We start from the raw sequence: 57671 nt of genomic DNA, 5'->3' as shown, positions 1-57671 counted from the left end.
GTAAGTAGCATAGGTTGCAGATGTTACGCTCTCCAGATAATTCAGACCATAGTTAAATTCATGATTGCCAAGCGTTGCCGCATCATAGCCCATAATATTCATAGCCGCAATCATCGGATGAATCTGGTTCAGCTTGCCCTCCGGATCAGCCTGCTTCGACATGTATGTGCCAAGCGGTGTGCCTTGAATCAAATCGCCGTTATCGAGTAGAAGATTGTATGTTCCTTTCGGCTCTGCCTTAGCTTGTTTTACCAAAGTCGCCGTCCGGTCCAGCCCCACTGTTAACGATGCATTGTCCTTAAAATAATCCCAGCCCATCACATTCGTGTGAACATCCGTGGTGCTCATCAAACGCAGATTAATTGTCCCTGGAGTTCCCGGATCAACCGTTTCAGCGCCTGCGGCTTCTGCCTTGCCTGCTCCCAAAACCGGAACTGCAAAAACTCCGCCCAGCACTTGTGCTGCCAGAACGGTGGTCGCCAATATCGAAGCTATCGGCTTGTTCCAACTTCTTTCTCCCATAAGTCAGATATCCTCCCCATATGTTTCGTATTCCTACTTATGCTGACCGCAAGATTGTATCATACCCAAAATTATGAATCTAGCAAAATGCATTAACTCTAAGTAATAGTTGTGTAAAATATCACATTTCAACCGTTAATTTTGGGTAAAATGCCTATAAAAATTTACATAACACAAAAAAAAGTCTATCTTTGTAAATTCCCATAGAGGAATTCCACAAGGATAGACTCCGCAAAAAAATCTCACACATAAAGTGATGAATCTTTTGAATTTTATTAAATAATTAGTTCTGCATTACAAAATCATTGTCAATCTTCGCATCTGCATCGTCGAACACCCGCAGGATATCGTAACGCGTGTTGCGCTGCGCAGGGATTTTGCCTGCTTCACGAATGATCTGGGTGATCGACTCGATGTTGACCTTATGGGTTGCACCCGCTGAGGATACTACATTCTCTTCAATCATGGTGCTGCCAAAATCATTGCAGCCATACTGCAGGGACAGCTTGCCGACCTCCGGCCCCATCGTAACCCATGAGGACTGGAAGTTTTTGATGTTGTCCAGCACCAGACGGCTGATAGCCACGGTCTTAAGGTATTCTTCCGGGGTCTGTCTGTCCAGCTTCAGATTGGTATTATCGGGCTGGAAGGTCCAGGAGATAAACGCCAGGAACCCTTCGGAGTCATATTTGTTCGCGATGCACTCATCCTGAGCCTCACGTACCCGCAGCAGATGAAGCGCCCGCTCCTCCATGCTCTCGCCAAGGCCGATAACCATGGTCGCCGTAGTGTTCATGCCGATCTTGTGCGCGGTCTGCATGACATCCATCCATTCCCGCCAGGAGCCTTTGAGACGGCTGATTTTGCGGCGGGTCCGGTCATCCAGAATTTCTGCACCGCCCCCGGGAAGGGAATCCAGACCTGCAGCGTGAATCTCGCGGACCACCTGCTCCAGCGGCAAACCGGATACTTCGACCATTTTCATAATCTCCGCAGGGGAGAAGGAATGCATGGTGATCTCCGGGAAACGCTGCTTAATTCCACGCAGTAAATCCGTATAATAGCTAAATGGCAGATTGGGGTTGGTTCCGCCTTGCATGAGAATTTCTGTACCATTCACATCGATGGTTTCCTGGATTTTCTGAAAAATCGTCTCGTCGGGCAGCACATATCCTTCCTCAGAGCCCGGTCTGCGGTAAAATGCACAGAAACGGCAGTACACATCACATACATTCGTATAGTTGATATTGCGGCCAATAACGAATGTAGCCAGCGGGTCGGGGTGCCAGCGTTTCATGATAATGTCAGCGGCAGCGCCCATTTTTTCAATTTCGTTGCTTTCGAACAACCGGACCGTATCCTCCAGCCCGAGCCGTTCGCCCTTCAGCGTTTTGTCCAGAATCAGATCTATCGCGCTCATCGTTCGCAGCCTCCTTTTTTACGCCTATACTATAAAATGGATGAATTAAATTTGTACAACATTTGAATAAGCTCGTTCCTCCATCGTATCACAATCCGGACGCCTTGAGAAACCTTTGCTGAGACCCCGATATATCTTTGTTGTCAAAAAACAGCGGCACCCGTGTGGGCGCCGCGGTTAAGCTTATTATTCTGCTGAAGATGCTGTGCCGGCAGATGCCTCTTCCAGCTCGGTCCGGGCTGCTTCCAGCGCCTGTCCGAGATCGGCAATCAAATCATCCGCATGCTCAATCCCGACGGAGAAGCGCAGTAGGCGGTCATCCACACCGACAGCGTCGCGGATCTCCACCGGGATATCTGCATGGGTCTGCACCGCCGGATAGGTCATCAGCGACTCCACTCCGCCGAGGCTTTCGGCGAAGGCAATCAGGCGGATATGGCGCAGCAGCGGCTCGACATATCTGGCATCTTTTACCTTAAAGGAGAAGATTCCGGTGTTGCCCGAGGATTGGTGTTTCTGGATGTCATACCCCGGATGGTCAGGAAGCCCCGGATGGAAGACCTCAGCGATTGCCGGATGCTCCAGCAGATAGCGGGCCAGCGCCAGCGCATTGCTCTCATGCCGTTCCATGCGCAGTGCGAGTGTCTTCATGCCCTTCATCAGCTGGTAGCTGTCATTCGGCGCAAGCACTGCGCCCAGGGAATTGTGCAGAATGGCCATTTCCGCAGACAGCTCGGTGCCTTTGGTTACGATCAGTCCGGCAAGCACATCGTTATGCCCTCCCAAGTATTTGGTCGCGCTATGGACGATGATATCCGCCCCCAGCTCCAGCGGCCGCTGGAAAAAAGGCGTCAGCAGCGTATTGTCCACAATGGTAAGCAGTCCATGGCGGCGGGACCACGTACATACAGCTTCTATATCCGTAATCATCATCAGCGGATTGGTAGGCGTTTCGATAAAAACAGCTTTGGTATTCGGACGCCGTGAAGCCTCCAGGCCGTCCAGATCGTTCGTATCCACATAAGAGGCGCTTATGCCGTATTTGGAGAGAATCCGTTCAAGCAGACGGTAGGTCCCGCCGTACAGGTCCAGCGAAACCACTAAATGATCCCCTTGTCCAAATAAGGCAAACACGGTTGTCAGCGCAGCCATCCCGGAGCTGCAGGCAAAGGCAGCATCCCCGGACTCAAGCTCTGCCACAGCTTCTTCCAGCACCGAGCGGGTAGGATTCTTCGTACGGATGTAATCAAACCCCGTGCTCTGCCCAAGTCTGGGATGACGGAATGCCGTCGCATTGTAAATCGGATAATTAATTGCCCCCGTAGCCGGGTCCTCCTGTGAACCTATCTGCGCCAATCTGCTCTCAATCCTCAGTTTTTCATCCATTGCTGCTGCCTCCTAAGTGTGGTGTTCTCTTCTATATATTTAGAATACTAAATAATCCGCCTGGTCTATATCGTAAGGAGTCTCCTGGTATACATAGTAATTGAGCCAATTAGAGAATAATAAGTTGGCATGGGCACGCCAGACTGCCGGCGGTGTGCGCAGCGGATCATCCTGAGGATAGTAATGCTTCGGAATCGCAATATCCATTCCTTTGGCGATATCCCGGTCATATTCCCACTTTAACGAAAACGGATCATATTCGGAATGCCCGGTCACAAAAATCTGCTTGCCGTCAAGCGTCGAAACCAGATACACCCCGGCTTCTTCCGATTCGGCCAGAATCTGCAGTTCGGGATTGGCCAGGATATCTTCACGCGAGACATCCGTGTGCCGGGAATGCGGGACATGGAACACCTCGTCAAAGCCGCGCAGGAGCTTTACATTATTCTGACTCACGGTATGCGGGAACACGCCGAAGCATTTCTCGTCCAGATTCACCTTGTGCACGCCAAAGTGATGATAGAGCCCTGCCTGTGCCGCCCAACAGATATGCATGGTCGAGGTCACGTTATGCTTGCTCCATTCGAAGATCACTTTCAATTCTTCCCAATAATTCACGTCTTCAAATTCCAGCTGCTCCACCGGAGCCCCGGTGATGATCAGTCCGTCAAAGCGGCGGTCGCTGATCTCGTCAAAGGTTTTGTAAAAACTCTTCAAATGCTCCGCCGAAGTGTTCTTCGAGGTATGGGAGCTTGGGTGCAGCAGCACAACATCCACCTGAAGCGGTGAATTCCCGACCAGACGCAGCAGCTGCGTTTCTGTCGTTTCCTTCGTAGGCATTAAGTTCAGGATCGCGATGCGCAGCGGGCGGATGTCCTGGTGGAAGGCCTGGCTTTCATCCATTACAAAAATATTTTCTCCGGACAATACTTCTTTGGCCGGCAGGCTGTCGGGAATTTTTATCGGCATATCTAGTTTCCACTCCTTCGTTGATGACAATGTAAAAATGACCTTTCTCATGTGAGAAAGGTCATATATCTGCAGTCATATGCGCCTCTCTCATCTGCCAGAGAACTTGTGCCGGGCAGCCGGACAGGCTTCCCAATACAAAGTTTCCGCAAGAATTAGCACCGTGCGTTCACACGCCGGTTGCCGGGTTTCATCGGGCTAGTCCCTCCACCTGCTCTTGATAAGATTTCGCTGTATTCAATTGAGAAAAAGTCACATAACGTTAAATGCTTTTCTTAAAATTTACTTTAAATCATGAACCTCCTTTTCGTCAAGTCCATACAATGCTATTGGTCCGAAAAGCGACAAGAATTTAGCTTGAAAGACCCATAACCGGGGGTTATACTAGACAAGGGTTTCACAGCCCCTATCTGACGAAAAGAAGAGGTGAGAGAAGAATGGAAGGCGACCCGAGTTCGCAGTTAAGCGTCCAGAAAGAACAACCACACAGGATTAACATCAGCTTGCCGGCGGCGGGAGCATTTCTTCTTCATGCTCTCGAACCGTCATTTGGCCTTATACATTGACTGTACCACCGGCCAAGCTGATTTTTCCCTGTGCCTTAATTTAGCACAGGCCCTGGAGAAGACCAGGGTCAAGAGGAGTGGATCAGATGAAAATCCGGATGGTAAACGCAGGGGTTTTTACACCTGTAGATGACATTGAAGAAACATTGAATGCCCCTGCTGAGGGATTTTATTGGATTGATGCGGATGTTGAGGATCTGGAGCTGCTTCAGCCTTTATACAATCTGCATGATTTGGCTGTGGAGGACTGCCTCAGCGAAGAGGATCAGCGCCCGAAGCTGGAAATTTACGAAAGCCATTATTTTATTGTAGTCAACAGCATCCGTTTTGATGATGAAGAGATTTTTCTCCGTGCACTCAACGTGTTTCTGGGCAGACATTTCATTATCACCGTAACCAAGCAAAAAATTCACGAGCTGCGCGTGCTGAAGCCCATTCTGTGGGAGCAGGAGGTCAGCGAGCCTGACCGTTTCCTGTATCTGCTCATCGACCTTGTCGTAGACAATTATTTCTCCGTCGGCGACCGGATTGAAGCCCGGATTGAGAAGCTGGAAGAGGATATTCTGATGCATACCAAGAAATCGCATCTGAGCGAAATCATTGGTCTGCGCAGTGAAATTCTCTGGCTGAAGAAAATGCTGGGGCCACAGAAGGAAGTTATCAACACGCTTAACAAAAAGGACCTCCGCCTGATCGATGATCAGCTGCAGAAGTATTTCAGCGATATTTATGAAAATGCGGTCAAGATCTCTGAAACGTTTGAAACGTACCGCGATCTCATGGGGAACTTACGTGAAGCCTATCAATCCAGTATCGCCAACCGTGCCAATGAGATCATGAGAGTGTTCACCGCGATCACCACAATATTCATGCCGCTTACCGTGATTACCGGTATTTACGGGATGAACTTTGATAACATTCCCGAGACCCATTCCCAATACGGCTATTATGGAGTTATTGCTGTCATGGTAACGCTCGGCTGCGGCATGCTGGTTGTTTTCCGCAAAAAGGATTGGTTATGACCATAAATGGACGAATAAGCAGGACGAAGGCTTCTCTGCCCCCGGGCAAGGAAACCTTCGTCTTTTTGGTTTATTTCAGGGATTCTGCATCCGCTGCTTCAATCTGCAAAAACAACCGTTCTGCATCCTCGCGCTTGCACAGCTGACGCTCCGGATTCATCACCGCCGCCGCTCCGGAGGCGATTCCGAATTGAACGGCCCGGCGCAGCGGCCAGCCCCGTTCCAGACTGTAGACCAGCCCGCCCACCAGACTGTCCCCTGCCCCTACTACACTCAGCACGGGAACTTCGGGGGCCTTGAGATGCTCGCAGCCCTCTCTGGTAATCAGCAATGCCCCCTCGCCGCCAAGGGATACCACCACCACTTCGGTCCGCCCTTGCTCGATCAGCTCCAACGCAGCCGCCCGGACCTCTGCATCCCCTGTAATAGAATGTCTGGTCAGTTCCTCAAGCTCGCGCGCATTCGGTTTGAGCAGGTATACGCCTGCATCAGCCGCCTTTTGCAGCGCTTCTCCCGAGGTATCGACAATCACCCGCGCCTGCCAAGGCTTCACGGCTTCAATTACACGCCCGTAGAAATCCGCCGGACACCCTGGAGGCAGACTGCCGCTGGCCACAATGTAGGTTGGCTTCCCTTCCAGGGATTTCAGCTGCTCCAGGCACTGCTGCCAATCGCCCTCAATAAAGTGCGGGCCGGGCATATCGAACCGGAATTGCTGGCCCGTGGATTCTTCCACAACAATCAGATTTTCCCGTGTCTGCCCTGAAATCGGGATCTCCTGGTGCCCGACACCCTCCTGCTCCAGCATCTCATGCAGCAGCTTCCCGTGCAGTCCTCCCGATGCATACAGGGCCAAGGACTCCCCGCCCAATCTGTGGATCGCCCGGGACACATTGACCCCGCCTCCCCCCGGCTTATAGGATGCCTCCCGGCAGCGCAGCTTATGGTCGGGAACAACCTTGTCAATACCTGTGCTGGCGTCTACGCTGGGGTTAACCGTTAATGTTACGATCATAGGTTTATCTCCTTTATATGCGGAATACCTGTATATTACTCCAAATTGCGGCATTCTCCTAAAGGGAGTCCCCAGAGGCCTTCTCCTAAAGAGGGCCCCAACGGCCTTCAGCTGAAAACACAGGGCTCTGCAGCATACTCTGACCCTGGACGGGGCAGCCATACTGCGGGGATGCCGGAACTAGGCGAATTATTTGGATTGAACTTGAAATCTGTAGTCACTGACAATCCCAAAATCAAAAATCTCCAGTTCAGATTATATAGTACAGCTATTAGCTGGAGTTAAGAAATGGGGGCAAGCCCCCGTTGAATTTTCTGCGGGCACAGACTCTAGGCAATTATAAATTCGTCGCCGCTTCCAGCTGGACGGACTGCCCCCGCCGGTAGCGGATGCGGATCAGCCGCAGGCGTTCGTAATACACATCCAGGCCTTCCGCAGGCGAGAACCCTTCCCCGTAGGCTTTGTACAGTACAGGCTTGAGAAAGGTATCACCCATCAGCTCATAGGCAGTCCATACACTGGCTTGCTCGCTGGAGGATACCTCAGCCAATTCGAGAGCAATGAGCTTTTCGACGGAATAGCCGTCCTTGTCAAGCTCCTCTATCGCTTCAAGCACCTCGCGGCGGCTTATTCCGCTCAGTGCCTTCAGTTGCTCAATGCCAAGGCCTTCCCCGATTCCCTGCAGCAGAACCCTGCGCAGCCGCAGCCGTTCCAGCTGCTTCTTGTACTTCAGCTCCTTCTGCTTGTACTGCCAGGAAACAAAATGCTCCTCGTCAACGGCTTCATGCACCCAGCCCAGCGGAAAGCTATGCTCCCTCTCTGAGGCAGAGGTGATGCTCAGCCAGTCTTCGCCGTATTGCGAGGCCTTGCCCTCGCCTACGCCGGGAATCTGCAGCAGTTCCTCCAGGGTACGGGGAAGAAAAGCGCTGAGCATCCGCAGCAGGCGGTTGCTGGCAAGAATGTAAGGCGCTTTCCGCTCACTGGAGGCCTTGCCCCGGCGCCAGGAGCAGAGCTCTTCATAGACGGATTCATTGCCGTGCTGCTCGCTGAAATACTGCAGCTTAAGCTGCTCCTGATTGCGGCTGCCGGACAGGCTGTCTTCATCATGAAAGGCGCCATCGATTAGAGGCCGGTAGCCATCGCCCATTTTCACCGCCAGCTCATGCCGGTAGACGCAGAGCATCTCATTCCAGGACCCGCCCTCATACCACAAGCTGTCTCCGTTATCCTCCGAGCCGGAGAATTCGCGCCAGCCGAGGCGCCAGATGCCTTCTTCTTCCCCGATCCAGACCTGGGCAAATACCTCTTCATCCCCCCTGACATTCTCGACAAACGGTTCATAAACACAATCTGCATCCCAATCCCTACCTTCCTTGTCTTACAGCATGCATAATCCCGTTACTCACCGGATGAACGGTTCCTTAGCCAGACCCGTCACCGGAAGATATAAGGCCGATATAGAGCGTGAAGCTTATACCCGCCTTATATTTGCACACAAAAAAGCACCTCTCCCACAAATGATGTGAAAGAGGTGCTTCCTCTGGAATGCTATACTGTTAATGCTTACAATACCCATATATTGAGAAACAGTCAATCTCTTTTTGTATTGAATCAGAATCAGCTTGTCCGTTCCTCATAGGAACAGTAATCGTTTCAGCCGAAATAAAAGGATAAATTAAGCCGCAAAACCAATCCAGCCTTATCCCCGCGGCCTCAGACTACTCCCGGTCCAGCGCCAGCTTAGCCAGTCCAAGCGCTCCGGACAGACCCGCATTGTCGCCCAGCTGAGGCGGAACAATGTAGCTGCCGACAGCCTCGTTCAGTGCAGGATGCTGCACATAGCCGCCCAGCAGCTCCTGAAGCTTGGCATGAATCAGCGGGAAAAGCTGGCTCTGCTTCATCACACCGCCGCCCATCACAATCTTCTGCGGTGACAGAATCAGCACATAATTCATCAGCGCATGCGCCAGGTAGTGGGCTTCCATCGCCCACGCCGGATGATCCGCAGGCAGCTCGCCTGCCGGCTTGCCCCATCGTTTGCCAATTGCCGGACCTGCCGCCAAACCTTCCAGGCAATCGCTGTGGTAAGGGCAGAAGCCTTCAAACTTGTCTTCCGGATGGCGGCGCACAAGAATATGCCCCATTTCAGGATGGGACAAGCCGTGCACCAGTTTGCCTCCCACTACTGCACCCGCTCCGATTCCTGTCCCGACTGTGATATACAGGCAGCTGTCCAGCCCTTGAGCCGCTCCCCACTTGTATTCCCCCAGCGCCGCACCGTTCACATCCGTATCGAACCCGACGGGCACGGAAAAATGCCCGGCAACTGTTCCCACCAGATTGTATTGCCCCCAATGGGGTTTAGGTGTGGTTGTAATGTAGCCATAGGTCGGGCTGCCAATCACCGGATCAATCGGCCCGAATGAGCCTATGCCGATCGCTTCCACATTTTTGCCGGTAAAATAGTCCAGCACAAGCCCCATCGTTTCCTCAGGCGTGGTAGTTGGAAAACTGACCCGGTCGATAATCGTCCCGTCCTCATTTCCAATCCCGCATACAAACTTTGTTCCCCCTGCTTCAATTGCTCCAAGTACCTTCACTGCAGCAGTCTCCCTTCCCCGTAAACATTCAGCTAAAAATTGGCCATGTGTATAATAAAGCGTTCTCTTTCCCTTATTATACGTGGCCCGCAGATCTGTGACAAGCGGTTGACATACGAAAAAAGGAACTACCTTGCGGGCGGGCGCCGGCTTGGCTGGAGTGAATCTGTCTTGCGGGCGGGCACCAGCCTGGCTGGAGTGAATCTGACTTCCGGGCGGGCGCCGGCCTGGCTGGAGTGAATCTGACTTCCGGGCGGGCACCGGCCTGGCTGGAGTGAATCTGACTTCCGGGCGGGCATCGGCCTGGCTGGAGTGAATCTGACTTCCGGGCGGGCACCAGTCTGGCTGGAGTGAATCTGACTTCCGGGCGTGCGCGGCTTGGCTGTGCTAACTTAAGTGGAAAAAGTAGACTTATTCGGTGCCGCTTGGGATGTCCGGGCACCCGTAGTTGGAAAAAGTATACTTATTCCGGCTAAATTGCTCCTGATATCTCGGACATTTTCCCGAAATAAGTGGACAAATTCCCACTAAATCCTTTTTCGGAGTAATTATAGGCGATTTAGTTGTATTTTTTCCACTTAGAACTCAGGCTCTATGCGAACTTGGGAGAACCTCCATCCGCTTCCAAGTGTGCGCATGTTCCGAGCTTATCTGCCGGGAATATGCGATTCTTCTGGCCCAGCTCTCAAAGGGATCAGCCTATGTGCGCAGCATGTCTTTGTTACTCCCATGGTAGCTGCGGCAGGCTTCTACCAGCCGGATTGCCGCCGGGATATGGGAAGCCAGATGTATATGCGCATAGGCAGCCATGATATTGCCGCGGGCATAGCCCTCCGGCTGGCTGCCGCTTCGTCCGCTGCTGTCGTAGGCGTACAGCCGCGGCTCCCCGGGCGAATAGCTCATCTGGGAATAGTGGAACTCGTGACCGCGCAGGCGCTCGCCCTGCTTCAGCAGCAGGCAATCGGCCCGCGCGGTGACTTCGCGGTAGCCGAGTGCGGTGCGCCGGTCCTGCATGACCGAATGGGCGGGAATAATCCCGGCCATCTCATGCACAGCCCCGGCGCGGTCGGTAAGGCTGCAGGCCAGCACCATGTAGCCGCCGCATTCCGCATAGAGCGGCATACCAGCTGCTGCCGCAGCCCTTAGGCCGAGCAGGAAGGCCGAATTCCCGGCGATTGTGGCGGCGAATTCCTCCGGAAAACCGCCGCCGAGGTAAATCCCATCCGCCTCCGGCGGGATGCCTTCGCCGCTGAGCGGGCTGAACAGAGCCAGCCGGGCCCCGGCGCGGACCAGCAGCTCCAGATTGTCGGCGTAATAAAAATTGAACGCCGCATCCTCTGCAACGGCAATGACCGGTGCAGGGTCATATACCGAGGCGAGAGCTTGGGAGCAGAACAATCCAAGGGTGGATAGCTCTGTAGATCACCGGCTTCCTTAGCAGCTATCGGAGGGACAAGTGCGGCAGCAGCTGGCACCCCGCCCGGAGATTCCTGTGCATCCTGAACGCCTGTTTCCTGAAGGATCTTAGGAACTACCGAAGGGACAAGTGCAGCAGCTGGCAGCCCGCCCGGAGGTTCCTGTGCATCCTGAACGCCTGTTTCCTGCAGGATCTTAGCAGCTACCGAAGGAAAACGTGCCGCAACAGCTGGCAGCCCGCCCGGAGAATCCTGTACATCCTGCACGCCTGATTCCTGAAGGATCTTCCTGGCTGCCGGAACAGCCTCTGACGGAATCCCTTCGGCAGGACCCTCTTCCGGCAGTGTTTTTCCCGCCGCCGGGTAACGCAGGACAGACGCTGCCGCAGCAATTTGCAGCAGGACCTCCAGATCCGTCCCTGCCTCCAGCAGGTCGGCGGCACGGTCAAATAATGGCTCCAGCTCGCCGCGTTCCACGGCAGGGAGCAGCCCCAGGTGCCGTTCCGGGATATCCAGTCCCTGATCCCGTGCCAGCCAGCCGATGACCGGTATGCCGCAGTCCGCTTCAATCGCGGTTTTGACCGTCCGGTAATGGCTGGCGCTCCCGCAGCGGTTCACGATCACCGCAGCGATGCGCACGTCCGGCTCCAGCTGCTGAAAACCCAGCACGATTGCAGCCGCACTGCGTCCCATGCTGCGCACATCCACCACCAGCAGCACCGGACTTCCTGTTAGGAGGGCAATTTCCGCCGTAGATCCGGTAAGCCCGGTCGCCTCTTTACCGTCGTACAACCCCATAACCCCTTCAATTACGGACAGATCAGCCGCCTCCGAAGAACGCAAAAAATACTCCAGCATATATCCGCCCGAGGTCATCCAGGAATCCAGATTGCGGGCAGTCCGGCCCGTTACAGCCGCGTGGTAGGCCGGATCAATATAATCCGGACCGCATTTGAAGGCCTGCACGGTGAGACCTCGCCGGGCAAAAGCCCGCAGCAGTCCAAGCGTCACCGTTGTTTTGCCCGAACCGCTGCCTGTTCCGGCTACCACAAAACGCGGGCGGAGCCGGGGAAGCTGCTCCGGTCTGCTCCGCTCATTCATTCTGGTTCCCCTCCGTTTCAGCATAGCTGACTCTCGCTACTGCAATGGTCGCATTGCCGCTTTTTTCTTCTTAAGCACCAGGCTGCGGGCACCAGAGGACAACAGGGCTGCCGGCTCACAGACCCCATAAGCTCCGGTAGCCTTAAAAACAATCTCCGAGGGCTGCTCCAGCACCACCGTATTCAGCTGCTCCGGCGAAAACAGTGCCAGCTCCCAGCCATATTTGGCGCATAAGGCCAGAAGACCGGGCTCATCGCCTTTGATCGCAGCAGTGGCGACGTTGCGAACGCTAAGCAGCGAAAGCCCCAGCTCGGCCAGCGTATCCAGCACCACCGCTTCAAGCTCCGCCAGCGGGGTCCCGCGGTTGCAGCCGAGCCCGAGCACAAGACTGCGCGGATGGTAGACTACAGTCCGCTCTCCAAGAGCCGCTGCCTCCGGCTCCGGCAGCTGCCGGTCCGTGACCACGACCGCCGCGCTGAACGGCGCTTCCTGCAGCTCCGCCATGCTTCCGCAGAGGCGGACATGCTCCGGCAGCACAGCACCGGGCGGCAGCCAGCCGCGTTCGCCGCTCTCCTGCATGAAGGCCACGGCTTCCCCGTTGACCAAGGCGGCGCTGACTGTTTTCATCGTCGCGAAGCCCTCTGCGCGCCAGCCGAACTCCGAGCCGAGCAGATCCACGGCGAAGATGCCCTGCACATCCGAAGCGGTAGTAATCACCGGATGGCTGTCCATCAGCTGTGCAACCTGCCGCGTGAGCCTGTTGGCTCCGCCCAAGTGGCCGGATAACAGGCTGATCACATGTTCACCGCGTTCATCAATGACGATGACGGCGGGGTCGGTTCTTTTATCCGCCAGCAGGGGAGCGATCAGCCGGACTGCCGCCCCAGGGAAAAAAACAGGATAAGCCCTTCGTACTGCCGGAACAGCTTCGGCAGCAGCTCTTTGACCGGCTCCGCAAACACCTGCCCATGACCCGTGGCGCCCTGTACGTTTCCACTGTACTTGGCGCAGCAAAAAACCTCGGTATCCGCCAGCCGTTCACCCAGCTTCAGCGCCAGCCGGATACCATTTGCAGTAATCGCAACGGCTGCATACCGCTTAGCCATCAGCGTCAATCCCTTCCCGGCAGCCGTGGGTAAAGGTCTTGTCGTACAGCTTCGAACGGTGCTGGTCACGGTCCGTAAGCGCCGGGTCCAGGGCCCAGCCCGCGAGAATCATCGCATGCATGGTGATGCCTGCTTCGCGCAGGTCGGCTGCAAGGCGCGCCACGGTCGTCCGCAGAATCTGCTGGTCCGGCCAGGTCGCCCGCTTCACCACAGCGATAGGCGTATCGGGGCTCCACCCGGCAGCGAGAAATTCCGCTGCCGCATGTTCAGCCAGCGAAGCGCTGAGGAACAGGGCTACGGTGCAGTGATGCGCCGCCAGCTGCCGCAGCTGCTCACGCTCCGGGACCGGCGTCCGCCCTTCGGCACGGGTCAGAATCACGGTCTGCGTCAGCTCCGGCACAGTCAGCTCTGCACCCAGCGCTGCCGCCGAAGCAAAAACAGAGCTGACCCCCGGCACGATCTCATAGCTGACGCCGTTCAGCTTCAGCAGCGACATCTGCTCCAGGATTGCCCCGTACATGGAAGGGTCGCCGGTATGGATGCGGGCTACGCTTTTACCGGCCTTCACTGCCGCGGTCATGATCTCCACCTGCTGCTCCAGAGCCATTCCCGAGCTTTGCAGCACCTCGGCTCCCGGACTCACACTTGCAATCAGCTCCCCGCTGACCAGTGAATCCGCATAGAGCACAACATCTGCAGAACGCAGGATGCGGCTGCCTTTTAACGTAATCAGCTCGGGATCACCCGGCCCTGCACCTACGATATATACTTTGGGTTCCAAGTCAGCCGCCGTCATTTGCTCACCACCATAAGGCTCAGGTATTCAAGCTCCCGGCCGCGCAGCTCGCGGGCGTCCCGCCACACCGTTTCATTAGGAGAGGTTACCTTGGTCACGACGGATGCTTTTCCCGAAAGCCCGAGCTCATCGAGCACATCCAACAGCAGATCCAGCACCTTCGCCACCTTCAGAAACACCACCGTATCATGATGCAGCAGCGCTTCCTTCAAGGCCTCCGGGTCCTCGGTAGCCGGAATAATCCCCACCCGCTGATCGCCATCGGCAAGGGGCTGTCCAAGCGCGGCAGCGGCGCCCAGCACCGACGATATTCCCGGAATGGAAACGACCGGCACACCAGGATGCAGCTCCTGCATCAACCGGGCCAGATGAATGAAGGTGCTGTACAGATTCGGATCGCCCTCCGTCACAAAAGCCACGTCCCGGCCCTGCTTCAGCTCGTTCCAGCAAAGCTCAGCCGTGCGGTTCCAGCCGCTTGCCAGCTGCCCGGGGTCTCTGGTCATCGGGAAGACAAGTCCCAGCATGACTTTTTCATCCGCCTTGATATGCATCTCCACAATTTCGTGGGCATAGGATTTCCCGCCCTTTTTAGTTGCCGGGTAGGCAATTACCGGACAATCCCTCAGCAAACGGCAGGCTTTGAGCGTAATCAGCTCGGGATCACCCGGACCTACACCCACTCCGTACAAGGTCCCTGTTCCGATTGGGGCAAGCTCAGATTCCACCAGCGGATACTCATCATCAGCATGATACGCTGCAACTGCAGTTTGCATGGCTGCTCCGGTGATTTGTTCTTCATGGGCAGCCTGCTCATCCATGGAGTGCAGATGAGGTTTCGTCTTATTTTTTGTAACCTTGTCGTCATGAGCGCTCCTCCTTTAGGTTAGTTAATCTATTGATGCAGCGATGCCTAGGCTAAACCCTTTCTGCCAGCAGCTGGTCACATAGAGCAGGATGGCCGATAGAGTACCAATACCGGTTAAAATCAAAATCAGTCCGGCCTGCGCCCGCTTACCACGTATACAGGGTTCATCCCCTCAAAACGGGTCATGCCGAGAATCGGCTTGCCCCTTGATGCCTGGAGCTGCGTCACCCCGGTGGCCATTCCGGCAAGCTTCAGCGCCTCCAAGCCCGTATACAGCGTCTCAATTGTAATTGCCCCGATCACAATCCGTCCTTCCGGCCGCAGCCGCTGCGCACAGTGCGCAATAATATGCTGGAGTCCGCCTCCGCTTCCGCCAATGAATACTGCATCCGGGTCCGGCAGCCGTTCCAGGCCCTGCGGCGCTTGGTCATGGATAATCTCAAAATCGGCGCGGAATTCCCGGCGGTTAGCTTCCATATTCGGCAGATTCTCTGCGCTTTTTCGATGGCGTATACCTTGCCACAGCGGGCGATCCGCGCACATTCGGCTGCCACCGCTCCCGAGCCGGAGCCAATGTCCCAGACCACCGCTTCTTCAGACAAATTCAGCTCGGACAGGACTAAGGCGCGCACCTCCCGTTTGGTGATCAGACCTTTCTCCGGGCGCCGCTGGTGGAAGGCTTCATCGGGATAGGCAAAACCGCGCCGCACCGCCGCAGTCCCGCTTCCCGGCTTCCACCGCAGAATGACTACGTTCAGAGGCGCAAAGTTCCCTTTTTCCAGCTCATCTAGCTCCCAGAACCGGCAGACCTCCTCACCCCCGCCCAGCCGTTCACAGACAAAGGCTTCATATTCGGTCATTCCGAACTCACGCAAATAAGCGCCTATAACGGCTGGGGTGTTGGCTTCATCGGTGAGCAGGGCGATTTTGTGCTTGCCGTCTATCCGCTGGGCCAATCCCCGGATCGGACGTCCATGCAGACTGACCAGCTCCGCATCCTGCCAGCTGTCCCCAAGCCGGGCAAAAGCAAGCTGGACACTGCTGTAATGCGGAATCACCTCGACATGCTCCGGCCCGAATCTGCGGACAAGATACCCGGCAATCCCAAAGAACAGCGGGTCACCGGATGCCAGCACCACCGCACGCCGCTCCTTCCACACTTCCTCCAGCTTATCGGCAAAAGCCTTCAGACCGTTCTTCAGAACGATCTTTTCCCCTTGATACCCGCCGAAAAAAGACAGCTGCCTCTCCCCGCCGAGCAGCACCTCGCTCCTCTGCACCTTGCTTAGACTGTCCGGGGTCAACCCTCCGGCTCCATCCTCACCGATGCCTATAATATAAATAATGTCAGCCACGGATTTCCGCCCTTCCCAGCACCCGGCCCTTCATGGTGACCAGCACCATCTCCACGGTCATGCCTCCATTCATATGCTTCAGACAATGCCTGCAGGCGTGCAGACACAATTGTTCAAAAAACACCCCATTCCCGGCCGCGGTCATCAGATCCGTCACCTGTGAGGCCGTGTTAGCCGCCGCAATCTCCCCCACCAGTTCATTATCCGCCCCGGACTCAGCCGCGATTTTGGCCAAAAAGCTGAAATCCACCGGCGCATTTTTGGAATGGATCAGCATGGCCCCCTGCGCCACCTTCGAAAGCTTGCCCGCCATGCCGACTAATGTGATCTTACGGACTCCGAAGGCCTTGGCGTGTTCCAGCGAGAAGCCGACATATTCACCCATCTGGATAAAAGCTTCCTCCGGAAGCTCTGCGAACATCGCCATTGCATACTTTTCACTGCTGCCGCCTGTGGTCAAAATAATCTGCTTGTTCCCCATGGCCGCGGCGACCGAAATCGCCTGTACCACACTGGCCTTGTAGGCTTCCGTGGAGAACGGCGTCACCACGCCGCGCGTGCCCAGAATGGAGATGCCCCCAAGGATGCCAAGCCGCGGATTCAGCGTTTTGAGCGCGATAGCTTCGCCTTCCGGCACACTGATAACCACCCGCACTCCCCGGGCCGCGCCATGCTCCTCCAGCACCTCGGACACCGCCTCCAAAATCATGCGCCGCGGCACAGGATTGATCGCCGCTTCACCGACCGCCACGGGCAATCCCGGCTTCGTAACTCTGCCTACCCCCTTGCCGCCGTCTATCTCTACGCCGGGGCTATCGCGCCAGCTCACAGCAGCCTCAATTCTCGCCTGATGCGTCGCATCCGGGTCATCTCCGGCGTCCTTCACTGTTGCACAGACTGCCGAGTCCCTGCCGCTGCGCCGCCCCCCGGTCAGCTTAAACGTATGCCGGAAGCCGGCGGGCAGATCGATCTCCACGCTCGGCGGGGCCTCCCCCGTGACCAGCAGGAGCGCAGCACCTTTGGCGGCTGCGGCTGCGCAGGCGCCTGTGGTGTAGCCACGCCGCAGCGGTGCAGCGGGACCGCCGGCAGCAGTCCGGCTCTCTCGCAGCTCTGGCACTGCTTGGCTTCCTCGCAGCTCCGGCACTGCTTGGCTCCCTTGCAGTTCTGCCGCAGCTTGGCTTCCCTGCGGCTCTCGCACTGCTTGGCTCCCCTGTAGCTCTGCCGCTGCTTGGCCCTTGTGTCCATGCTGCAAATCTCCGCTGTGCTTATAGTCCTGTACACTCTGTGACTCCTGCTGCTCCATGGCCCGTTTCTCCTCTCTCTGCTGATGAAGGATACCTCTCTTTGCTTCTGCTCTATCCGCCCTGACTCTGTGATTCCCCTGCCTGACGGACAGCCAGCAGACTGAGGGCGTTGACTGCCGCAACCACAACCGTACTGCCGCCCTTGCGGCCGATGTTGGTGATGTAAGGGATGTCCAGCTTGCGCAGCTCATCCTTGGACTCCGCCGCTGAAACAAAACCGACCGGCATGCCAATGATGAGCCCTGGCTGTGCTGCACCTTCTTTGATCAGACGGATCAATTCCAGCAGGGCCGTTGGCGCATTGCCAATCACATAGATGCCGCCCGGCGCTTCAGTGCAGGCTTTGCGTGTGGCAAGGATGGCCCGGGTTGTTCCCTGTGCCTTAGCCGCCTCAATCACATCGGGATCAGAAATATGCACCCGTACCTCTCCGCCGTATTTGTGAATCCGCTCCTTGGCAATACCGGCCTCGACCATGCGCACATCGGCGATAATGGGCTGCCCCTCCAAAATAGCAGAAATCCCTGCCTCCATCGCCCGGGGATGAAACACCAGACTCCGTCCCAGCTCAAAATCGGCGGATGCATGAATGATCCGCTGCACGACCGGGTACTGTAAAGCGCTAAACCCATGATCGCCCAGCTCGCGGGTAATCATTTGAAAGCTCAGGCTTTCTATTTCCTGCGGCTGCACTGTGAGCGGCTTAAAATCCGTCCCAAACTCCATAGCTATCCCTCATTTCTTATTAAAAGCGGCAACTGCGGACACTATCTCTTCAAATGACTCATACACCCTGCCATACTCTTTATAGAAAGCTTGCGGCCGCGCAATCAAAATAACATATATCCCCATATCGAGCGCGGCGTGCACTTTTTCATCGAGGGAGCCTTCCGCACCGCTTTCCTTAGTAACCATGACCTGTGTGCCGTACTGCCTGTACAATGCTTCATTCAATTCGCGTGAAAAAGGTCCCTGCAGCGCAATAATATTGCGCTGCTCTATCCCAAGCAGATGGCATTTTTGCATATTTTCCAGACAGGGAAGCAGTCTGACCGTCAGGCGGACAGCAGGGTCACCCAGCAGCGCCTCTGCAAAAATCTCCAAGGTTTTACCGCCCGTGGTCAGCATGACAGAGCCTTTCAGCTGCTTGGCCCTATGGGCCGCCTCCCCGTAGGAAGACACAACCAGCAACCGTGGATGCTGCTCATACTTGAGGCTGCGCCGTTCATAACGCAAATACGGCAGTCCCAGCGCTTCAGCGGCCCCCATCGCATGGTCATGCGCCTCTTGTGCAAACGGATGGCTGGCATCAATAATGGCGCTGCAGTCCAGCCCGCGCAAACAGGCGATCATCCCTTGCTGGTCCAGCCGGCCGGCACGGGTTGTGATGCCAGCTGCTTCAAGCCGCTCCGCAGCGCTGGACGTCACAACGGAAGCCAGCAGCGGCAACTGCTCCCGTGACAGGGCCAGCGCCAGCTCACGGGCGTCACTGGTTCCGCACAGCATAAATATCATCGCGGCCAGCGCGCCTTTGGAGCGCCGGCCGGGTACGCCGCATCCTCCGAATAGGAAGCCCCAGGCTGCGGCGGGACCGGCACCTCTGCGTCTGCAGAGGCCGGTTGGCTGCGGCGCCCGGACTCATGCCCATCCTCACCGTGGCTGTGGTGATCATGATGATCATCGTGATGGTCGTGTTCATGATGGTGGTGACCATGATGGTGGTGATGGTGGTGATGGTGTGCAGACGCTTCCTCGCGGTACACGCAATTGTCACAGTTGGCGGCTGTCCGGCCTGCCAGGGTCTCTTCGATCCGCTCCAGCAGCATGTCTGACAACAGCGGATGGGAGCCGAGACAGGTGCCGGCCTCCACTTCAATCTCCGGATGCGCTGCGGCAAAACGGCTCACCGTTTCGTTGAACTGCTTCATCAGCACTCCGGTGAACAATAAATACGGCAGCACGATAATTTTGCGTGCGCCGAGAGCCAGGCAGCGCTCCAGCCCTGCGGGCAGCGAAGGCTTGGTGATGGCAATAAAGCAGGCCTCGATGCTTTTGTAGGGAGTTCTCTCCCAGAGGAGGCGGGCCAGCTTGCATAAATCGCTGTTCGCATCCGGATCACTGCCCCCGCGGCCCATTACAAGCACGATGGTGTCCTCATCCTTTACTTTGGAATAAGGCTTATCCCTAGCAGCTGTTGAGGCCGTTTCTCCAACAGACAACGCAGCCGCAGTCTCCAGCCCCCCAGTATTCTGTTGCCCGGACGAGCCGCGCTCCACCAGCAGTGTTTCCTCCAACGGTTCTCCGTACAGCTCCGGCTGAGCCGATACCTGAACCGGCTGCGGGACAGCCCCGGCGATCCGGTCCAGCAGAATTTCTACCGCTCTCTCCTGCACTCCGATCGGACGGCCATATACAAACTCCACACCCGGATATTTCAGCTTTGCCTGATCCAGAGCCAGCGGAATATCCAGCTTGGAATGTCCAGCCGCGAACAAAATAATCGGCACAACATAGACCGTCCCGGCTCCGCCCAGCACACATTTGTCAATCCCCTCGGAAATGGACGGAGCCGATAACTCGATGAAGCAGGTTTCAATGGCAAGCTCCGGCCTGCGGGCAGCAAGCGCCCGGGTGAAATTCCGCAGCTCTTCATTCCCTTCTTCCACACGGCTGCCGTGTCCTACAAGTAATACTGCAGTTATCCCTTGTGCTCTATCATGGTTATGGTGCGAGTGCGTGTGCATGTGTTCACAGCGGAGTGCGCTCTCCGCTTGCGGGTAATGTGCTGAAATCCCACTGCCCATCCGCTCAAAAAAAGTATAAAACCGTTCATCCTGACTGCCCTGCGCACAATATTGCTCAACAACCTCAGTTACAGCGGCCACCGCTTCCTCTTCGCTCATCCCCGCACGGACCTTGCTGCCCGCGTGCGGGGTACGTCCGGTTTTTTTTCCGCCAAGATATAATTCATAGCTGCCCTTGGAATAGACAAGGCCGATATCCTCCAGGACCGCCGAACTGCAGGCCATCCCGCAGCCAGCCACACTGATCTGCAGCTCTCTTGGCACAAGCCGGCCGTTTAACTGTTGATGTAACCGCCGTGCGGCTCCAGCTGCACTCTCTTTCTCATGCCGCAGAAGCCGCAGGTTTTCACCTTCACCACATTCCCCGCAGGATTCAGCGCCGCCAGCGACCAGGGCTCCGAAGAGGTCCGCAGCCGCTCATGCGGCTTCAGTGCCTGCGTATCGGCGCCAAGGCTGTACTTGCGTTCATAGCCGCGCGGTGTAACCATGAGGCCGTCATAAACCATCGTTGCGGAGTTGCCGACGATCACGGTCGACAGCATGCCAATCTCGTGGTCCAGCATATCCCGGAGCGTTGTGACAATGGTCTGCTGGCGGTCGCGGTAGGCGCTTTTCACAATGCCCACGGGAGTAGAAGGATCACGGTAGCGGAGCAGGATTTGGCGGGCCTCTTCAATCTGGCGTGTGCGCTTTCCACTGCGCGGATTGTAAAAGGCAATCACGAAGTCCGCGGCTCCCGCCGCCTCCACGCGTGCCGCAATGCTCTCCCAAGGCGTTAGATGGTCGCTCAGGCTGATCGTGCAGGAATCATGCATAATCGGCGCACCCAGCAGCGAAGAACAGGATTGAATGGCCGATACCCCGGGAATCACCTCGACTTCCACCCCCGTAACACGGTCCCAGCCCCGTTCGATCAGCACTTCATAGACCAGTCCTGCCATTCCGTATACCCCAGCGTCACCGCTGGAAATGACGGCGATCGTCTGCCCGGCTTCCGCACGGCGCACGGCTTCCTGGGCCCGGCTGACCTCTTCGGTCATGCCTGTGCCGACAATCTCCTGCTGCCGCAGCAGCGGCTTAATCAGGTCCACATAAGTGGTGTAGCCGATCACGGCCTCACTCTCTTCCAGCGCTGCCAATGCACGGCCTGTAATATGCTCCAGCCTGCCAGGACCAAAGCCGATAATCAGCAGCTTTCCTTGTTTGTTCATTCATGTTCCCCCGTTCGCGTGTAACTCCAACGCTGACTCTAAATTGATGCTCATGCTCTAACTGTATTTGATGCAACTAAAGAGTCCTATTTTTGCGCTGAAACCGATTTAATTGCACACTGTACACTTAAAGGGACCGTATTTCAGCTAAAGAGGCCCAAACCGCTATTTAACTGTACAGATTACATTTACTTTTAAAAATGCGGGTTTGCACCTCATTTTAACTGCAGCAAATGCACTTACCCTCTAAGCGTCCAACACTAAAAAGTGAGTTCTACTCTACTATTGCTGACGACCAGCTTCCCCTTATCTCTCCCCGGACCTTCGCCCAGCAGACTGCTCAGCACCGCCTTGAACTCCTCCGCACTCCGGGGAGCTGCGTGCCCCGCCGTTACGCGCGGAGGCAGGCTGTGCCATAGCTCAGCCAGCAGCGGAAGCGCCAGGCCCATCGCCTGCAGCAGCTCCCCGCCGGCAAAAATAGCCTCCGGCGCTCCGGCAGCCCGGCAGACGCCCTGATCGAGGACAATGATCCAGTCCGCCCAGCGGTAGGCGAGATTCATATCATGCGTAGCCATCACCACAGTTGTACCCTTACGGTGTATGCTGTCCAGGCCATCCAGAAGCTGCGCCTCCGACAGCGGGTCCAGATAGGAGGTTGGCTCATCGAGCAAGATGAGCTCCGGCTCCATTGCCATCACACCTGCGAGCGCGGTACGCTTTTTCTGGCCCAGGCTGAGCTGATGAACCGGTTTATCCTTCAGCGCGGCAAGGTCAAGCAGCTCTAGCACCGCAGCGCACCGCGCCGCTATTTCTGTCTCTGGCATGCCGGTGCCCCGCAGCCCAAAAGAGATATCCTCCAGCGGAGTACTCAAAATGAGCTGCTGCTCAGGGTCCTGAAAGACCAGCCCGACTCTGCGCCGCAGAGCGGCAAGCTCCTTTTTGGTATAGGATACAGGCAGTCCCGCTTGCAGAACCCTTCCCTTTTGCGGCCGCAGCAGGCCAACCGCATGCAGGAACAAGGTTGATTTGCCGGAGCCGTTATGTCCAAGCAGGGCTGTTTTGCAGCCTCCGGGAATCGCTGCAGTCAGCCCCCGGAGCGCTGGCTCCACCGTGTCCGGATAATGAAATACGGCATCCTCGAAGGCTAAAATGTAATCCATCTCCACGCTGTCTCCTTCTTCAGCAGTTCTGTTTCCAGGCTTTTCACTGCATTGATTCCTGCCATTCTCATCTTGTCCACAGCATCCACAGCTGTGCCGCCGCCAGCAGGACGATTCCCGCATACGCCTCAAAGGCAAACCTTCGGGGCACTTTCCGCCTCACATACGGGGGTAATAGAATCTCCCCGGTAAACCCCCGCGCAGCAAGCCCCTGCGACAGCCCATAGTAGCGGTGCATGGTGTTTGCGAACAATGACGCCGCCATACCTGCAGCCTCCCGCAGCTTGAATCTGAAGCCCCTGCGGCCTCCGCGCAGCCGCCGGGCCAGCAGCAGGCCATGGGCGGCATCGTCCAGCAGGAACAGGAACCGGTACATGACCAGCATCAGCTCCAGCACGATCTGCGGCATCCGCAGCCTGCGGAGCACCTGCAGCAGCTCGCCGAACGGCGTGGTCAGCATGATGAACAGGCAGCAGGCCAGACAGGCCGATATCCGGGCCAGCAGCAGCGCTGCCCGCACGCCTCCTGCCCGGGTTATGTACAGAAACTGGGCTGTGCCCGGAATCCGCAGGTACAGGGCGGCCTCCCCGGCTGCCGGACGGCCCAGCTCCACCAGCAGTGCCGGCAGGCTGAGGCCGTAGAACAACAGCGCAGTGCCAAACAACTGCCCGTAGGCGCGCGGCGGGATTTTGGCATATTGCAGGCACCACAGCATCAGCCACAGCGTAATGAGAACCTGAAGGGCCGGATGCAGCACATAAGCAAGGGCGAACATGACGGCTGCGAAGAGGCTTTTCCACATCGGGGACACTTGGCTCAGGGCATTGCTGCAGGATATAACATCAATTCTTCTGATCATTCAGCTTCTGCCGGCCCTGTCTTCCCTTCAAAAGACCCAACGTATAGCCGATCACCCCTGCGCCGATAGCCGCCTGCAGCGCGAATAACATGCTCTCCGTTTCACCCGGCAGCTCAGCCAGCGGCTTGAACCAGGGCTTATATGCAGGGTCAATCTCTGTAATTGCACCTTCTGCCGCATCATCGGCTCCGCCGAACTCTCCGTTCACGAACAGCAGCGGCAGGACCACCAGCAGAACCACCGCGAGCAGCATCAGCAGGTTTTTCCATTTGTTCTTTATCTTCACAGTGTATTTCCTCCCTTGGCTCCCCGTTTAAGCAGGGACAGCTCCTGTGGACTGTAGGCCTTCAGCCAGTTCCATAGCAGCACTGTCAACAGCCCCTCGCTGACCGCCAGCGGAATCTGGGTCACGGCAAAAATACCGCTGAATTTCACCATGGAAGCCAGCACACCGCCATCCGCAGACGGAAAAGCCACCGCAAGCTGAACGGAAGTGACCACATAGGTCATCAGATCCGCTACCGCAGCCGCGAAGAATACCGCCAGCTTTTCGCGTTCGCCCAGCTTCATAATCAGCTTATAGACCGCATAACCGGCAAAAGGCCCGGCCACTGCCATGGAGAAGGCGTTCGCGCCTAAAGTGGTGACTCCACCGTGCGCCAGCAGCAGCGCCTGGAACAGCAGCACAATGGAACCGGTCACGCTCATCGGCAGCGGACCCAGCATCACTGCGCCAAGGCCCGTCCCCGTCGGATGAGAGCTGCTTCCGGTTACCGAGGGCATTTTGAGCGCTGAGAGCACAAAGGTGAACGCTCCGGATAAACCCAGCAGCAGCTTCAGCTCCGGGTTGTCCCGGGTCATCCTTGTGAGCCTGCGGACGCCCAGGAAAAAGAACGGCAGAAAAGCCGCCCACCAGAACACCGCCCAGCCAACCGGTAAAAATCCCTCCATAATGTGCATTGCTTCCGCCGTTCCCGGCTCATTCAGCAGAAGATAAACGGCAAATACGCCGACCAGTGCCGTGAAACGCCAATAGCTCCGTTTGTTCATCCTTGCACCTCCTATTTGATTTTCGTGTGCGGCGTCAAACCAAAAACTCCCGCCCCTGGGGGCGGGAGTATCATGTACGTATCCGGATCACAAAGAAAAGGCTGCTTACCCGCCAAAATTAGCGGCACACCCTTATCTCTCAACCCATTCGTACACCGCTCCTATCCGCGTAGAGTCGTGTGTGCGCAAACAAGGTAGGTCTCCTGGCTCGGGATCATCGCTGGCCTTCGTCTTCCCCGGAGCAACCGAGTGACCTGTTGAAAGCTGGCTCTTCCTTACAGTGGCGGGACCGCTCGGGAGTTGCACCCGATTCCCTGTTATCCCTTGATGTGAATCAAAGGCACCTTGTTTCATCGCTAATTCATCCTGTACATCATAGCGGACATGGCATAAGCGTGTCTGTGATAAAAGTGGAGGTGTCCATGAACGGCAAGAAGCTTGTAAGAACCTCATTTGAATAATATAATTGTTAACTATACAAGCAGTAACGGCTTTGCCGTCCCCTTATTTTATTAACCTGTACCCGGAGGCTGTCCTATGAAACTGGATCTTACCGAAGAATCCCTGCCTGTCTACGAAGCTTTATCGAGCGCCGTGCGCCTCCGCATGCTCCGCCTGCTCGCCGTTCAGCCGATGAATGTCAAGGAGCTGGCAGCGGCAGCCCAGCTCAGCAGCGCGATCATGACGATGCATGTCCGCAAGCTGGAGGCGGCCGGGCTGATCCGGACACATATGGCTCCCGGGCGGAGCGGTTTGCAAAAAATCTGCACGCTGGCAGCTGAAGGCGCAGAGATCATTTTCCCCGCTCAAGCCCCGGCGGAACGCAAAAGCCACCGCAAAGAGATACCAGTCGGCCTCTACTCCGACTTTCAGATCGAACCGACCTGCGGTCTGGCAACGGCAGAGAAGGTCATCGGCAATTTCGACGACCCGCGCTACTTCTGGGATCTGGAGCGGATGAATGCAGGCATCCTCTGGTTCGGCAAAGGTTATGTCGAATACAAAATCCCCAACTTCCTCCTGTCCAGCGAGCAGCCGGAGGAGCTTGTCATTACAATGGAAATCGCCTCTGAGGCCCCGTCCATCAATAACAACTGGCCTTCGGATATCACCTTTACCTTGAACGGAACGAAGCTGGGCTTCTGGACCAGCCCCGGAGATTACGGAGACAGCAGAGGCAAATATACGCCGTCCTGGTGGCCCGCACTCACGAACCAATACGGGTTGCTCAAGCAGCTGCGGGTTACCCCCAAGGGGACCTTCATGGATGGGCAAAAGCTGTCCGGGGTTACGCTGGATCAAGTGGACATCCGCAGCAAGCAGTGGACGTTCAGACTGTCCGTGGAGGAGGATGCCGAGCATATCGGCGGGCTGACCCTGTTCGGCAAAGGATTCGGCAACTATAACCAGGACATGCTGGTTGAACTGTTCTATACGGAAATATCCGGCTTATCCGACAGTCCCGACGCTGCCGGAACGCCTTAAACCGGGCTCCATCAGAGGGTTGCAATGAAAGATCCCCGATCTTCCGCTGCGGATCAAGCCAGTGGAGGATCGGGGATTCTCGGTTATACAAGAACAGATAGAATTTGAAATCTGTTCTGTGGTCTTCATAGTGGATCAGTTGATTTTGGAGCCGTTAACCGGCTGCCACAGGCCGCCGCCGGGAAGCGGACAGCCGCGCGCCTTCAGCCGGGCAACAACCGGGATGATGCAGCCGCAGGCGGTGCAGGTCACCCCATCCTGGAGCTTGGGGCAGGTATTGCAAAGTGCGATCCGTTCCGCATACACCTGATCTGACGCGGTGTTGCCTTCATTGAACATCGATGACGCCAGTATACGGGCGATCTGCGCTTCCGTGACCTTATAATCTTCCCGGCAGCCTTTGCAGGCAGAGGTTGTGGCCATAGCGGTTCTCCTTTATTCAAGCTTTCGGTGTAATTTCCAGTACTGTTACCGACATGGCTGGCAGCTCGACAGTAACAGTATCCCCTTCCAGCTTAAAGGCTGTGAACGGCTGCGGAACAACCGCTTCCGGTTCGCTGAACGAGTTATGGGCATCAATGGTTGCCCCGGCAAGCGTAGTGCCGGCAATATCCACCGCTTGGCCGGCAAGGCCGCGCAGCTCCAGCGGAAGCACAGCCGCAGACGCATGATTCAGGTTGCACAGGCTGACATGAATCACACCCTCGGCCGTTACCGAAGCCGAAGCCGATACTTCCGGGATCTCCTTGCCGTCAAAGCTGTAAGACCCGCTGTCCAGCGTCAGATCCAGCAGCTCGGCATCCTGATGCACCTTGTACATATTGAATACATGATAGGTCGGAGTCAGCAGCATTTTTTCGCCTTCGGTAAGGATGACGGCCTGCAGCACGTTAATGGTCTGGGCAATGTTCGCCATCCGCACACGGTCGCTGTGCTTGTGGAAAATATTCAGCGTCAGTCCGGCAACCAGCGCATCGCGGATCGAGTTCTGCTGGTACAGGAACCCCGGGTTCGTGCCCGGCTCCACATCATACCAGGTTCCCCATTCATCGACGATCAGGCCGACTCTTTTCTCCGGATCATACTTGTCCATAATGACGCTGTGGCGGGTGACCAGCTCTTCCATGCGCAGCGCTTTTTCCAGAGTGGTGAAATATTCTGCAGTATCAAAACCGGTAGCCGCACCCTTCTGCTCCCAAGTAGCGCCGGGAACGGTGTAGTAATGCAGCGTGATGGAGTCCATGAACCGCGTGGCTTCGCGCATCAGCACTTCCATCCATTGATAATCATCCGCATTCGGGCCGCAGGCGATCCGGTGAATCCGGTTGTCCCCGTAGTTGCGCACATACGTCTGGTATTGGCGGTACAAGTCAGCGTAATATTCCGGACGCATATTTCCTCCGCAGCCCCAGTTTTCGTTACCCACGCCAAAATACTTCACAGCCCAAGCCTCTTCCCGGCCGTTCTTGGCCCGCAGCTCAGCCATCGGGGATACACCGTTAAAGGTCAGGTATTCCACCCATTCTGACATTTCCTGCACCGTTCCGCTGCCCACATTGCCGTTGATGTACGGTTCACATTCCAGCATGGCGCACAGCTCCATGAATTCATGCGTTCCAAAATGGTTGTTCTCCACCGTGCCGCCCCAGTGCGTATTAATCATCCGTTTGCGGCCTTCGCGCGCTCCGATGCCGTCCTTCCAGTGATATTCATCGGCAAAACAGCCGCCCGGCCAGCGCAGCACCGGCACCTTGATCTCCTTAAGCGCTTCCACAACATCATTGCGGATGCCCTTAGTGTTCGGAATCGGAGAGTCCTCCCCTACCCAGATGCCTTCATAAATGCAACGTCCTAAATGCTCGGAAAAATGACCATAAATATTCCGGTTAATCGTTCCCTTGCGGATATCCGTATGAAGCACAACACGCTGAGCCATTTCTATGCCGCCTCCCACAATTAATATATTTATTAACTACTTAATAATTATATTAACATTATAAAGGGCTTGCTTTGCATCCGTCAACAACAAAAAAACGCTTCCCTGCCGTTGTCGGCTCAGGAAGCGCTTCTGCGTAATCCGGTGATATGTTGTCAGTATTATAGGCCTGCTGAACAGAGAATCTGGTCTTAACCCAGATCCCCCAGCTCAATCTGCACAATCCCCTGTTCATCCTTCAGCGGGCCGACAAGATGCATCAGGCTGCCGAACTCCAGCTCCTGGAATTTGCGTGCGGCTTTCTCCCGCTGCAGCTCCCACAGGCATTCTGTAAGCGTACAGACCACCGGCACATCGCAGCGGATTTCGGCCAGCTCGCGGGACAGATGGAGCATGTCGAGGTCGGCTTCGATTTTGGCCCGCACCCCTTTGGGCAGCAGGTGAAGATTCTCGATCACGCCTTCCACGGTGCCGTATTCACTCAGCAGCTTGAGCGCCGTCTTTTCCCCGATGCCGCGCACCCCGGGTAGTTGTCGCTGGTATCGCCCATGAAACCCTTCAGGTCAATTACCTGGGCCGGGGTGAGCCCTCTTTCCTCCAGCAGCTCCGCCGGATCGTAGACCTTGTAATTGGAGCGGCCTTTTTTCATAATCACGACCTTTACGCTGTCGCTGACCAGCTGCAGCATGTCATGATCCCCGGTCAGAATGTAGACCTCGGATTCCCCGCTGTAGCACGAAGCCAGCGTGCCGATGCAGTCATCCGCTTCATAGCCTGCCAGACCGATATTCGGCACGCCAAGCTCGGCAACGACCTCTTTGACCAGATTGAATTGCGGAATCAGCTCCAGCGGCGCATCAATCCGGTTCGATTTGTAGCCGTCATACTTCTCCGTACGGAAGGTTCCCTTGCCCATATCCCAGCAGCACACTACATGGGAAGGATCGAACGTGCTGACCGCATCGAAAAAATACTGCAAAAACCCGTACACCGCATTCGTCGGCAGCCCGGCCTTGGTCTTGCGGATATATCCGCCATAGGCGGTCGCATAAAAAGCCCGGAACAGCAGAGCCATTCCGTCAACGATCATTACCCGGCCCTTTGGTTCTGAACTCATTGTGTGTAACACCTGCTTTATTGATATTGGAACATGCATTCCTCTATCAAGTCTACCTTATTCCCGGGACAGGTTCAATGCCATAGACAGCCTGGTATTGCTTCCGTAAATGGTGAAGTCTGGCTGCGGACGGCAGCAGATCTCCGGGATGCCGCAGCTCAAGCACCCAGGCGCCCTTGAAGCCGCCTGCCGTCAGCCCGGCAAGCATCGCCTCCAGCGGCACCTTGCCTTGGCCGAGCCCCAGGTGCTCATCCTGCTCTGCGGCATTGTCGCTGAGATGCAGCGCGACCAGGCGGGGCATGGCCTGCTGCATCATCAGCAGGCAGCGTTCCTTGCCTGCCATCAGGGCATGGCCGCTGTCGAACACCAGGCCTATGCGGGAGGAATCCACCCGCCCGGCCAGCTCCAGCAGCTCTGTGACCTCCGTCCCCAGCAGCCCGGGGTACGGGGGAACATTCTCCAGCGCGATAACTGCCGCGGAGCCTGCGGTCTCCGCCAGTATCCGCTGGAGGAAACGCACCACCCGCGCCTTGGCCGCTTCCCGCGGATCAACGGCTGCCGCTCCAGCGCCTGCCTCGGCCGCTGCCTCTTCCGGCAGCGATGCCGCCCCGGGCTCCGCTGCTGTCCCCCAGTGCCCGCAGCAGGCAGTTCGCCCGCATGCAGCACCACGTAGCTGCAGCCCAGCACCTCTGCAGCGCGCAGCGTATCCAGCAGCAGCGTTTCGGCCTCCGCACGCTGCTGCCCGTCTGCTGCCGCCGGGTTGCAGCCGGTGATCGGCGCATGGATGCTCCAGCGGATGCCAAGGTCCCCGCCTTTGCGGGCCAGTGAAGCCCATTGGTCTGCCGTCCATTCCAGCAGCTCCCCATGCCTGCCTTCGCACATAATCTCAATGTGCTTCCAGCCCTCAGCGGCCAGTAATTCAATAGCCTCAGCCAGCGGACGGCCGATGTAGACATAAGTAGAGACCGCACAGTCCTGTAATGACGTCATCCGAACTCCTCCTTGAACAGCTCTATTTAATACCGGAATGCATGAAGCTCTCAATGAACTGGCGCTGGAACACCAGGAAGATCAGCAGCAGCGGGGTGATCACCAGCAGTGTAGCGGCGCTGACCTCCGTCCACTGCACCCCAATCTCGAACGATTGGGCAAAGATCGACAGCCCCACCGTAAGCGGCCGGTTCTCCACCGAATTGGTGATGATCAGCGGCCAGAGAAAGTTATTCCACTGGTAGCTGATCGAGACGAGGGCGAAGGCCACATAGGTGGGCCGGGCCAGCGGGAAATAAATTTTCCACAGCACCTGCCATTGGCTGCAGCCCTCGATCAGCGCCGCCTCTTCCAGCTCGGCAGGGATCGTCTTAAATACCTGGCGCAGCAGAAAGATTCCGAACGCCGAAGCCAGAAACGGCAGCATAATGCCCAGCTTGGTGTCGAGCAGCGACAACTGCTTCAGGACATTATAGTTGGGGAAGATCAGCACATCGGCGGGAATCATAATCTGCACCAGAAACAGCAGGAACACTATGCTGCTGCCGGCAAAGGCTATACGGGCAAAGGCAAAGGCTGCCATGCTGGCCGTCAGCATCTGCACAGCAAACACGCATACCACAATCAGAATGGTGTTGAGATAATAAGTGGCAAAAGGCGCGGCAGACCAGACCGTTGCGAAGTTGCCCAAAGTGAAGTCCAGCGAGAACAGGCCCGACAGCGCCGCATGACGGGGACGAAACGCCGTCACCGTCATCCAGAGCAGCGGGATCAGCCAGAAGGCTGCGAGGGCCAGCATCAGTATATTTCCGAGTCTGGATGTAAATTTGGTTTTCATAGAATTGCCCTCCTTCCGGCAGCCGTGCAGATTTAGTTATAGTGAATTCTCCGGTCCAGGCCAAAAAACTGCACAGCCGCAATCAGCAGCAATACGGCAATCATCACGGCCGTCAGCGCAGACGCCATTCCCTGATCCCAATAGCTGAACGCTGTTTCATAAATGTAATAGAGCAGCAGATTACTGGAGTTGTTGGGACCCCCGCGGGTCATGATCATCAGGTGGTCGACAAGCTTGTAGGCGTTGGTGAGCGCAACAATACTTACGAACAGCGTAGTTGGCATCAGCAGCGGGAAAGTGATTTTGCGGAACACGGTGAACCGGCCCACCCCGTCGACATGCGCGGCTTCATACAGCTCTTTGGAGATATTTTGCAGACCGGCGAGGTAAAAAATCATAAAAAATCCCGCTTCCTTCCAGATGATCATCAGAATCATCGCCCACATCACCAGCCCCGGTGTGCCCAGCCAGTTGATATCGTTCACGCCGAACCAGGACAACAGCCTGCTCATAAAGCCATACTCCGGTGTATAAATGAAAAGCCAAATGTTAGCCACTGCAATCATGGGGATCAGAGTCGGATAAAAGAATGCTGACCGCATAAAACCTCTGCCGCGCAGCGCCTTGTTGGCGAAGACCGCCATCAAAAGCGCCAGAGCGATTCCGAGTGGAACCGTCCCCAGCGCAAACAGCACATTGTTAGTCATAACCTTACGGAAAACCTCGTCCTGAAACATCGTGCGGTAATTCGCCAGGCCCGTGAAGACCGGCTCCGGTGTGGACAGGTCCGCCTGGAACAGGCTCAGCCGCAGCGTCAGCGCGATCGGGTAGAAGGTGAACAGCAGCAGGAACAACAGTGAGGGCAGCAGCAGGAGCCAGGCGAACCCGTTTCTTCTCAGACTGGCGTTCATCTTACTTATTAAAAGAAGCCAGAGCCTGGTCCGCATCCTTCTGCGCCTTCTGCAGGGCTTCCGCCGGTGTCAGCTCATTGGTGAGTGCGGCCTGCACGGAGTCACTGAGGATTTTGACAATTCTGCCGTTGTTGTGGGTTGATAGTTCAGCAGATGCATATTCCAGCTGGTCACGGGCAATCAGCGCAGCGGGGAATTCGGCGGCATAAGCCTTCATCCGCTCGGTTTCATATGCCGATTTCTTCACCGCCACATAGCCGGTATCGATACTCCACTGCGCCGCACGTTCGGTTTCAGTCATGAACTTGACGAATTTCCAGGCTGCTTCCTGCTTCTTTTTGTCGATATCCTTGAAAATATAGAAGTTGCCGCCGCCGGTAGGGCTGCCGTATTGCTTCTGCGCCGGCAGGAAGCTGACACCGAAGTCAAACGACGCATTTTTCTTGACATTGGTCAGGTTGCCGGTGGTATGGTACATCATTGCGGTTTTTCCTTCCAGGAAGTCGGAAGGCACCGTGCTCCAATCGGTAACGCCGCCAGGCATGGCCTTGTGCTTCGCCGCCAGATCGACCCAATACTGCAGACCCTCCACGTTCTCTGGAGTATTGAACATTACTTTTTTGCCGTCAGGAGTCATCAGATTGTTGCCGTTCTGCAGCGCGAAGGTCTGAAGCATCCAATAGGCATAGCCGGTCACCGGAATCTCCAGCCCCCACTTGCCGTTACCGGCCAGCTTGACCGCGTATTCCTGCATCTCTGCCCACGTTGCAGGCGGCTTCTCCGGGTCCAGTCCGGCAGCCTTGAACATATCCTTGTTGTAATACAGAACGATGGTGCTGCGCTGGAACGGAATACTGTAGGTTTTGCCCTCTGTCTGGGAATTCTCCATAAAGGCGGGGTAGAAGTCAGACAAATAAGTGTCTCCGCCCTCCTGCGCAATGAACTCGTCCAGCGGAATAATCGCATCCATATCCAGCAGGCTGAACAGCTCTGTGGACTGCAATACCGCTACATCGGGCGGCTGCTTCGACTGGACTCCGGCTTGGGTTTTGACCGCTGTATCGGCATAGCTGCCGGTGTATACCGGCTTAACCACAATGTCCGGGTTCTCCTTCATAAAATCCGCAGTCATCGCTTCAATCGTAGCCGTCAGCGGCCCTCCGACAGCAATCGGGTAATAGTAGGTCAGCTCTGTTTTGGTTCCGTTGGCCGCCGGTGCGGCTGCGGCTTCACCAGCCCCGGTGCCGCTGCCATTGCCAGCGGCGTTATTGTTGTTTGTGTTTGTGTTTGTGTTTGTGTTGCTGCCGCAGCCTGCCAATACCGACATTCCTAGTGCAGCCGCCATTACCATTACATTTCCTTTACGCATCCCTGTGATCTCCTCCATTATCTATTCATAAGTAGCAGAAAGACCGGCAGCCCTCTACGGACGGCAGATCCTCTTGCTTTGGCAAACATGGGAATCCCTTGGTGATCCTGTTGTTCATTGCCCCCTACATTCAGGACAGGCGCAAATGATCCTGCAGCATCTCGGACATTGAGGTCCAGATATGATCCGGCATGGTCGAATATTGCTCCAGATCCTCTCTCGCAGTCACCCCGGTCAGCACCAATGCCGTGTTGATGCCGTGGCTCAGGCCAAACCGGATATCTGTATCCATCCGGTCCCCGACCATGAGACAGTTCTCCCGGCGGGTTCCGCTCTGCTCCAGCACCTTCTCCGCATAATAGGCGGATGGCTTGCCGATAATCTCCTGCACAGTGCCGCAGCTGGCTGCCTCAATGGCCTTAACCATAGCCCAGGTATCGGGGAGCAGGTCGCCCACTACCGGACAATTCGGATCAGGGTTCGCGGCAATCAGATAGGCGCCTGCCCGGACAGCCTTCATCGCCCGGTGCAGCTTCTCATAATCGAAATCGCGGTCCATCCCCACCAGCACATGCGTGGCCTCCATCGGTTCATCGGTGAGTACCGTCCCTCCGCCGGCCATCTCATATTTCAGCGCCTGCTCCCCAATCACCAGCACCTGCGGCTTGCGGTTCATTCCCTGCATTTCACGGAAATATGCCGCAGATACCGAAGCCGCAGTCACCACTTCCTCCGTCCGGGCTTCAACCCCCATCAGCCTTAGCCGGTTCCGGCATTCTTCCCGGGTCCGAATGGTGGTGTTGCTCAGGAACAGCACCTGTTTCCCCTGCTCCCTTAAATACTGCAGTGTCTGCCTCACTCCCGGCAGGAGCAGGTCACCAATAAAAATGGTGCCGTCCAAATCAAAAAAATACGTCTCGTATGCAAGCACATCCTGCAATGGGAAAGCAGCCTCCTTAATGGAAACAAACCAAAAAACCCTATATCCAGCTCAATAAGCGGGCATGTTGAATCCGCCGTGTACACGAGCTGCATAAGGGTTTTCTCTTCGTCTCCGACCCTTGATTATGAAATTGAATGGTGTTCACTTACGCTTACTTCTTCACTATAAATTAACCATGTCATCCTGATATTAACTCCAGGTTAAGCTTGTGCAAAACTGTGCCAAAGCTCCGGGTTGCCCATCGATACTGCACTCGCTCCCGCTTGGAGAGCAGCCTCAATCTCCTGATGATCCTTGATCAGGCCGCCGGCAATGATAGGGCGGGAAGTACTGCTGCTCAGCTCGGTTATGACCCTGGGGATCAGCCCCGGCATGACTTCAAGCGCATCCGATTCATTCTGGCGCACATTGTTTATCCCGTGCTCCAGCGCAGAGGTGTCGATCAGGAACAGGCGCTGGATCGCCAGAAGCCCGCTTTTCTTAGCCTGCTTGACCATATGGTTCTTGGTGGAGATAATGCCGGTCGGGCCAATCTTCTCGGCAATATATTTGACCACGAGCGGATCACTGCCCAATCCGCCGATGAAATCGACATGCAGGAAGACCTTCTTGCCGGCTTCCAGACCCTGCCTCACATATTGCTTCACAGTGAACAGGTCCCCGATCAGCAGAAAGATCATCGGCCACTCGCTGTCGCAGGCCTTTTGCAGATCTTCAGCCTTGCGCACTGCCGGTATAATCCTATGGTTGCCGCTTCCCGCAAACAGTCCGTTCTTCACCTGTTATCCTCCTTCTGTACCAGTGAATATTGACCATTGTAACAGCCGTTTGTCAGCGCGGTATTAACGGCGGGACCGGAGTCCCGCCCACACTTCATTGGATAAAGCCCGCCAAGCTCAGGAACCGCTGCAGCAGCACGGCCGATTGGGCGCGGGTGGCGTTCATTCCCGGCATCAGCCGCTCTTGCGATACACCGTTCATTAATCCGGCTTGAATGACCATAGTCCATTCCTCACGCGCCCATGAGATGCCTGCCGCATCCTTGAACAGCTCCAGGGCTGGCGCTGATTCCGCAGCTGTGCCGCCAGCAGCGCCGTTCTGCCCGATATAACGCAGGGCGCGGGCCAGCATCACCGCCTGCTCACTGCGGGTCACCTTGGCATCCGGACGGAGAGTTCCGTCGCCGAAGCCGCTGATCAGCCCGGCAGCGGCGGCGGCGGATACGTCGCCTGCGAACCAGTCCGCAGGCTGAACATCCGGCCAGGCTGCCGCCTTCCCGCTGCCTTGACCGGCTGGCAGGGCCAGCGCGCGGGCCAGCATGGCGGCGAATTCCGCCCGGGTTACCGCACGCTCCGGTTCAAAGCGGCCGCCGCCGGTTCCGTTCAGCAGCAATTTGTCCGCCAGCTGCTTCGCCTGCCGCTCCGCCCAGTGGCCGTTCAGGTCACGGAATGATGTATCCAGCGTCATGACGCTCAGGATACTGCTGCCGCTCTGGATCTGGCGCAGCATTCCCCCGGTTCCATCGCCTGTGAAACCGGCGGGCACGAAGGACAGGGTTCCCTTCTCCGGCGAGAACATTATTCCAGTTGCCGTGCTGCCAGCCGGCAAGTCCAGGGCCAGTGAACGCGTGAGATAACGGGAACCGGATAAGACCGGAGTTGAGCGGACGTCTGACATCGCTTCAAGATTAAACTCTACCGCAGGGGCCATTTGCCGGCCACCGGCCAGCTCCACGGCGCGGGTTACTGCCGCCGCCGCTTCACCATCCAGTCTGCGGATGGTAACCTTAAGCTTCATCTCCTGCAAGCCTGTGCCCAGCTCTGCAGCCAGCTGTTCAAGCTGCAGCTGCTCCAGCGGGAGAATGTATCCGGCCTTCGCTTCAGTATGAGCCACCTTCAGCAGGGTCCCGCTGTGCGCGGCGTTCTGCAGCACAGGTGCCGGAAGCTCCAGCGTATCGCCGGTGAAGTTGACTGCCACCTGCGCGGAGGAACGGAACGCTTTTTCCAGAACAGCAGCCTCTACTGTGCCATCCACCGCTTCAAGTACAGGCACTGCCGGGGAAGGGGTCACGCCAACAGTTCCAGGTACGCTGGTATTTCCAGATCCGGGTGCTGCGCCCGGAGGAGTATAGCCTCCACTACCTGGTGCCATAGTGGCCGCAGGCGTCGGCGATAGTGTTGGTGTTGGTACTACCGTTGGTGTTGCTATCGGTGTTACCGTTGGTGTTGCTGTTGGCGTTGCAGTCGGTGTTGCCGTTGGCGTTGTTGTCGGTGTTGGCGTGGATGTCGGACCCGCAGCACTTTGCACCGTAATTTCCACCGGCTGCGAATAAAGATCATACGTGCCCCCGTTCTCTATGGAAGCTGAGTAACGCAGCAGCACATGGGCGGTTCCCGGTTTCCGGGCATTCACCCGGCCTTTGTCCGCCTGCAGCAGTTCCTGCCCATCCAGGAATACAAGCTCAGGCGTGATCTCCTTGCGCTCGCCCTTATAGGTCTCCACGATGGCTTCAAGGTTCCGCTCTTCACCTATATTCAATTCAATCCGGGCTTGCTTCGCACTCAGTGAGGCCGCCCAATCGGATGCCCAATAGGCATAGTCTGTAGTGATGCCGAAGGCTCCAAGCTTCAGGAAGCGGATCACATCCTCGCGTTTGTTAAGCGTCCAGGGGGAGATGAGCAGGCCGCGGTGTTTCGCCGCCTCCATGAACTCCGGTCCAAGCCCGTTGTAATCCGTATTGAAGGTGAGATTAAGCTTCGATACCGTCTTCAGCGTATCCCGCAGTGAGCCTTCCACGTTATTTTCGCTGGCGATATAACCGGTCAGCAGTCCGGCGGGAATTTCCGGCATCAGTTTATTCAGCCGCTCCAGCTGGGCCGGGTAAAAAGACATCACATTTACAATATCCTCTGCTTTGTGCTCCTTCACTGTGCGGACAAAGGCATCCACCGCCTCAGGCGTCTGCGTCTTGATCTCGGCATACACCAGCCTGCCGCGCGAACGCGCCAGCTCCAGCTGCTCATCCAGGGTCGGCATTCTCACGAGCGGGAAGCCCTCCGGGTAAGTCTTGTTGGCATTGTAGGTTTTAAGCTGCTCCAGTGAATAATTCTCCACCGGTCCGCTCCCGTCCGTTGTGGTCTCCAGCACCGGGGAGTGCGTGATGATCAGATGTCCGTCCGTAGTCAGGAACATGTCATTTTCGATAAAATCCGCCCCGGCATCCAGTGCCAGCCTGTTGCTTTCGATTGTATTCTCCGGCGACACGGAAGGCATCCCGCGGTGTCCAATGATATACACCTTGCGGATCAGCGTGGTATCGCGGTTGTACAGCGCCAGTGCCGCATGAGCCGCAGCGGGTACATCCGTTACCAGACCGTTCACGCCGGCTGTGATCAATTGATGCAATCCGGCCGCCGTGCCGGAAGGCGCAGGTGTCTTCGCCTCACTCCAGACCATTACCGCCAGCTTCTGCAGATACGCCGTATTCCCGCGGGTCGCTGCATTCTCAGCCAGCATCGCTACTCTCGCTCCGCTGGCCGCTGTGGCACGGCGCATCTCCAGCAGTTCCTCCGGTCCCGGATTCTCCGCAGCGGTGAAGTCAAGAATGCCGCGTGCCATCGGGTAAGCCGCCCTGGCCCGCTTAATCAGTTCCCCTTGCTCCGAAACCACGAACACGTCCTCCAGCCCGCGCTCCCGCAGCACCTGCACCAGCCGGTCCACCGTCAGCGCATCATGGACATACAAAGCAGGGATTACCCGGTTCCCGGCTCCCGCCAGCACTTCAGGCAGAGCTGCAATTACCGCTCCGGTTCCCGGCTCAATCACCATCAGCTCCGGGTTCAGATGCAGGATTGCCGTGGCCGGAAGCTGGTCTGCGGCCAGCTTGCCAAGGTCGCTTGACTGCTTGATCTCTGTAACAATCGTCGGAGCAAGCGCAATTTGGGTTTCCGGCTCCGCCACTTTAATGAAGGGCTCGATCACAGGTGCCGGCAGCGGTTCCTCCAGCAAGGTCACCCGAAGGTTATCGACCCGCATCCTGCTGCTGTCCGCCTGCAGGCCAATCCCGCCTTTGGCATAACTGTTCGCCCGAAGCGTCTCGATCATCAGCTGATTGTTAATCCACTCCTGAACCTGGTTGCCGTAAGCCTTGATCGTATAGTGCAGCGGCGTACCCTCGGCCAGCGGCTCCGTATAGGAGCCTCTCTCCATTACATTCCATTGATTGGCCGCCGTCCGCTCGGCGAATTCCACACCATTGGCAGCGGAAGGATCTTTGCGCACCGCCATCTGGTAATACGGGTAATCGCCCTGCTGGACCCGGAACATCACCGAATTCCAGCGCGAGGCATTTGCTGCGTCCGTGTGGGTGACATCAGCTTCAATCACATAGTTGCCAAACAGGCTTAGATAATCCGGCAGCATTACGCGCAACGGATTGTCCGGGGCCGCCGTGGCGTTCAGCTCCAGCGCTCCCCCCTTCACGGCAGCTTTGCCGGCTGTCATGCCCTGCACCCTTTTCCAGCCGTCTGGAAGCGTCCCCTCCGGTGTGCTGTCAAAGTTATCCTCAAACAAAACGTATTCCTTGGCTTCCGGTTTTTTGGCCACCAGAATTAATCTGATAACAGCATCATCCTTCCGCCCGGTCAGCTGATGTATGCCCTCCGTCTCGACAGCTATCCCGTCTTTGCCGAGAATAACCCCCTTGCTGTCTGTGCTCCATTCCAGCGCATCCCCCTTCAGTTCTGCCGAGCTGTAGTCGCTGGATTCCGCGTGGAACGTCAGTGTGTCAAGTGCCAGCTCCCGGCCAGTCTGTTCCAGCACATAGCCGGTTTCGTGGCTGAGGCTCAGCACCTTTGCCCCTGTCTTGGAAGGCGTAACGGTCAGCAGACGGCTGGCCTCCGCCTGATAGTAGACGGCTGTGACCGTTGCCTGCCCTTCTTTGACCGGCACCGGCTGATTGTTGACGATCCGCACAATGCTCTCGTCGGAAGAGTACAGCTTCAAGCCATTTGCCTGCACCGGCTCTGTCAGCCCGTCAGAATAATACACCGAAGCTGTTACCGTCAGCGGGCCTGCCAGCGCTTCCGCCTGCTGCGGCAGATCCAGCTCCAGACGGTCGGCTGTAATCCGTGTCACCTTCAGGTTGTCAAAAGAAACCGCCGACTGATCAACCTGGAAGCCCACTTTGCCTTTATCCAGCAGCCCATTCTCAAGCGGTTTGTCCAGCAGCAGAGTATAATCCGCCTCATCCTTGGCCTTGATGTATTCCTTGACGTTATCGCCGAAGACACGGACCTTCATTGTATAATCCTTGTTCAAGGCAAGCGGTGCACCACTTCCGTCCGACATCACATTCCAGTTCCCGTCCGGCTTCCGGTAGGCCAGCTCGTATTTCCCGTTCTGGCGCACCGCCATCTGGTAATACGGCAGTTTGCCGTTGGCCGGGACGCGGAACATAAGCGCAGCCCAGCGGGCACTGTTCAGCACACTTTCGAAGCGGACATCCGCTTCAATCGTATAATGATCCGCCTGCACCGGGGCCACAATCCGGCCCTGCCGTCCGGCGGCATTGCCGTCAAACCGCAATCTGCCATTGTTATAGACGGCTTCCGTAACACTGTTAATGTTTTGGTCTTGGTCTGTGTCGTAGGTTGCTTCCATAACGCTGGCAATGTCTTGGCCTGAATTGTATGTTGCTTCCGTCACCACACTCGGCTCCCGCACTACCGCAAACGGGCTGCTGCCTGCACTCCCGTCGGCAATCCAGTCTTCAGGTATGGCTCCATCCGCATAACCGTCGAAATTCTCCTCCAGCAGTATTGGATTAACCTCCCCGCTGACCGGTTGTTCGTCACTTAACGTAATGACTCCATAGCCGGAGGTATCATTCCAGAAGCTGGAGGAATTGTAGGCGCTCCAGTACCCTGTGCGCTGCGCTGTGGCGTCAGATTTCTCCAGCCGGTCAGTCACACTCAGTTCCAGCCCCAATTGCTTCGTCAGATGCGGGTCCAGGCCCAGCATCTCCCAAGGTACAGCAATTTCCGCACTCCAGCCTTCCCCGTTCTGGTGGATAGAACGCAGTATCTGCTTCTCATCCTTGCCCTGATGATTGTTCAGCGCCGCCCCAAAACGGAATTCAGGCGTGCTGCTGCCCGGACGGTAAAGGATGCCAATCTGCATATCATCCTTCGCAAAAGGGGATGACCGGTGCAGCGTCGGGTCCAGGAACAGATTCAGATTGTCCTGATCGAACCAATATCCCGCACCGTCGTAGACCGGTGTGCTGTCAGGCGCATCCACAGCAATGTATAAATAGGTGCTGTCCCACAGCAGCCCGAAGCTGCTGTTCTCCCCTGCCGGCTCCCCGGTCCGCACGCTTAATGACTCGTGGAGACTCCAGAAACCTTCGTCCAGTTTGCCGTCAATAACCGGAGCGGTCGATGTCCGTTTGACCTCAGCCGCCGCTCTTCCAGGCTCGGCAGCTGCTGACTGTACAGGTATCGCTGCTGCTGGTTCCGCTGGTACATTCGCAGATCCTGGTGACTCTGCTGTCACCGGGGATGAAGATTCAGTCGCCGCTGTAGAAGACATTGCAGCCGAAACGGTTGCGGGCAAAAATGACGTATCCAGTAGGCCGGTCAATATAGCGGCAATTGCCACCAGGTTCACAAGCTTTTTTGCTTTTCGCACTTTTTGCACTTTTTGCATCTGCGGTTGTACCCTCCCAAATGTCGTAGTGTAATCTGAGCAGCACAAAAAACCCTGCAATCCGTCAAGGTGAAATCAAACCCGAAACGGGCCTGCATTCACTTTGACGCATAGAGGGTTTTCTCCTCGTCTCCTACCCTGCGGCTTTAAGTTGGCTCTCTCATGTTTACTTTAAAGCGGAAAAATTATCACAGTATCAACGCCGGGTTAAAGTAATGTCAATTCAGAACGCTGTCCCGGAGGTACAATACGATTCGGCGGACTGGATTAACGGCATAGCTTGGACGGTTCTTACGCAACAGGGAAATCCGGGTGGCTACATTGACCAAGATTGGCTGTATTGCTCTTCCTTAAATCCCACAGTAACCTTCTTGCCGTCAGTGACAACCGGACGTTTGATCAGCATGCCGTGCCTGGACAGCAGGTCCAGCTGCTCTTCTTCACTGAGACCCGGCAGCTTGTCCTTAAGGCCAAGGTTCTTATAGACCTCACCGCTTGTATTAAAAAACTTCTTCAGCTCAAGCCCGCTGTTCGCCACCAGCACGCGCAGTTCTTGGACGGTAGGCGGCTGCTCGGCGATATGCTGCAGCTCCAGCTCATGGCCTGCCTCCTTTAACCACTTTACCGCACTGCGGCACGTGCTGCATTTAGGATATTGATAGACTTTTAGATGACTCATCGGCTGCTCCTCCGGTGTATACTGAGATTAATGGGTTGAGTAAGTTAAAGTAAATAGTAGAGTTAAAAATCTCCTTCTGCGTATAGCGCGTTTGCGCGAGGCGATTTCAAAGGTATTTTCACCTCTCATTTCGATCACAGCCGGGCGCCGGCGCTGCCGCCGCCTCCCGCTGCAGCTTCGCCTGAAGCAGCGCCAGATCCGGCGGCAGCGGAGCTTCAAACGCCAGCTCCGTGCGCAGCACCGGATGCTGGAAGGACAACCGCACCGCGTGCAGCGCCTGGCGCGAAATGGATGCATCCAGCTCCGCTATCCGCTCCAATTGCGCTCGCTCCCCCGCATCCAGCTCCGCTACCCGCTCCAGCTGCACTCGCTCCGGGACCCGTGCCCCTGGCTCCCCGGCCGGCAGGCCCGCCTTGCTATAGAGCGGGTGACGGTACATGCCGTCACCGATCAGCGGGCAGCCGATAGAGCCCATATGCACCCGGATCTGATGGGTGCGGCCGCTCTCCAGCTTCAGCTCGACCTTGGCTGCGCCGGGGTACACCTCCTTGACCTCGTAGCGGGTCAAGGAAGGATAGCCGTCCGGCGTCACGATCCGCCGGTGCGGCTCCGCCGGGTCGCGGTCGATCGGACCGTCGATATCGCCGCTCAGCACAGGAGGAACGCCGTGAACCCAAGCGTTGTAGCGCTTGTCCACAGTTCCGGCAATCATCTGCTCGGAAATATGCTGGTGGCTGTAGGGATTCTTCGCAATAACCAGCACGCCGGATGTCTCCTGATCCAGCCGGTGGACGGGACGGAAGCGGAACTGCTCGCCCTTTTGCGCCCAGTAATAGACGACTCCGTTCGCCAATGTGTCCGTATAATGCCCGTGGGTCGGATGCACAATCATCCCGGCGGCCTTGTTGACAACCAGCAGATGCTCATCCTCATAGAGGATCTCAAAAGGAAGCGGCTGCGGCAAAATGTCCTCCGAGGTCTCCTGCTCCATACGGATTTGCACGGCATCTCCTGCGTTGACCCGGACGCTAATGTAGACCCGTTCTCCATTCAGCATAATGCCCTGCTCGGTCATTTTGAGCCGGGACAGCAGCTTGCGGGACACATCCATCCGCTTCTGCAGAATGGTTTTCAGCAGCCAGCCGTCCTCAGACGGCGGCACTTGATAGGTAATTGGTGAATAATAGCCCGTTGTCATCTTAGTTGCGGAACACCTTTTTGCTGCGCACATATTCTACATCAGCAATCCCCAGGCGTGTATTGGCCGTGCGGGCCAGCGCAAAAAAGTAATCCGACAGCCGGTTCAGATAAATCACAGCCTCCTGGTTGATATCCGCACTCCGGCCCAGCGTCACCGCACGCCGTTCCGCACGGCGGCATACCGTGCGGCAGACATGCAGCACAGAAGAGAGCTGGCTTCCCCCGGCAGGATGAAGCGCTCCAGCACCGGATTCTCCGCCTGCAGGGCATCGATCCAGCCTTCAAGGCGTTCCGCCATCTCGCTTTTCACCTTATATTTGTTCTCGCTAAGCTTCACAAAAGCCAGATCAGAACCGCAATCGAACAGCTCATGCTGAATCTCCAGCAGCTGCTCCCGGACATCTGCGAACTTCGCGTCCTCCATCAGGCTGCGCGCCTGGCCGACAAAGCTGTTCAGCTCATCAATCGTGCCGTAGGCCTCCACGCGCACATCATCCTTGCCCACTCTGCCGCCAATAACCGAGGTTTCCCCTTTGTCACCCGTACGTGTATAGATCGCCATTGTTTGTCCCCCTGTCTAATAAGTCACATGTAATTAGTTTATACGTTCCCATGCACATTAGGCAAACAAAGACCGGAATTTCTGTTATGCAAAATCCTGAGCCGGGGTAAGCAGCAGCTATTCTGCTGCATTTACGGTTTCCTGAATGTTATGCAGTACATCAACCCTTTGCAGACTTCCCTGTATTCAATCTCCAGCATGTTCTCCGGAATCAACCCCAGAATGCCCGGCAAATCCTTCCCCTTCTCAAAATAACCCTTGACCACCGGCACCTTCTCATAGGTTCCTTGGACCAGCTTCTCCGTCTCATCGGCAATCATCAGCCTGGTGCCGCTTTTCGCCACCCGGATCATCTCCAGCACCGCACGGCCCGGATCACCGAAATAATTGATGCCCCCTACATGATACACACAGTCAAACATCTTGTCCTGAAAAGGCAGGTCCTCTGCTTGCCCCTGAAACAACTCAGCCTTCAGCCTCCAGCGCCGCAGATTGCGGACCGCCTGCTTCAGCATCCCGCTGGAGATATCCAATCCATAGAACTCAGCCTTTGCATCAATATAGGGGAAATTATCGGCGCTGCCCACTGAGGTCTCCAGCACATGATCGCCGTCCCGCAGCTCAAGCATGGAGAGAAACTGTCGTCTATAGTTCCGTTCCCCGCCAAATTTAAGTGCGAAATAGGCTTTGTTGCTCAGCCGGTAAAAACGGGCGATTTTATTGTACATTTCCATATACTTTTTGTTGCTGCCTTCCGTATCAGCCTCATTCAGAAACACAAAAAATCCGTGCTCCCACGGATAACATTGTCCATTTACCGGGTTCACGGCCCCGGCAGGCGTTAGCTCCAATCTGTCAAAAGTACCCGGGTCCCGCAGCATTTCAGCCTTCAACATGATTCTCATCCTCTTTCTTGTGCAGCACAGCCGGCGCCGCATGTACGCTCGTATGAGATCATTATATGCCCTATAGCCGGAGCCCCTCATCGGGCTGCCGCATGTTCCCGCTCTCCGTCCATGGACGGAGAATAACAGCACCAGTCCATAATCATCTCTCCACCTTCTGCCCAAGCAAAAAGCTCACGATTTCCCGATTGACGGCCTCCGGCTGCTCATGGTTGATGCCGTGCCCGGCACCCGGTATGACTTGATAGCGGAATCCCCCGTCTGTCAGCAGCTTGATGAAATCCCGCTTGCGGTCCAGCTTATATTCTCCTATTAAAAAATAGAGCTTCTCTTTGACTGCAACCGCTTTCTCTCTGTTGTATAGCTCCAGCTTATGTATGAACATAGCCTGCTGATTGTGGTTTTTCATTAGCAGCACCAGATGCTCCGCCACTTCGGGATTTTTCTCGGTAGCCAAGGATGACAGGAAATTCGGGGCACTTAACTACTATTATAAGGAGTGATGTGTAAATCTCATATATAAGAACAAACTTACGGTTACAAGACAATCCCCTGCCGTGCTCGGCAGGGGAGAACAGTCCACCAATAACTTTATATACGATTTCTAATGAATCTGCTGCCCCTCTCCTTTTAACCACACCGCTTGGATAGATAGGCTGTCCGAAATGCTGGTTGTCGGATCACCATCCACCAATACCAGATCCGCACGCAAGCCTTCGGCAATGCGCCCCCGGTCCTGGAGACCAAAGCGGCGGGCCGGCTTGGAGGTAGCTGACTGTAGAGCTTCAACAGGAGTAAAACCAGCCTGCACCAGCAATTGCATCTCATGATGAACGCTGGCTCCATGAGCCAGACCTCCGAGGTTGTGGAGCGGAACGGGGGAGACGTCAGTCCCGACGAGAATATCGACTCCGGCCTTGTGAAGCTCCATCACGCTTTTGAAGCTGTTGTCCAAGCTCCCTTGCGGATACGTATTGAAGCTGGAATTCAGGATATCAATCCATTCCTGGCTTAATTTCGAGTTCACCCGCGGATCGCCAGCCAGTTCGGACGCCGGATTTCCGGTGATCGACGCGTTCAATACCAAACATGGTGTAACAAATGCACCGGAATCTTTAATAGCTGCCACTACTTCGGACGTTGATTCAGGCCGGTCGATAAATAGGTGGGCGAGACCGTCAACACCAATTCGGATGGCAGATTGCGAAGAGTCAGCTGTCAACACGTGGGCCAGGACGATTTTATTCAGCTTATGCGCTTCTCTTACAGCCGCTTTTAGAATATCTTCGCTTAAAACGGGAAGTCCCGGTACCCCCATGACTGTTCCTTCTTCAATCATAATTTTAATATAATCGGCGCCATTCTCCACTTGAGTATGAACATGCTTGACCGCTTCCTCTATGCTTGTCACTTGAGGTGCCTCATCATGATCATGGGCAAAAGCTTCGAGCATCGCATTCCGGTCTTTCTCCGTTAACTTCTCTAATTCTTTTAGCACAAAATCAGGAATCTCACCATCATCCGGCAATAATTCGTCGGGATGACCGCCTGGAGCCGTGACAGCCATGCCGGCCGAACGAACGTCTGCGACGCCGCCCAAATTCTGCAATTGAATTTCACGCCCTTTTTCCGTAAAACCGCCATTCATCTCAAGTTCAGTTGTTACGCCGAATTTGAGGGCATCCCGCAACCCGCCGATGGAGGTATGAACGTGCGCATCAATAAGACCAGGCATTAACATTGCATTCTCCGCATCAATCACGGCCGCATGTGCCGGAATCTCTCCCCCACAGCGATGATCGTGCCCTCTTGAATGATAATATGCCTTGCGCTGATAACCTTCTCCCCATCAAAAATACGGGCATTCGTAATAGCCGTTACCCCTGCCATTGGATGACTTTGTTCGCCGCTGCTCATTTTATGACCTCCTCAGTTTGTTCAGTCCGTCTTAACGACCAACCGATTGATTGTATTTTAACTATTAGAATTCTAATTGTCAATTCACTAATATTCCGTTGACAATTATTTAGAATCCTAATAAAGTTTCATTATTGACAGTTAGAACTTTAATAGTTTTAGCGTAAGGAGGACAAACGTTAATGGATACTCAGCAGGATACACCCTATCTGGAATTACTGCAGCTCATCGGGCTGAAGTTGAAAAGACGGGCTGACGACAGCATCAGAGAATTAGGATTAAATGCCCAGCAGGGAAAAATGATCGAATATATTCATAAGCATCAAGAGAAGGGGGTAATTCAGAGGGATCTCTCCGACCGGTTCCATGCCCGCGGGGCAAGCATTACGAGCATACTTCAAGGTCTTGAAAAAAAGGGATACATCGAACGCAAAATTCCGGCCCATAACGAGCGGCAAAAAAATATATATGTACTGCCTAAAGGCGTTGAATTAATTGAAGAGTTCAAAAGGTCGTTTCAACAAGTAGAGGCTGAAATCGTTCACCCCCTTTCGAGCGATGAGCAGAAGCTCCTCAAAGAGCTGCTGGTGAAAATCAATCAAAATTTCTAGTGACTTGTCTGCGGGTGATACGGACACCAAAAAGGGACCCGAAGGTCCCTGGTCAAGAGCATCACCAGCCTAGCGCCGGCGGGAATGCCCCTTCATGTATTCGTTTATTTTCAGGTCCAGCAGGCTGCTGATTTCAATCACCTTAGCCGAAGTGAAGGAATTCTCCTGTACAAAAAGCTGTTCCATCCTGCTGCGGAGTGTGAGGATCTCATCCTCCAGAGAGAGTCTGCGTGCGTTAACATCACCTTTGGGGGGCCGTTTGCCGCTTCCGGTCAAACATTCGCCGCCGAAGGAAGGCAAGTAATAATCGGCGCTGAGCACAATCATCCCTCCTAAATGTATTATTCAGAAAAGAAAATCCTTGTAACAAGCAGAAACGGCTACACCGTCCTTAAAAGGACGGTACCCGTTTCAGCGAGAAATATAAGGATAATTTATAGCGTGAAGCATATAAATTCTTATATTTTACTTATACAGGTGTTTCTTGTTCCCAGAGTAAAATAATACCATAGAACAGGAAGATCCGCCATAGTCCGATTTACTTCATTCTTGCTGCATTACTCCGTTCGTTCGCGTTCAAGCTGTGAGACGAATGCCCCTATCCGTTCAACGGCTTCATTCAGCTGGGAGACGGAAGTGGCGTAAGAGCAGCGCAGATACCCTTCTCCCCTAATCCGAAAACACTGCCTGGAACTGCGGCTACCTTGTGTTCAAGCAGCAGGCGCTGGGCGAACTCGTCAGAGGTCAGTCCGGTCCGGCGAATGCTCGGAAACGCATAAAATGCGCCCTGCGGTTCATGGCATTCCAGCCCGGCATCGCGCAAGCCTTTGACAATCAGGCGGCGGCGCTGGTTATACGAATCAACCATCCGGTCCTTCTCCTCCATGCCGTTGGTCAGTGCCTCCAGCGCGGCCACCTGGCCCATGGAAGGTGCGCACATGACGGTGTACTGGTGGATCTTCAGCATAGCGGCGATCAGATCCGGGTGGCCGCAAGCATAACCCATTCGCCAGCCTGTCATGGCAAAAGCCTTGGAAAAACCGCTGACCAGAATGGTCCGGTCCTTCATGCCCGGCAGGGAAGCGAAGCTGACATGGGCGCCGCTGTACGTCAGCTCGGCATAGATTTCATCTGAAATCACGATGAGATCATGTTTCTCCACAACCCTGGCGATTGGTTCCCAATCCTCACGGCTCATGATCGCTCCTGTCGGATTGCTGGGATAACAGAGAATGAGGATTTTGGAACGCGGAGTAATCTTGGCTTCCAGCCCCTCGGCGGTAAGCTTGAAGTTATCCTCCCCGAATGTCTCAATGCCTACGGGAATCCCTCCGCCTATTGCAGTAATCGGCGAGTAGGAAATATAGCAGGGCTCCGGAATTAGAATTTCATCTCCGGGCGAGATTAAGGCGCGCAGCGCCAGATCAATCGCTTCACTGCCGCCTACTGTGGCGATGATCTCATTGGCCGGATTGTATTCTACTTCGAAACGGGTGTACAGGTATTCGGCGATGCCTTCCCGCAGCTCCGGCATGCCCGCATTCGAGGTATAGCCGGTGAACCCCCTCTCCAGCGAATATACGCAGGCTTCCCTGACATGCCAAGGCGTCTTGAAGTCCGGCTCTCCGACCCCAAGGGAGATAATATCTTTGCTGCCTGCCGCCAGATCAAAAAACTTGCGGATGCCCGAAGGCTGAATCTGCTGGACCAGCGGGGCCAAATAAGAATGCATGGATTTGCCTGTATCTCCGGTTTGCTGACTGTTATTCGTGATCATATGATTACTTCCTTTACGGAGATATCATGAGACGGTTGTCTTCCTCATGCTCTTCAAAGATGATACCATCCTGTTTGTATTTTTTAAGCGTAAAATTGGTTTTGGTAGAGAGGACTGCGTCAATCGGCGACAGCTTCTCGGAGACAAAGTTGGCTACCTCCCGCAGATTCCGGCCTTCAACTTCAACCAAGAGGTCATAGGCGCCTGACATCAGATAGACCGATTTCACCTGCGGATATAAATAGATCCGTTCGGCAATCCCTTCAAAGCCGCGGCCCCGCTCCGGTGTAATCTGAACCTCGATCAGTGCGGTTACCCGTTCATCGCTGACCTTATCCCAATTCACGACTGTCGCATATTTTACGATTACATGGTCTCTTTCCATTTCTTCAATGGCCTGTTTGACATCTTCTTCTTCCGCTCCAAGCAATGTCGCCATCAGCGCTGTAGAGCTGCGCGCGTCCTCCTTGAGCAGTTCCAGCACTTTCCTCTTCAAATCATTCATTTCCTTCATGCCTTCCCTCCTGCGAAAAGAGTTTAATACTAATATGACATGAAAATGGCATCACTGCAAACAAAATAACCCCGCAGGAGCGGGGTTAACGGATTGCATTATACTGAAGCAGCCGCTTCCGTCAGGAATCCGTGAGCGATTAGCTCTGCTGCGTCGGACGGAAGGCAGCCGGGTTACATATAATAGGAACTGTGCACGTTAGGCTGATGCTGCGGCACATTCGGAGCCTGTCTGAAATCACCGGTGCCATTCATTTTCTGCTGCACAAACTGCTGGCTTTTCTGCTGGATCTGCTGTGCACTTTGGATCTGTTTGTCGACGGCTTGCCGGAGGGCTTTGTCAGGTGCTTTATAGAATCCCATCTGCGACATCTGGTTGTACAGATCCCCCTGAATCCGCAGTGTATCCAGAGTCAGGTCAGTGAAAGCCCGGCGCACAGTTTGACAGTTTGATTCTGTCGCCGCTGTCGTATATTCGCGTACTGTCCGTTTCAGGTCATCCAAAATCATAGTCAACAGATCTTCATCCGCCATAAATTGTCCGTTTTGTGTGTACACTTAATAACCTCCTTGAATATGAATTAGATTCAGCATGCTGAAAGCTCACTTACTGCTGGGGTTGTGTGGGGGCATATTGCTGGTGCTGCTGCAAAAGCTGAACGAGCACTCCCAAATGGTGGGTATGGCTCTGGATCTGCTGATTGCAAATCTGGTTAACTGTCGAGTTCTGCGTGCTGCCGGCGGTAGCCGCCAGCTGCTTGATCAGCAAATCCTCATTGGAGATGGAGTCGGCAATATAGTCCAGTTCTTTTCCGCTAAGCGGCTGCATTTGCGTAGATTGCATATTCACTGTTCCCTCCTTCAAAATGGTTCAAGCAGCTTTAGTATGCGCGCATGGAGGCTAAATATGTGTTAAAATGCACAACTCCCAGCCTATTGAAGCAGGCAGCGATGTATGAGAGTCAGTACAGCGACCAATACTACCTTATCCGAATCTCATTTAAGGGGAGATCAACAGATGAAATTAATCAGCGGGCAGGCGCCCTGGGAGAGAACCTTGCCTCATTTTCCTGTTTATCCTGTGCTGGATGGGGATATCACATGCGATTGCCTGATCGTAGGCGGAGGTATGGGAGGGGCGATGGCATCTTACCGCTTGTCCTCAAGCGGAGCCAGTACCGTATTGATTGATAAATATGCAGTGGGAAACGGCAGTACGTTTGCCAACACCGGATTGCTAAAGGTTGCTAACGACAAATCCTTGACCTCCTGCATGAATACTTTTGGAGCAGATAACGGCCTATTATTCTACAAGCTATGCCGCAAGGCGATTGGGGATATCCTGAAGCTGCCGGGCACACTGGATATTGATCCGCACATTATTCCCAGAAGCAGCCTGCTGTATGCGAGCTTTCCGGAGGATGTTGCCGCGCTGAAGCTGGAGCATGAACATTTGGCCGCGCATGGTTTTGACACAGAATTCTGGGAGGAAGACAAAATCAGGGCCCATTACTCCTTCGCCAAACCAGCAGCCATCTACTCCCGAGGGGATGTGGAAACGAACCCGTTCCGGATGCTGCACAGTCTCATTCATAAAGCACACGCAAGCGGTGTCCGTGTATATGAGCATACGAAGGCCCGTCATTTTGATTTTGGAACGGAAGGGGTAACCTGTTATACAGAGAGCGGCCGCATCTTTGCCAACCATGTTATTTTTGCCTTGGGCTATGAAACCCAGGAGATGAAAAAGGACCGGGGAGCCGAGCTGATTTATACCTACGCCATGATGACCCGGCCTTTGAAGAACCTCCCCCACTGGCATGAACAAAGCCTGATCTGGGAAACGGCCCGGCCTTATTTGTATTTCCGCACAACGAAAGACGGGCGTATCATTGCCGGGGGCAAGGATGAGCAGCTATCTGATCCTGGGCAACGCGAGGCCAGAGTCCGGTCCCGGAGCCGGCGGCTGCTTGAAGAGCTTGAAGCCCTCTTCCCCGAGATTAAGGGGGCAGCTGCAGAGTTCGCCTGGGGCGGTGTATTCGGGACCTCCCATGACGGCCTGCCTTTTATCGGCCCCCATCCGGAATATCCCCACTGTTATTTCATCGAAGGCTATGGCGGCAACGGAACCGTCTACAGCATGATCGCGGCAGAACTCCTGGCCGATACCCTGGCAGGCATTTCCCGGCCGGAGCTTGAGCTGTTTTCACTGACCCGGACGTCCAGACCTTCTCCTTCTTTTCCGGCTGTTCAGGCATAACCCGGACGATTCAAAGCTGTTTCTTAGAAGATATTGCTTAGAAGATGTTCATGCTCAATAAAAAAGGGCTGTCTCACCAGTAGAAAAATTCTACTGCGAGACAACCCTTCCCTATTATTGGTATTGGATGATTTATTGTGCTTTTACAAATTCAGCCGATTTAATCCCTGCTTGACGCCCAAAGATAATAATTTCCGCGACCGAGTTGCCGCCGATCCGGTTTTGGCCATGCAGCCCGCCCACTACTTCACCAGCCGCGAACAGACCTGTGATCGGTTGACCTTCTTTATTTAATACTTCTGTGTTTGTGTTGATTTTTACACCGCCCATGGTGTAGTGAATCCCGGGACCGATTTTGATCGCGTAGAATGGCGCGCCGGACAAGTCGTTATCCATTCCTGTAGTTCTGCCGAATTCGGCATCCTTCTTATTCTTCACTGCGCTGTTCCAGGTATCCATTGTCTTTTGCAGCTCATCTGCCGGAACATTCATTTCCTTGGCCAGGCCTTCAATCGAGTCTGAGGTCAGAACAAATCCCATTTTCTCATATTGTTCAATCGCTTTGACACGGGATTTAACGCCGGAATCAAAGACAAGAATCGCTGCTTTTTCAGGAAGCTTATTAATGGCTGCGGTGACATGATCACGGGTATCCATTTCGTTGGTGAACCGTTTGCCTTCACTTGATACGAGGATTGCGCCTTCACCGCGAACAGCCTCCCCGATCAGATAGGATTTCTCCTGCTGCACGGTCGGGTGAACCTGGATTTGATCCATATCGACTGTGGTGCCGCCGAGCTTCTCAATCATTTGGATGCCGTCGCCGGTGCTGCCAACTTGGTTGGTGGTTACGAGCCCTTCCAGATCAGGTCTAACCTCGGCAATCATTTCTTTATTGGCGCCGAAACCTCCGGTGGTGACAATGACAGCAGAACCTGTTATTGTTTTTTCGTCTGCCTGGTTGAACAGGACTTTGACACCGGTAACCTTACCGTCTTTTTCGGTAATTTCCTTGACATCCGCATTCACAAATAGCGGGATACCTTGCTCTTGTACGTTTTTCACTAATCCCTTGACCAGATACTGCCCTACCGCAGAGCCGTCTTCAGGACGGTGTGTGCGTTTTTCCTTCATCCCGCCGGTAATGGTGATATTGTTCAAGCGGATTCCGATGGAATCCAGCCAGTCGATGGCACCCGCAGAATTGTCCACGAAGAAACGGAGCAGCTCTTTATCGTTGGTATCGTGGCCGCCTTTTAGCGTCTCTTCATAAAATAAATCATTGCTGTCCTCAATGCCTTGCTCTTTTTGGAACTTCGTCTGCGAAGCGTTCATCCCCGAAGAGGATTTGGTCGTATTTCCGCCCGCTACCGGCATTTTCTCCAGAATAACCGGATTCATGCCTTTCGCTTTGGCCTCAAGCGCTGCCGACATACCGGCACCACCCGCACCGACGATGATGATATCATATTTATCTTTTAATTGATCATACGGTGTATAGCTTGCTTCCGATGCCCCCGATACTGCTTCAGTGGTCTCTTTTTTGGCCTCATTGTCCTTACTCTTGTTCCCGGTGCTGTTACTGCTGCCATTGTTGCCGCATCCTGCGATAACGAGCATGACCGAGAGAATGAGAATAAGAGCAGCGCCTGCTTTCTTTTTCATGATGTTATTGCCCCCTTGTGCATATTTTCACAATTATCATAGCGGCAAAGGTGCAGTTCTTGGAAGCTTACGTAATTAAAAAAATAGTTTAGTAATTAAAGTAAGCGGGGTTGGGGGGCTTGTGAGAATGAATTTAAAAAATGTAAGAATGAAAATAAAAAACAGGTCGATTGTGGTGGTATCTGATCGTTCGTTCCTTAGGTCTATCCCAATTACATTACCACTTACATTACTATCCCCTGTCAAAATAAATTCACCCTATATAGATTGAACTAGAAATCCGTAGACTTCATTTTTGCAGATAATGATTTTGGGTATGACTGCACTTTGTGCAATAAAATTGCTTATTGTTCTGCGTCAAATCGCATTCTGCTGTATTTTGTGCAACCAAATTCCAGATTTGGAGTCAAAAGCAGCATCTCCAGCAGATTCTAATGTACAGAGTGCAATAGATTGAGTTTTTCGGACGATTTATGGGGATTCTGCTGTAGAAAGTGCAATAGAAGTACAGTTCTGACCTAATTTGGAGGGATTCGCATCGGCATCGGCATTGGCATTGCACCGCATCAGAACCAGCATCTGGATTAGAGTGTTTAGAACACCTAGTTCACATGCGGATTTTGCTATAATCCCCACTTAGGGCATATTACGCAACCGGATTTGTGATCCATTTGTTGGAATCCGGACAGGAGATCCTTTATTGAGGCAGGTCGGCCGATTCTCCGGGTCAAACGGACTGAGATTCCGCTAATAAGCCTTTTCGGCCTAATTTTGGATTTAGATGATCGATATAAAAGCTCCTGAGTCCAAATCAACCGGAAAAACAGTCTTTTTTACAAAATAACGTCTTCTCATTCCGCATCATGCGGAAGATGGCACCGATGACCCCGATTGCTGCTGCTCCCCCACTTACCACGTGCCACCTACCCCCTACCACCTATCGCCTACCACCTGCCATCTGAAGACAACTCAACATGCTTGCCGTCTTTTAAAAAAAACATCATAAGCCTCCGAATTAGATACTATATCGCCTTCAGATGGCATTTCAGCCAAACCAATTTCATAAAAAAAGGACCCAAAGGTCCTCTTTCGCGGCCAGCCGCTTAAATATATGTAGCTATAATTTCATGTCCTGAAGCGGTCACGGTATACATATATACCGGCCTGCCCACCGCACCGTAGCTGATCTCCATTTCCAGCACACCCGCCTCTGTGAGAAAAGCCAGGTATTTGCGTACGGAGATCCGCGAAATCGGAGCCTCTGCCGTGATCTCCTCGGTGGAAAATACCGGACTCTCCAGCTTCTGGATGGTGCTCCATATGCTCTCCAGCGTTCCTTCGGTAAGCCCCTTGGGCAGCGTGCCGCTTTTGTCCTCCTCCGTTCCTGTGGAATGGCGCAGCAGTTTGTCGAGCTGCTCCTGGCTGAGATGCTCCCTGTGCTTCATCAGCATGTAATCCTCCCGGTAGGCGGACAATGCCGCCTGAAAGCGGGCGAACTCGAACGGTTTGATCAAATAATCGACGGCCCCCAGCTGCAGGGCCTTGCGGATACTGGCGTTGTCGCTGGCTGCAGAAATGACGATAATGTCAACCACGCTGCCCTGCTCCCGCAGAGAGGACAGCAGCTGCAGCCCGCTGGTACGCGGCATATAGATATCCAGCAGAATGAGATCAACCTTCAGTCCGGCAAGCAGCTTCCTGGCTTCATCGACCGAAGCGGCCCAGCCGGCGAACTCGAAGCCCTGAACCTGCTCCACATAGTGCCGATTGAACTTTGCCACCATCGGATCATCTTCAACGATCAATACCTTAATGGTCATTGGTCTCATCACCCTTTACTGCATATGGCACATCGGCCATAAATGTCGTTCCCGGCTCCGGGCCGGGTATCATCTGAAGCTGGCCCTGCAGCTTTTCCACACTTTTACGAACCAGGTAAAGGCCCATCCCCCGCTGCTCTCCCTTGGTGGAAAATCCCTGGACAAATATCTGCTCCCGCAAAGGCTGAGGGATTCCCGGACCATTGTCCCGCACAGTGCAGATCAGACGTCCCCGTTCATATTGAAAAGAAAGCTCGATTTCCTTCATGTGCTGCCCCTCCAGCGCCTCCATAGCGTTGTCGAGCAGATTGCCGACGATGGTAATCAGCTGATGAATCACCTGAGGATCGGCGGATTCCGGGAGGTAGCTGTCCTCAGCGAGCTGCAGCTCAATTCCTGCTTCACGGGCCCGGCTAAGTTTCCCGAGCAGAAAGCCGGCCATGACCGGGTCCTTGATCTGCCTGGTGATCGAACCGATCTCATTCTGATAGTTGCTCACGGTTCCCGAAATGTACTCCTGCAGCTCATCAAAAAGGCCCATATGCGTCATGCCCATAATCACATGCAGCTTATTCATATATTCATGTGCCCCTGCCCGCAAGGCGTCCGCATAGACGGATATCCCGGACAGCCGTTCCGCCAGTACAGCAAGCTCTGTCTTGTCCCGAAAGGTAGCGATGGCTCCCGCAATCCGGCCATTCACCTGGATTGGGACACTGCTCACGAGCAAAGTGATTCCGTTCAGCTCCAGCTCCTGGTCCTGCCTGGCTTCGCCGCTGAACAGCACCTGCTCCAGACGCAGCTCCGGCCAATAATCGGCGATATGCCGGGTCATCCCATTGCCTGTAATCCCGGCGGTGCCCAGCAGCCTCTCCGCCTCCCTGTTGATCATGCTGATCCGGGCGGCATGATCAACCGCAATAATCCCCTCGCGTGTGGATTGCAGCATAGCACTGCGTTCCTGCAGCAGCTTCGAGATGTCCGCTGGCTCCATGCCGAACATCATCTGCTTGATTTTCCGGGCCAGGACCATCGCTCCGGCCGCTCCAAGCACGGCACCGGACAGCAGAATTGCGATGATCGTCCATTCATTCTGCCGGATGAGCAGGTGAACCCTGTCCATTGAGAGGCCTACGACGACTACACCTACCTGGGAGCCTCTGTTATTATACACAGGCACAAAGGCCCGCAGCGACTTGCCGAGCAGCCCCTCACCCTCAGAGATGCTTTCTTCACCGTGCAGCGCAGCCTTTTGCCCTCCCCGACAAACGGCTTGCCGATCCGTGATGGATCGGGATGTGAATAGCGGATGCTGTGCATGTCGATCACAACTACAAACATAATATCATTGCGGCGGGTGATTTTGGAGGTATAGGCCTGGATCTCTTTGCTGCGTCCTTCATTAAGACCTTCTGACACCAGGGGAATCAGGGCAATGGTCCGGGCGATGGCCGTTGCCTTGTCCTCCAGGGCATGTCTGGTCTGGGGAATAATCTGATTTCTGAAAATAATGTAGAGCACCAGCATGACCAGCATCACCACAGCGGAGACCATGATGGTAACCTTTGTCCTCAGACCGTAATCCTTTGTTTTGACCAATACGCTTTTCCCCTGTTCAAATCCTTCAAATCATTGCGGGAGGGAAGCAGCGGCCTTTCGCTTCAGCAGATGATGCAGTGCAGCCCAGCTTCCCAGCGGAGCCGCCCCCAGCAGCAACAGCAGCCAGGTAATGACACGCGGCGAATCGTTCACCGAAAGCACTGCGATGAACACAAAGATGCCCAGCATCCGGCCACACATCAGGCAAAGCTCCCGCAGAACCACCAGTTCCACCCGTTTGCCCGCACTTTCCTTCGACTCCCCCATGAGGTCAAAGACGCTTGAGGTCATCGGCAGCATATATAATGGAAGAAAAAGAGAGGTGCCTATGCCCATAATCAGCAAGGTGCCGTAGCTGACATTCCAGAGAAGCGGTGTAATGACTGCAACCAGCAGAATGCCGCCAACAAGCATCCCCCGAGCGGAGTTTCGGAGTGAACCATTTGCCCGCAGCCCAGTAGCTGACCAGTGCAACCGCTGAAGTGATCAGGGCAAATTGCCCCAGCTTGCTTTCTTGCTTAGCGGCTATGTACACAAGAAGACCGATCAGAAAGGAAAACACACCCTCTCTTAACCCCTGAAACACCAAGGCTGCCGCTGCCGGCCTCCAGGCACTGCTTTTGCGGTGCAGCTCCCTCCAAGGCTCCATCCATAAGTACGCCCCTTCACTTTTGCGTTTCTTAAGGAAAAAGCTTAAGACCACAGCAAGTCCATAAATGGAGAGGGACAACAGGAAGACCAGACGATACCCGCGCTCGCCATGCAGGGCCGAAATGATCCAGCCCGACACCCAAGGGCCCAATATGCCGGTAAATGAACCCAGCAGCCCCATCCAGCCATTGAAAAAGTCCCGGTTTCCGGCATCCGTAATCTCAAAATAAACAATATTGTACGCTAGCCAGAACAAACCGATAGCTATGCCCAACACCAAACCAAGCGGCCAAATGTAATGAACCGCCCGGTTGCCAAGCCACAGTACGAGCAAATAAAAAAGGCCCGAAACGGCCAGGCCCAGCCGCAGGGCGTTCATCTTGTTATGTTCCTTGACCCATTTGCCGCCCAGCCAGAAGCTGAGTCCCACGGCCACTTGCTGAGCCACCGCAAACCAGCCGATCATGGCAAAATTCTGCTGGTTTTTCCACAAATAAACGTTCAAAAAGGTTCCTGCCAGCACGCTTGCGAGTGAACATAACCCGTTGACTGCAAGCAGCAGTACCTCCTGTTTATGCGCTGAATCCTTCATGCTGCTCCCCCTTGCGAACTGGACGTGTTTTGCTTAACATGCCCAGCTCAAGGAGAAAGCATAACCGGTATTCCTGAATTACTTGGCTCCTGTGCTC

At 55.0% G+C, this 57671-nt stretch carries 49 protein-coding genes, 7 pseudogenes and 2 riboswitches (2 of these 58 cut by a window edge); of the genes and pseudogenes, 4 read left to right on the top strand and 52 right to left on the bottom strand.

Translation table 11 applies throughout. The annotated features are described in order from the left end of the window. From JI735_RS18780 to metA, 4 genes are all read right to left on the bottom strand, one after another. Nucleotides 1–522, bottom strand: the start of a protein-coding gene (locus JI735_RS18780) for a bifunctional 2',3'-cyclic-nucleotide 2'-phosphodiesterase/3'-nucleotidase (RefSeq protein WP_202676291.1). The gene continues 3312 nt to the left of window position 1, outside the view; the window shows 522 of its 3834 coding nt (coding positions 1–522); its start codon is at nt 520–522; the stop codon falls past the left edge of the window. 283 nt (nt 523–805) lie between these two features. Next, nucleotides 806–1942, bottom strand: coding sequence for a cyclic dehypoxanthinyl futalosine synthase (gene mqnC, locus JI735_RS18775; RefSeq protein ID WP_039838354.1), 1137 nt, complete (start codon nt 1940–1942; stop codon nt 806–808). A gap of 186 nt (nt 1943–2128) precedes the next feature. Then, nucleotides 2129–3328 carry an aminotransferase class I/II-fold pyridoxal phosphate-dependent enzyme gene (locus JI735_RS18770; protein ID WP_039838352.1) on the bottom strand — a complete coding sequence of 400 codons (1200 nt, stop codon included), beginning with the start codon at nt 3326–3328 and terminating at the stop codon, nt 2129–2131. A gap of 39 nt (nt 3329–3367) precedes the next feature. Beyond that, a complete protein-coding gene (gene metA / locus JI735_RS18765; protein WP_039838351.1) occupies nt 3368–4297 on the bottom strand; it encodes a homoserine O-acetyltransferase MetA in 930 nt (309 codons plus the stop codon). An 87-nt stretch (nt 4298–4384) separates the two neighbouring features. Next, nucleotides 4385–4524, bottom strand: a riboswitch (SAM riboswitch). A gap of 425 nt (nt 4525–4949) precedes the next feature. Here metA and corA point away from each other — a divergent pair. Further along, on the top strand, nt 4950–5885 hold the full coding sequence (corA, locus tag JI735_RS18760; protein WP_039838349.1) for a magnesium/cobalt transporter CorA: 936 nt from the start codon (nt 4950–4952) through the stop codon (nt 5883–5885). Between the two features lie 70 nt (nt 5886–5955). Here corA and JI735_RS18755 read toward each other — a convergent pair whose 3' ends face one another. From JI735_RS18755 to JI735_RS18665, 19 genes and pseudogenes are all read right to left on the bottom strand, one after another. Next, nucleotides 5956–6900 carry a 1-phosphofructokinase family hexose kinase gene (locus JI735_RS18755; protein ID WP_039838348.1) on the bottom strand — a complete coding sequence of 315 codons (945 nt, stop codon included), beginning with the start codon at nt 6898–6900 and terminating at the stop codon, nt 5956–5958. Between the two features lie 337 nt (nt 6901–7237). After that, nucleotides 7238–8113 (bottom strand): HRDC domain-containing protein, encoded by an 876-nt coding sequence (locus JI735_RS18750; protein ID WP_233475967.1) that lies wholly within the window; start codon nt 8111–8113, stop codon nt 7238–7240. A 505-nt stretch (nt 8114–8618) separates the two neighbouring features. Further along, entirely contained in the window at nt 8619–9500 is an 882-nt protein-coding gene (locus JI735_RS18745) for an ROK family protein (RefSeq protein ID WP_046502203.1), read from the bottom strand. A gap of 699 nt (nt 9501–10199) precedes the next feature. Beyond that, nucleotides 10200–10898, bottom strand: coding sequence for a hypothetical protein (locus JI735_RS18740; RefSeq protein WP_233475966.1), 699 nt, complete (start codon nt 10896–10898; stop codon nt 10200–10202). Between the two features lie 398 nt (nt 10899–11296). After that, nucleotides 11297–12016 (bottom strand): annotated as a pseudogene (locus tag JI735_RS18735) (cobyrinate a,c-diamide synthase); the annotation flags it as partial. Nucleotides 12017–12052: 36 nt separating this feature from the next. Further along, nucleotides 12053–12841, bottom strand: a complete 789-nt coding sequence (locus JI735_RS18730; protein WP_325175631.1) for a cobalt-precorrin 5A hydrolase — start codon at nt 12839–12841, stop codon at nt 12053–12055. A 41-nt stretch (nt 12842–12882) separates the two neighbouring features. Continuing rightward, nucleotides 12883–13122 (bottom strand): hypothetical protein, encoded by a 240-nt coding sequence (locus JI735_RS37390; RefSeq protein WP_325175521.1) that lies wholly within the window; start codon nt 13120–13122, stop codon nt 12883–12885. Next, nucleotides 13115–13918, bottom strand: coding sequence for a precorrin-4 C(11)-methyltransferase (gene cobM / locus JI735_RS18725; protein WP_202676290.1), 804 nt, complete (start codon nt 13916–13918; stop codon nt 13115–13117). The genes JI735_RS37390 and cobM overlap by 8 nt, the downstream gene beginning before the upstream one ends. After that, nucleotides 13915–14736, bottom strand: a complete 822-nt coding sequence (cobI, locus tag JI735_RS18720) for a precorrin-2 C(20)-methyltransferase (protein ID WP_233475965.1) — start codon at nt 14734–14736, stop codon at nt 13915–13917. Before cobI ends, cobM begins: the two co-directional genes overlap by 4 nt. Nucleotides 14737–14909: 173 nt before the next feature. Then, nucleotides 14910–16138 (bottom strand): annotated as a pseudogene (gene cbiE / locus JI735_RS18715) (precorrin-6y C5,15-methyltransferase (decarboxylating) subunit CbiE). Continuing rightward, nucleotides 16131–17441, bottom strand: a complete 1311-nt coding sequence (locus JI735_RS18710) for a cobalt-precorrin-5B (C(1))-methyltransferase (protein WP_233475964.1) — start codon at nt 17439–17441, stop codon at nt 16131–16133. The pseudogene cbiE and the gene JI735_RS18710 overlap by 8 nt, the downstream one beginning before the upstream one ends. Nucleotides 17442–17493: 52 nt before the next feature. Next, nucleotides 17494–18168 (bottom strand): precorrin-8X methylmutase, encoded by a 675-nt coding sequence (locus JI735_RS18705; RefSeq protein ID WP_039838330.1) that lies wholly within the window; start codon nt 18166–18168, stop codon nt 17494–17496. Between the two features lie 9 nt (nt 18169–18177). Next, nucleotides 18178–18957, bottom strand: a complete 780-nt coding sequence (gene cobK, locus JI735_RS18700) for a precorrin-6A reductase (RefSeq protein WP_202676289.1) — start codon at nt 18955–18957, stop codon at nt 18178–18180. Beyond that, nucleotides 18954–20510: a sirohydrochlorin chelatase gene (locus JI735_RS36040; RefSeq protein WP_411829933.1), complete on the bottom strand. Its 1557-nt coding sequence runs from the start codon at nt 20508–20510 to the stop codon at nt 18954–18956. The genes cobK and JI735_RS36040 overlap by 4 nt, the downstream gene beginning before the upstream one ends. Nucleotides 20511–20521: 11 nt before the next feature. Beyond that, nucleotides 20522–21457 carry a precorrin-3B C(17)-methyltransferase gene (cobJ, locus tag JI735_RS18685; protein ID WP_411829932.1) on the bottom strand — a complete coding sequence of 312 codons (936 nt, stop codon included), beginning with the start codon at nt 21455–21457 and terminating at the stop codon, nt 20522–20524. Between the two features lie 260 nt (nt 21458–21717). Next, the gene (locus JI735_RS18680; protein ID WP_202676288.1) at nt 21718–22617 is read right to left on the bottom strand and encodes an energy-coupling factor ABC transporter ATP-binding protein; all 900 of its coding nucleotides are present in this window, start codon (nt 22615–22617) and stop codon (nt 21718–21720) included. Nucleotides 22618–22684: 67 nt separating this feature from the next. Continuing rightward, entirely contained in the window at nt 22685–23476 is a 792-nt protein-coding gene (gene cbiQ, locus JI735_RS18675; RefSeq protein WP_039838320.1) for a cobalt ECF transporter T component CbiQ, read from the bottom strand. Then, nucleotides 23460–23756: an energy-coupling factor ABC transporter substrate-binding protein gene (locus tag JI735_RS18670; RefSeq protein ID WP_039790790.1), complete on the bottom strand. Its 297-nt coding sequence runs from the start codon at nt 23754–23756 to the stop codon at nt 23460–23462. The genes cbiQ and JI735_RS18670 overlap by 17 nt, the downstream gene beginning before the upstream one ends. 2 nt (nt 23757–23758) lie before the next feature. After that, nucleotides 23759–24526: an energy-coupling factor ABC transporter permease gene (locus tag JI735_RS18665; protein WP_051052195.1), complete on the bottom strand. Its 768-nt coding sequence runs from the start codon at nt 24524–24526 to the stop codon at nt 23759–23761. A gap of 176 nt (nt 24527–24702) precedes the next feature. Further along, a riboswitch (cobalamin riboswitch) is annotated at nt 24703–24889 on the bottom strand. A 174-nt stretch (nt 24890–25063) separates the two neighbouring features. On the opposite strand from JI735_RS18665, the gene JI735_RS18660 reads away from it, so the two are divergent. Then, complete coding sequence (locus JI735_RS18660; protein ID WP_051052193.1) at nt 25064–26011, top strand: ArsR/SmtB family transcription factor; 948 nt, start codon at nt 25064–25066, stop codon at nt 26009–26011. 135 nt (nt 26012–26146) lie between these two features. On the opposite strand, the gene JI735_RS18655 is transcribed toward JI735_RS18660, so the two are convergent. The 18 genes and pseudogenes from JI735_RS18655 to JI735_RS36035 form a co-directional block, all read right to left on the bottom strand. Beyond that, complete coding sequence (locus JI735_RS18655) at nt 26147–26434, bottom strand: DUF6171 family protein (RefSeq protein ID WP_039838318.1); 288 nt, start codon at nt 26432–26434, stop codon at nt 26147–26149. A gap of 16 nt (nt 26435–26450) precedes the next feature. Continuing rightward, nucleotides 26451–27947 carry an alpha-N-arabinofuranosidase gene (locus tag JI735_RS18650; protein ID WP_039838316.1) on the bottom strand — a complete coding sequence of 499 codons (1497 nt, stop codon included), beginning with the start codon at nt 27945–27947 and terminating at the stop codon, nt 26451–26453. A 191-nt stretch (nt 27948–28138) separates the two neighbouring features. Then, nucleotides 28139–29064: pseudogene (locus tag JI735_RS18645) on the bottom strand (5'-3' exonuclease). A gap of 52 nt (nt 29065–29116) precedes the next feature. After that, the gene (locus tag JI735_RS36960) at nt 29117–29584 is read right to left on the bottom strand and encodes a sugar phosphate isomerase/epimerase family protein (RefSeq protein ID WP_267919292.1); all 468 of its coding nucleotides are present in this window, start codon (nt 29582–29584) and stop codon (nt 29117–29119) included. A gap of 131 nt (nt 29585–29715) precedes the next feature. Beyond that, nucleotides 29716–30054, bottom strand: a pseudogene (locus JI735_RS36955) (sugar phosphate isomerase/epimerase family protein); the annotation flags it as partial. A 22-nt stretch (nt 30055–30076) separates the two neighbouring features. After that, nucleotides 30077–30892, bottom strand: coding sequence for a carbohydrate ABC transporter permease (locus tag JI735_RS18635; RefSeq protein WP_202676286.1), 816 nt, complete (start codon nt 30890–30892; stop codon nt 30077–30079). Between the two features lie 32 nt (nt 30893–30924). Continuing rightward, nucleotides 30925–31803 (bottom strand): carbohydrate ABC transporter permease, encoded by an 879-nt coding sequence (locus JI735_RS18630; protein WP_411829930.1) that lies wholly within the window; start codon nt 31801–31803, stop codon nt 30925–30927. Nucleotide 31804: 1 nt separating this feature from the next. Next, nucleotides 31805–33172, bottom strand: a complete 1368-nt coding sequence (locus JI735_RS18625; protein ID WP_202676284.1) for an ABC transporter substrate-binding protein — start codon at nt 33170–33172, stop codon at nt 31805–31807. Nucleotides 33173–33302: 130 nt separating this feature from the next. Beyond that, entirely contained in the window at nt 33303–34103 is an 801-nt protein-coding gene (locus JI735_RS18620) for an HAD-IIA family hydrolase (RefSeq protein WP_233182484.1), read from the bottom strand. A gap of 212 nt (nt 34104–34315) precedes the next feature. Beyond that, on the bottom strand, nt 34316–34894 hold the full coding sequence (locus JI735_RS18615; RefSeq protein ID WP_020432711.1) for a glycerol-3-phosphate responsive antiterminator: 579 nt from the start codon (nt 34892–34894) through the stop codon (nt 34316–34318). 94 nt (nt 34895–34988) lie between these two features. Next, the gene (locus JI735_RS18610) at nt 34989–40823 is read right to left on the bottom strand and encodes a glycerophosphodiester phosphodiesterase family protein (protein ID WP_202676283.1); all 5835 of its coding nucleotides are present in this window, start codon (nt 40821–40823) and stop codon (nt 34989–34991) included. A 316-nt stretch (nt 40824–41139) separates the two neighbouring features. Beyond that, a complete protein-coding gene (locus tag JI735_RS18605; protein WP_039838110.1) occupies nt 41140–41502 on the bottom strand; it encodes an arsenate reductase family protein in 363 nt (120 codons plus the stop codon). Between the two features lie 118 nt (nt 41503–41620). After that, on the bottom strand, nt 41621–42700 hold the full coding sequence (locus tag JI735_RS18600) for an RluA family pseudouridine synthase (RefSeq protein WP_202676282.1): 1080 nt from the start codon (nt 42698–42700) through the stop codon (nt 41621–41623). Nucleotide 42701: 1 nt separating this feature from the next. Next, nucleotides 42702–43264, bottom strand: a pseudogene (locus JI735_RS18595) (cob(I)yrinic acid a,c-diamide adenosyltransferase). A gap of 131 nt (nt 43265–43395) precedes the next feature. After that, nucleotides 43396–44160 (bottom strand): class I SAM-dependent methyltransferase, encoded by a 765-nt coding sequence (locus tag JI735_RS18590; protein WP_157771461.1) that lies wholly within the window; start codon nt 44158–44160, stop codon nt 43396–43398. A 151-nt stretch (nt 44161–44311) separates the two neighbouring features. Next, nucleotides 44312–44626 (bottom strand): alpha/beta hydrolase family protein, encoded by a 315-nt coding sequence (locus JI735_RS18585; protein ID WP_157771462.1) that lies wholly within the window; start codon nt 44624–44626, stop codon nt 44312–44314. 147 nt (nt 44627–44773) lie between these two features. Continuing rightward, the gene (locus JI735_RS18580) at nt 44774–45931 is read right to left on the bottom strand and encodes an amidohydrolase family protein (RefSeq protein ID WP_233475963.1); all 1158 of its coding nucleotides are present in this window, start codon (nt 45929–45931) and stop codon (nt 44774–44776) included. Further along, nucleotides 45928–46086: a hypothetical protein gene (locus JI735_RS36035; RefSeq protein ID WP_233475962.1), complete on the bottom strand. Its 159-nt coding sequence runs from the start codon at nt 46084–46086 to the stop codon at nt 45928–45930. The genes JI735_RS18580 and JI735_RS36035 overlap by 4 nt, the downstream gene beginning before the upstream one ends. A gap of 182 nt (nt 46087–46268) precedes the next feature. Here JI735_RS36035 and JI735_RS18575 point away from each other — a divergent pair, with 182 nt between their 5' ends. Beyond that, nucleotides 46269–46697 (top strand): MarR family winged helix-turn-helix transcriptional regulator, encoded by a 429-nt coding sequence (locus JI735_RS18575; protein ID WP_039838115.1) that lies wholly within the window; start codon nt 46269–46271, stop codon nt 46695–46697. A 69-nt stretch (nt 46698–46766) separates the two neighbouring features. On the opposite strand, the gene JI735_RS18570 is transcribed toward JI735_RS18575, so the two are convergent. From JI735_RS18570 to JI735_RS18550, 5 genes and pseudogenes are all read right to left on the bottom strand, one after another. Then, a complete protein-coding gene (locus tag JI735_RS18570) occupies nt 46767–47024 on the bottom strand; it encodes an aspartyl-phosphate phosphatase Spo0E family protein (RefSeq protein WP_020432727.1) in 258 nt (85 codons plus the stop codon). Between the two features lie 230 nt (nt 47025–47254). Continuing rightward, nucleotides 47255–48474: pseudogene (locus tag JI735_RS18565) on the bottom strand (aminotransferase class I/II-fold pyridoxal phosphate-dependent enzyme). Between the two features lie 13 nt (nt 48475–48487). After that, on the bottom strand, nt 48488–48988 hold the full coding sequence (locus tag JI735_RS18560) for an Lrp/AsnC family transcriptional regulator (RefSeq protein ID WP_039838117.1): 501 nt from the start codon (nt 48986–48988) through the stop codon (nt 48488–48490). Nucleotides 48989–49161: 173 nt separating this feature from the next. Continuing rightward, nucleotides 49162–49545 carry a spore coat protein gene (locus JI735_RS18555; protein ID WP_039838118.1) on the bottom strand — a complete coding sequence of 128 codons (384 nt, stop codon included), beginning with the start codon at nt 49543–49545 and terminating at the stop codon, nt 49162–49164. A gap of 49 nt (nt 49546–49594) precedes the next feature. Continuing rightward, the gene (locus JI735_RS18550) at nt 49595–49831 is read right to left on the bottom strand and encodes a hypothetical protein (RefSeq protein ID WP_039838119.1); all 237 of its coding nucleotides are present in this window, start codon (nt 49829–49831) and stop codon (nt 49595–49597) included. A gap of 174 nt (nt 49832–50005) precedes the next feature. Between JI735_RS18550 and JI735_RS18545 the strand changes: the two genes are divergently transcribed. Next, nucleotides 50006–51247: an NAD(P)/FAD-dependent oxidoreductase gene (locus JI735_RS18545; protein WP_039838120.1), complete on the top strand. Its 1242-nt coding sequence runs from the start codon at nt 50006–50008 to the stop codon at nt 51245–51247. A gap of 132 nt (nt 51248–51379) precedes the next feature. Here the strand turns inward: JI735_RS18545 and JI735_RS18540 are convergent, their stop codons facing one another. From JI735_RS18540 to JI735_RS18520, 6 genes and pseudogenes are all read right to left on the bottom strand, one after another. Further along, nucleotides 51380–52912 carry a flavocytochrome c gene (locus JI735_RS18540; RefSeq protein WP_039838121.1) on the bottom strand — a complete coding sequence of 511 codons (1533 nt, stop codon included), beginning with the start codon at nt 52910–52912 and terminating at the stop codon, nt 51380–51382. 1103 nt (nt 52913–54015) lie between these two features. Continuing rightward, a complete protein-coding gene (locus JI735_RS18535) occupies nt 54016–54741 on the bottom strand; it encodes a response regulator (protein WP_233476495.1) in 726 nt (241 codons plus the stop codon). Beyond that, a pseudogene (gene dcuS, locus JI735_RS18530) lies at nt 54722–56259 on the bottom strand (DcuS/MalK family sensor histidine kinase). Before dcuS ends, JI735_RS18535 begins: the two are co-directional and overlap by 20 nt. 102 nt (nt 56260–56361) lie before the next feature. Next, nucleotides 56362–56598 carry a hypothetical protein gene (locus JI735_RS37915; RefSeq protein ID WP_411829928.1) on the bottom strand — a complete coding sequence of 79 codons (237 nt, stop codon included), beginning with the start codon at nt 56596–56598 and terminating at the stop codon, nt 56362–56364. A 4-nt stretch (nt 56599–56602) separates the two neighbouring features. Then, on the bottom strand, nt 56603–57574 hold the full coding sequence (locus JI735_RS18525; RefSeq protein ID WP_411829927.1) for an MFS transporter: 972 nt from the start codon (nt 57572–57574) through the stop codon (nt 56603–56605). A 78-nt stretch (nt 57575–57652) separates the two neighbouring features. Continuing rightward, nucleotides 57653–57671 carry the final stretch of a hypothetical protein gene (locus JI735_RS18520; protein WP_039838128.1) on the bottom strand. 527 nt of this gene lie beyond the right edge of the window, so only the last 19 of its 546 coding nucleotides appear in the window; its start codon lies beyond the right edge, outside the window; its stop codon occupies nt 57653–57655.

Origin of the sequence: Paenibacillus sonchi, from assembly GCF_016772475.1 — a bacterium.
GTDB classification, from domain to species: domain Bacteria; phylum Bacillota; class Bacilli; order Paenibacillales; family Paenibacillaceae; genus Paenibacillus_AQ; species Paenibacillus_AQ sonchi.
The sequence above is the reverse complement of the archived record's forward strand: the minus strand, read 5'-3'. Positions and strand labels throughout refer to the sequence as shown.

Bases quoted from the DNA above. Each gene is read 5' to 3' on its own strand.
- mqnC (WP_039838354.1), bottom strand. From the start codon at position 1,942: ATGAGCGCGATAGATCTGATTCTGGACAAAACGCTGAAGGGCGAACGG.
- JI735_RS18770 (WP_039838352.1), bottom strand. From the start codon at position 3,328: ATGGATGAAAAACTGAGGATTGAGAGCAGATTGGCGCAGATAGGTTCA.
- metA (WP_039838351.1), bottom strand. From the start codon at position 4,297: ATGCCGATAAAAATTCCCGACAGCCTGCCGGCCAAAGAAGTATTGTCC.
- corA (WP_039838349.1), top strand. From the start codon at position 4,950: ATGAAAATCCGGATGGTAAACGCAGGGGTTTTTACACCTGTAGATGAC.
- JI735_RS18755 (WP_039838348.1), bottom strand. From the start codon at position 6,900: ATGATCGTAACATTAACGGTTAACCCCAGCGTAGACGCCAGCACAGGT.
- JI735_RS37390 (WP_325175521.1), bottom strand. From the start codon at position 13,122: ATGGCTAAGCGGTATGCAGCCGTTGCGATTACTGCAAATGGTATCCGG.
- cobM (WP_202676290.1), bottom strand. From the start codon at position 13,918: ATGACGGCGGCTGACTTGGAACCCAAAGTATATATCGTAGGTGCAGGG.
- cobI (WP_233475965.1), bottom strand. From the start codon at position 14,736: ATGGATGAGCAGGCTGCCCATGAAGAACAAATCACCGGAGCAGCCATG.
- JI735_RS18710 (WP_233475964.1), bottom strand. From the start codon at position 17,441: ATGGAGCAGCAGGAGTCACAGAGTGTACAGGACTATAAGCACAGCGGA.
- JI735_RS18705 (WP_039838330.1), bottom strand. From the start codon at position 18,168: ATGGAGTTTGGGACGGATTTTAAGCCGCTCACAGTGCAGCCGCAGGAA.
- cobK (WP_202676289.1), bottom strand. From the start codon at position 18,957: ATGATATTTATGCTGTGCGGAACCAGTGACGCCCGTGAGCTGGCGCTG.
- cobJ (WP_411829932.1), bottom strand. From the start codon at position 21,457: ATGAACAAACAAGGAAAGCTGCTGATTATCGGCTTTGGTCCTGGCAGG.
- JI735_RS18680 (WP_202676288.1), bottom strand. From the start codon at position 22,617: ATGGATTACATTTTAGCCTTCGAGGATGCCGTATTTCATTATCCGGAC.
- cbiQ (WP_039838320.1), bottom strand. From the start codon at position 23,476: ATGATCAGAAGAATTGATGTTATATCCTGCAGCAATGCCCTGAGCCAA.
- JI735_RS18665 (WP_051052195.1), bottom strand. From the start codon at position 24,526: ATGAACAAACGGAGCTATTGGCGTTTCACGGCACTGGTCGGCGTATTT.
- JI735_RS18660 (WP_051052193.1), top strand. From the start codon at position 25,064: ATGAAACTGGATCTTACCGAAGAATCCCTGCCTGTCTACGAAGCTTTA.
- JI735_RS18655 (WP_039838318.1), bottom strand. From the start codon at position 26,434: ATGGCCACAACCTCTGCCTGCAAAGGCTGCCGGGAAGATTATAAGGTC.
- JI735_RS18650 (WP_039838316.1), bottom strand. From the start codon at position 27,947: ATGGCTCAGCGTGTTGTGCTTCATACGGATATCCGCAAGGGAACGATT.
- JI735_RS18635 (WP_202676286.1), bottom strand. From the start codon at position 30,892: ATGAAAACCAAATTTACATCCAGACTCGGAAATATACTGATGCTGGCC.
- JI735_RS18630 (WP_411829930.1), bottom strand. From the start codon at position 31,803: ATGAACGCCAGTCTGAGAAGAAACGGGTTCGCCTGGCTCCTGCTGCTG.
- JI735_RS18625 (WP_202676284.1), bottom strand. From the start codon at position 33,172: ATGCGTAAAGGAAATGTAATGGTAATGGCGGCTGCACTAGGAATGTCG.
- JI735_RS18610 (WP_202676283.1), bottom strand. From the start codon at position 40,823: ATGCAAAAAGTGCAAAAAGTGCGAAAAGCAAAAAAGCTTGTGAACCTG.
- JI735_RS18605 (WP_039838110.1), bottom strand. From the start codon at position 41,502: ATGAGTCATCTAAAAGTCTATCAATATCCTAAATGCAGCACGTGCCGC.
- JI735_RS18600 (WP_202676282.1), bottom strand. From the start codon at position 42,700: ATGACAACGGGCTATTATTCACCAATTACCTATCAAGTGCCGCCGTCT.
- JI735_RS18590 (WP_157771461.1), bottom strand. From the start codon at position 44,160: ATGTTGAAGGCTGAAATGCTGCGGGACCCGGGTACTTTTGACAGATTG.
- JI735_RS36035 (WP_233475962.1), bottom strand. From the start codon at position 46,086: ATGAGCAGCGGCGAACAAAGTCATCCAATGGCAGGGGTAACGGCTATT.
- JI735_RS18575 (WP_039838115.1), top strand. From the start codon at position 46,269: ATGGATACTCAGCAGGATACACCCTATCTGGAATTACTGCAGCTCATC.
- JI735_RS18570 (WP_020432727.1), bottom strand. From the start codon at position 47,024: ATGATTGTGCTCAGCGCCGATTATTACTTGCCTTCCTTCGGCGGCGAA.
- JI735_RS18560 (WP_039838117.1), bottom strand. From the start codon at position 48,988: ATGAAGGAAATGAATGATTTGAAGAGGAAAGTGCTGGAACTGCTCAAG.
- JI735_RS18550 (WP_039838119.1), bottom strand. From the start codon at position 49,831: ATGCAATCTACGCAAATGCAGCCGCTTAGCGGAAAAGAACTGGACTAT.
- JI735_RS18545 (WP_039838120.1), top strand. From the start codon at position 50,006: ATGAAATTAATCAGCGGGCAGGCGCCCTGGGAGAGAACCTTGCCTCAT.
- JI735_RS18540 (WP_039838121.1), bottom strand. From the start codon at position 52,912: ATGAAAAAGAAAGCAGGCGCTGCTCTTATTCTCATTCTCTCGGTCATG.
- JI735_RS18535 (WP_233476495.1), bottom strand. From the start codon at position 54,741: ATGAGACCAATGACCATTAAGGTATTGATCGTTGAAGATGATCCGATG.
- JI735_RS37915 (WP_411829928.1), bottom strand. From the start codon at position 56,598: ATGGGGGAGTCGAAGGAAAGTGCGGGCAAACGGGTGGAACTGGTGGTT.
- JI735_RS18525 (WP_411829927.1), bottom strand. From the start codon at position 57,574: ATGAAGGATTCAGCGCATAAACAGGAGGTACTGCTGCTTGCAGTCAAC.